The 48,998-nt window shown below is 71.5% G+C and carries 48 protein-coding genes and 1 tRNA gene; 28 read left to right on the plus strand and 21 right to left on the minus strand.

Annotated elements, in window-relative coordinates; genetic code table 11:
• The 7 genes from ACE3Q3_RS03850 to ACE3Q3_RS03880 all read left to right on the plus strand — a co-directional run.
• A partial coding sequence (locus tag ACE3Q3_RS03850; protein ID WP_374442059.1) for an ATP-binding protein occupies positions 1-227 on the plus strand: 227 nt, incomplete at its 5' end.
• A 157-nt stretch (positions 228-384) separates the two neighbouring features.
• Positions 385-1,482, plus strand: a complete 1,098-nt coding sequence (locus ACE3Q3_RS03855; RefSeq protein WP_374442062.1) for a TauD/TfdA family dioxygenase — start codon at positions 385-387, stop codon at positions 1,480-1,482.
• A gap of 83 nt (positions 1,483-1,565) precedes the next feature.
• Positions 1,566-3,122, plus strand: coding sequence for an ABC transporter substrate-binding protein (locus ACE3Q3_RS03860; protein ID WP_374442065.1), 1,557 nt, complete (start codon positions 1,566-1,568; stop codon positions 3,120-3,122).
• A gap of 66 nt (positions 3,123-3,188) precedes the next feature.
• On the plus strand, positions 3,189-4,130 hold the full coding sequence (locus tag ACE3Q3_RS03865; protein ID WP_374442068.1) for an ABC transporter permease: 942 nt from the start codon (positions 3,189-3,191) through the stop codon (positions 4,128-4,130).
• On the plus strand, positions 4,127-4,999 hold the full coding sequence (locus ACE3Q3_RS03870) for an ABC transporter permease (RefSeq protein ID WP_374442071.1): 873 nt from the start codon (positions 4,127-4,129) through the stop codon (positions 4,997-4,999). The genes ACE3Q3_RS03865 and ACE3Q3_RS03870 overlap by 4 nt, the downstream gene beginning before the upstream one ends.
• On the plus strand, positions 4,992-6,005 hold the full coding sequence (locus tag ACE3Q3_RS03875) for an ABC transporter ATP-binding protein (protein ID WP_374442074.1): 1,014 nt from the start codon (positions 4,992-4,994) through the stop codon (positions 6,003-6,005). Before ACE3Q3_RS03870 ends, ACE3Q3_RS03875 begins: the two co-directional genes overlap by 8 nt.
• On the plus strand, positions 6,002-6,979 hold the full coding sequence (locus ACE3Q3_RS03880; protein ID WP_374442076.1) for an ABC transporter ATP-binding protein: 978 nt from the start codon (positions 6,002-6,004) through the stop codon (positions 6,977-6,979). The genes ACE3Q3_RS03875 and ACE3Q3_RS03880 overlap by 4 nt, the downstream gene beginning before the upstream one ends.
• A gap of 73 nt (positions 6,980-7,052) precedes the next feature.
• Here the strand turns inward: ACE3Q3_RS03880 and folD are convergent, their stop codons facing one another.
• From folD to ACE3Q3_RS03895, 3 genes are read right to left on the minus strand one after another with little or no spacing between them, the layout of a single operon-like run.
• The gene (gene folD / locus ACE3Q3_RS03885) at positions 7,053-7,940 is read right to left on the minus strand and encodes a bifunctional methylenetetrahydrofolate dehydrogenase/methenyltetrahydrofolate cyclohydrolase FolD (RefSeq protein ID WP_374442079.1); all 888 of its coding nucleotides are present in this window, start codon (positions 7,938-7,940) and stop codon (positions 7,053-7,055) included.
• Positions 7,933-8,268: a DUF167 family protein gene (locus ACE3Q3_RS03890; protein ID WP_374442213.1), complete on the minus strand. Its 336-nt coding sequence runs from the start codon at positions 8,266-8,268 to the stop codon at positions 7,933-7,935. Before ACE3Q3_RS03890 ends, folD begins: the two co-directional genes overlap by 8 nt.
• Positions 8,255-8,536, minus strand: a complete 282-nt coding sequence (locus ACE3Q3_RS03895; protein ID WP_374442082.1) for a YggT family protein — start codon at positions 8,534-8,536, stop codon at positions 8,255-8,257. The genes ACE3Q3_RS03890 and ACE3Q3_RS03895 overlap by 14 nt, the downstream gene beginning before the upstream one ends.
• A gap of 178 nt (positions 8,537-8,714) precedes the next feature.
• On the opposite strand from ACE3Q3_RS03895, the gene ACE3Q3_RS03900 reads away from it, so the two are divergent.
• Positions 8,715-8,790, plus strand: a tRNA-Ala gene (locus tag ACE3Q3_RS03900).
• Positions 8,791-8,880: 90 nt separating this feature from the next.
• Here the strand turns inward: ACE3Q3_RS03900 and ACE3Q3_RS03905 are convergent.
• Positions 8,881-9,363 (minus strand): GcrA family cell cycle regulator, encoded by a 483-nt coding sequence (locus ACE3Q3_RS03905; RefSeq protein ID WP_374442085.1) that lies wholly within the window; start codon positions 9,361-9,363, stop codon positions 8,881-8,883.
• 198 nt (positions 9,364-9,561) lie between these two features.
• On the opposite strand from ACE3Q3_RS03905, the gene ACE3Q3_RS03910 reads away from it, so the two are divergent.
• Entirely contained in the window at positions 9,562-10,746 is a 1,185-nt protein-coding gene (locus ACE3Q3_RS03910) for an aminotransferase class V-fold PLP-dependent enzyme (RefSeq protein ID WP_374442088.1), read from the plus strand.
• 25 nt (positions 10,747-10,771) lie between these two features.
• On the opposite strand, the gene ACE3Q3_RS03915 is transcribed toward ACE3Q3_RS03910, so the two are convergent.
• Positions 10,772-11,488 carry a YcbK family protein gene (locus tag ACE3Q3_RS03915; protein ID WP_374442091.1) on the minus strand — a complete coding sequence of 239 codons (717 nt, stop codon included), beginning with the start codon at positions 11,486-11,488 and terminating at the stop codon, positions 10,772-10,774.
• 326 nt (positions 11,489-11,814) lie between these two features.
• Between ACE3Q3_RS03915 and ACE3Q3_RS03920 the strand changes: the two genes are divergently transcribed.
• A complete protein-coding gene (locus ACE3Q3_RS03920) occupies positions 11,815-12,840 on the plus strand; it encodes a L,D-transpeptidase family protein (RefSeq protein WP_374442094.1) in 1,026 nt (341 codons plus the stop codon).
• Positions 12,841-12,885: 45 nt separating this feature from the next.
• Here ACE3Q3_RS03920 and ACE3Q3_RS03925 read toward each other — a convergent pair whose 3' ends face one another.
• Both ACE3Q3_RS03925 and ACE3Q3_RS03930 read right to left on the minus strand, forming a co-directional pair.
• The gene (locus tag ACE3Q3_RS03925) at positions 12,886-13,191 is read right to left on the minus strand and encodes an alanine-zipper protein (RefSeq protein ID WP_374442097.1); all 306 of its coding nucleotides are present in this window, start codon (positions 13,189-13,191) and stop codon (positions 12,886-12,888) included.
• 174 nt (positions 13,192-13,365) lie between these two features.
• On the minus strand, positions 13,366-14,928 hold the full coding sequence (locus tag ACE3Q3_RS03930; RefSeq protein WP_374442099.1) for a helicase HerA-like domain-containing protein: 1,563 nt from the start codon (positions 14,926-14,928) through the stop codon (positions 13,366-13,368).
• A 119-nt stretch (positions 14,929-15,047) separates the two neighbouring features.
• Between ACE3Q3_RS03930 and ACE3Q3_RS03935 the strand changes: the two genes are divergently transcribed.
• Positions 15,048-15,602, plus strand: coding sequence for an invasion associated locus B family protein (locus tag ACE3Q3_RS03935; RefSeq protein WP_374442102.1), 555 nt, complete (start codon positions 15,048-15,050; stop codon positions 15,600-15,602).
• A gap of 19 nt (positions 15,603-15,621) precedes the next feature.
• Here ACE3Q3_RS03935 and ACE3Q3_RS03940 read toward each other — a convergent pair whose 3' ends face one another.
• Entirely contained in the window at positions 15,622-16,440 is an 819-nt protein-coding gene (locus ACE3Q3_RS03940) for an enoyl-CoA hydratase (RefSeq protein ID WP_374442105.1), read from the minus strand.
• 77 nt (positions 16,441-16,517) lie between these two features.
• Between ACE3Q3_RS03940 and ACE3Q3_RS03945 the strand changes: the two genes are divergently transcribed.
• Complete coding sequence (locus ACE3Q3_RS03945) at positions 16,518-17,504, plus strand: quinone oxidoreductase (RefSeq protein ID WP_374442108.1); 987 nt, start codon at positions 16,518-16,520, stop codon at positions 17,502-17,504.
• A gap of 32 nt (positions 17,505-17,536) precedes the next feature.
• Here ACE3Q3_RS03945 and ACE3Q3_RS03950 read toward each other — a convergent pair whose 3' ends face one another.
• From ACE3Q3_RS03950 to ACE3Q3_RS03960, 3 genes are all read right to left on the minus strand, one after another.
• On the minus strand, positions 17,537-18,727 hold the full coding sequence (locus ACE3Q3_RS03950) for a CaiB/BaiF CoA transferase family protein (RefSeq protein WP_374442110.1): 1,191 nt from the start codon (positions 18,725-18,727) through the stop codon (positions 17,537-17,539).
• Positions 18,728-18,800: 73 nt separating this feature from the next.
• Entirely contained in the window at positions 18,801-20,528 is a 1,728-nt protein-coding gene (locus ACE3Q3_RS03955) for an ABC transporter permease (protein ID WP_374442113.1), read from the minus strand.
• Between the two features lie 57 nt (positions 20,529-20,585).
• On the minus strand, positions 20,586-21,617 hold the full coding sequence (locus ACE3Q3_RS03960) for an ABC transporter substrate-binding protein (RefSeq protein WP_374442116.1): 1,032 nt from the start codon (positions 21,615-21,617) through the stop codon (positions 20,586-20,588).
• A gap of 240 nt (positions 21,618-21,857) precedes the next feature.
• On the opposite strand from ACE3Q3_RS03960, the gene rpsU reads away from it, so the two are divergent.
• Positions 21,858-22,061: a 30S ribosomal protein S21 gene (gene rpsU / locus ACE3Q3_RS03965; protein ID WP_374442119.1), complete on the plus strand. Its 204-nt coding sequence runs from the start codon at positions 21,858-21,860 to the stop codon at positions 22,059-22,061.
• 102 nt (positions 22,062-22,163) lie between these two features.
• Here rpsU and greA read toward each other — a convergent pair whose 3' ends face one another.
• The 4 genes from greA to ACE3Q3_RS03985 form a co-directional block, all read right to left on the minus strand.
• Positions 22,164-22,637, minus strand: a complete 474-nt coding sequence (gene greA, locus ACE3Q3_RS03970) for a transcription elongation factor GreA (RefSeq protein WP_374442122.1) — start codon at positions 22,635-22,637, stop codon at positions 22,164-22,166.
• Between the two features lie 114 nt (positions 22,638-22,751).
• The gene (gene carB, locus ACE3Q3_RS03975; RefSeq protein ID WP_374442125.1) at positions 22,752-26,006 is read right to left on the minus strand and encodes a carbamoyl-phosphate synthase large subunit; all 3,255 of its coding nucleotides are present in this window, start codon (positions 26,004-26,006) and stop codon (positions 22,752-22,754) included.
• Between the two features lie 6 nt (positions 26,007-26,012).
• Entirely contained in the window at positions 26,013-27,191 is a 1,179-nt protein-coding gene (gene carA, locus ACE3Q3_RS03980; RefSeq protein WP_374442128.1) for a glutamine-hydrolyzing carbamoyl-phosphate synthase small subunit, read from the minus strand.
• A gap of 220 nt (positions 27,192-27,411) precedes the next feature.
• Positions 27,412-28,761, minus strand: coding sequence for an aspartate aminotransferase family protein (locus tag ACE3Q3_RS03985; RefSeq protein WP_374442131.1), 1,350 nt, complete (start codon positions 28,759-28,761; stop codon positions 27,412-27,414).
• Positions 28,762-28,914: 153 nt separating this feature from the next.
• Between ACE3Q3_RS03985 and ACE3Q3_RS03990 the strand changes: the two genes are divergently transcribed.
• Both ACE3Q3_RS03990 and ACE3Q3_RS03995 read left to right on the plus strand, forming a co-directional pair.
• Positions 28,915-30,054 carry a C45 family autoproteolytic acyltransferase/hydolase gene (locus ACE3Q3_RS03990; RefSeq protein WP_374442134.1) on the plus strand — a complete coding sequence of 380 codons (1,140 nt, stop codon included), beginning with the start codon at positions 28,915-28,917 and terminating at the stop codon, positions 30,052-30,054.
• Complete coding sequence (locus ACE3Q3_RS03995; RefSeq protein ID WP_374442137.1) at positions 30,051-31,466, plus strand: amidase; 1,416 nt, start codon at positions 30,051-30,053, stop codon at positions 31,464-31,466. The genes ACE3Q3_RS03990 and ACE3Q3_RS03995 overlap by 4 nt, the downstream gene beginning before the upstream one ends.
• On the opposite strand, the gene ACE3Q3_RS04000 is transcribed toward ACE3Q3_RS03995, so the two are convergent.
• Positions 31,417-32,424: a GntR family transcriptional regulator gene (locus ACE3Q3_RS04000; RefSeq protein WP_374442141.1), complete on the minus strand. Its 1,008-nt coding sequence runs from the start codon at positions 32,422-32,424 to the stop codon at positions 31,417-31,419. The genes ACE3Q3_RS03995 and ACE3Q3_RS04000 overlap by 50 nt on opposite strands.
• Before the next feature lie 131 nt (positions 32,425-32,555).
• On the opposite strand from ACE3Q3_RS04000, the gene ACE3Q3_RS04005 reads away from it, so the two are divergent.
• Positions 32,556-34,112 carry an ABC transporter substrate-binding protein gene (locus tag ACE3Q3_RS04005; protein ID WP_374442144.1) on the plus strand — a complete coding sequence of 519 codons (1,557 nt, stop codon included), beginning with the start codon at positions 32,556-32,558 and terminating at the stop codon, positions 34,110-34,112.
• 37 nt (positions 34,113-34,149) lie between these two features.
• Positions 34,150-34,995, plus strand: coding sequence for an alpha/beta hydrolase (locus ACE3Q3_RS04010; protein ID WP_374442215.1), 846 nt, complete (start codon positions 34,150-34,152; stop codon positions 34,993-34,995).
• Positions 34,996-35,051: 56 nt separating this feature from the next.
• Here ACE3Q3_RS04010 and ACE3Q3_RS04015 read toward each other — a convergent pair whose 3' ends face one another.
• Positions 35,052-35,363: a hypothetical protein gene (locus ACE3Q3_RS04015; RefSeq protein ID WP_374442146.1), complete on the minus strand. Its 312-nt coding sequence runs from the start codon at positions 35,361-35,363 to the stop codon at positions 35,052-35,054.
• A gap of 247 nt (positions 35,364-35,610) precedes the next feature.
• Here ACE3Q3_RS04015 and ACE3Q3_RS04020 point away from each other — a divergent pair, with 247 nt between their 5' ends.
• Positions 35,611-35,892, plus strand: a complete 282-nt coding sequence (locus tag ACE3Q3_RS04020; protein ID WP_374442149.1) for a UxaA family hydrolase — start codon at positions 35,611-35,613, stop codon at positions 35,890-35,892.
• Between the two features lie 2 nt (positions 35,893-35,894).
• The gene (locus ACE3Q3_RS04025) at positions 35,895-37,064 is read left to right on the plus strand and encodes a UxaA family hydrolase (protein WP_374442152.1); all 1,170 of its coding nucleotides are present in this window, start codon (positions 35,895-35,897) and stop codon (positions 37,062-37,064) included.
• A 40-nt stretch (positions 37,065-37,104) separates the two neighbouring features.
• Here the strand turns inward: ACE3Q3_RS04025 and ACE3Q3_RS04030 are convergent, their stop codons facing one another.
• Positions 37,105-38,427: a tetratricopeptide repeat protein gene (locus ACE3Q3_RS04030; RefSeq protein WP_374442155.1), complete on the minus strand. Its 1,323-nt coding sequence runs from the start codon at positions 38,425-38,427 to the stop codon at positions 37,105-37,107.
• A gap of 190 nt (positions 38,428-38,617) precedes the next feature.
• Here ACE3Q3_RS04030 and mscL point away from each other — a divergent pair, with 190 nt between their 5' ends.
• A complete protein-coding gene (gene mscL / locus ACE3Q3_RS04035; protein WP_374442158.1) occupies positions 38,618-39,028 on the plus strand; it encodes a large conductance mechanosensitive channel protein MscL in 411 nt (136 codons plus the stop codon).
• A gap of 22 nt (positions 39,029-39,050) precedes the next feature.
• On the opposite strand, the gene ACE3Q3_RS04040 is transcribed toward mscL, so the two are convergent.
• Positions 39,051-40,259, minus strand: coding sequence for a CaiB/BaiF CoA transferase family protein (locus ACE3Q3_RS04040; protein WP_374442160.1), 1,209 nt, complete (start codon positions 40,257-40,259; stop codon positions 39,051-39,053).
• A gap of 135 nt (positions 40,260-40,394) precedes the next feature.
• Here ACE3Q3_RS04040 and ACE3Q3_RS04045 point away from each other — a divergent pair, with 135 nt between their 5' ends.
• From ACE3Q3_RS04045 to ACE3Q3_RS04075, 7 genes are all read left to right on the plus strand, one after another.
• Positions 40,395-41,393 (plus strand): lipid A biosynthesis lauroyl acyltransferase, encoded by a 999-nt coding sequence (locus tag ACE3Q3_RS04045; RefSeq protein WP_374442163.1) that lies wholly within the window; start codon positions 40,395-40,397, stop codon positions 41,391-41,393.
• A gap of 93 nt (positions 41,394-41,486) precedes the next feature.
• Positions 41,487-41,771, plus strand: coding sequence for an acyl carrier protein (locus ACE3Q3_RS04050; RefSeq protein ID WP_374442165.1), 285 nt, complete (start codon positions 41,487-41,489; stop codon positions 41,769-41,771).
• Positions 41,772-41,811: 40 nt separating this feature from the next.
• Entirely contained in the window at positions 41,812-42,285 is a 474-nt protein-coding gene (locus ACE3Q3_RS04055) for a 3-hydroxyacyl-ACP dehydratase FabZ family protein (protein ID WP_374442168.1), read from the plus strand.
• Positions 42,282-43,466 (plus strand): beta-ketoacyl-ACP synthase, encoded by a 1,185-nt coding sequence (locus ACE3Q3_RS04060; RefSeq protein ID WP_374442171.1) that lies wholly within the window; start codon positions 42,282-42,284, stop codon positions 43,464-43,466. Before ACE3Q3_RS04055 ends, ACE3Q3_RS04060 begins: the two co-directional genes overlap by 4 nt.
• Positions 43,463-44,707, plus strand: a complete 1,245-nt coding sequence (locus ACE3Q3_RS04065) for a beta-ketoacyl synthase N-terminal-like domain-containing protein (RefSeq protein WP_374442174.1) — start codon at positions 43,463-43,465, stop codon at positions 44,705-44,707. Before ACE3Q3_RS04060 ends, ACE3Q3_RS04065 begins: the two co-directional genes overlap by 4 nt.
• On the plus strand, positions 44,704-45,420 hold the full coding sequence (locus tag ACE3Q3_RS04070) for an SDR family oxidoreductase (RefSeq protein ID WP_374442177.1): 717 nt from the start codon (positions 44,704-44,706) through the stop codon (positions 45,418-45,420). The genes ACE3Q3_RS04065 and ACE3Q3_RS04070 overlap by 4 nt, the downstream gene beginning before the upstream one ends.
• 7 nt (positions 45,421-45,427) lie before the next feature.
• Positions 45,428-46,462 (plus strand): zinc-binding dehydrogenase, encoded by a 1,035-nt coding sequence (locus ACE3Q3_RS04075; RefSeq protein ID WP_374442180.1) that lies wholly within the window; start codon positions 45,428-45,430, stop codon positions 46,460-46,462.
• 31 nt (positions 46,463-46,493) lie between these two features.
• On the opposite strand, the gene ACE3Q3_RS04080 is transcribed toward ACE3Q3_RS04075, so the two are convergent.
• On the minus strand, positions 46,494-46,712 hold the full coding sequence (locus ACE3Q3_RS04080) for a hypothetical protein (RefSeq protein ID WP_374442183.1): 219 nt from the start codon (positions 46,710-46,712) through the stop codon (positions 46,494-46,496).
• Positions 46,713-46,816: 104 nt separating this feature from the next.
• Between ACE3Q3_RS04080 and ACE3Q3_RS04085 the strand changes: the two genes are divergently transcribed.
• Positions 46,817-47,908, plus strand: a complete 1,092-nt coding sequence (locus ACE3Q3_RS04085; RefSeq protein ID WP_374442186.1) for a hypothetical protein — start codon at positions 46,817-46,819, stop codon at positions 47,906-47,908.
• An 18-nt stretch (positions 47,909-47,926) separates the two neighbouring features.
• On the opposite strand, the gene ACE3Q3_RS04090 is transcribed toward ACE3Q3_RS04085, so the two are convergent.
• Positions 47,927-48,730, minus strand: a complete 804-nt coding sequence (locus ACE3Q3_RS04090; RefSeq protein ID WP_374442189.1) for a 3-hydroxybutyrate dehydrogenase — start codon at positions 48,728-48,730, stop codon at positions 47,927-47,929.
• Between the last annotated feature and the right edge of the window lie 268 nt (positions 48,731-48,998).

Consider the following 48,998-nt stretch of genomic DNA (forward strand, 5'->3'; position numbering starts at 1 on the left):
ACGGCCGGCTGCGCCTCACCATCGCCGACGACGGTCCCGGCCTCGCCGAGGCCGACATGGCGCGCGCACTCCAGCCCGGGACGCGGCTCGATGCCGGCATCGCCGGCGACGGCTTCGGCCTCGCGATCGCGACCGATCTGGCCGGGCTCTATGGCGGACGGCTCGATCTCGGCCGGGCGGCGCTGGGCGGGCTCGCGGCGCGGCTCGACCTGCCGGCGGCGCCTTGACCTTCGGGAGGACTGCAAGCGCTTTCACTTGATTGACAGATTTTAGGCAAGCTGCCACGTTCGTCTCCCGAGCGTCCGATCAATCCGCCGCGCGCTCCGGCGAACGGCAGACCGCCCCGCCTGCGCCGCCAGCCACCGGAGCGGGGAGTCCCGACCCATGACCTTCGAGCCGAAGCCGATCGCATCCCGAGCCTCGTGGAAGGGCTCGACCCTCGACTGGCGGGCCGATTCGCTGCACGTCTTCCAGCCGGCCGAGATCGAGGAGATCGACGCCGCCCTCCGGCATCTGAAGGGCCTGGGCGACCTCGATTTCCCCGAGATCACGCCCGCGACCTTCCCGCTGCCGAACGTCGGCGCCTATTTCGTGCGCCTGCGCGACGAACTGCGGTTCGGTCGCGGCTTCGTGCTGCTGCGCGGACTGCCGCGCGAGCGCTACTCGGCCGACGACATGGCGCGCATCTATTACGGCTTCGGCGTCCATCTCGGAGCGCCGGGGCCGCAGAGCTGGCAGGGCGAACTGCTCGGCAACGTCATCGACGTCAGCGACGTCGAGGCCGACCCCCGCGGCTACCACAAGGGCGGCCGGCAGAATTTCCACACCGATTCCTCCGACATCGTCGCGCTGCTCTGCCTGCGCGCCGCGAAATCGGGCGGCAAGAGCCGGATCGCGAGCTCGGTCGGCATCCACGACGCCATCTGCGAGCGCCGACCCGACATCGCCCGGCGGCTCTACGAGGGCTACCGGTATCGCCGGATGGAACTCGATGCCAAGTTCGGCGAGGGCGTCGTCGTCAGCGAGAAGCCGGTGCCGATCTACGTCGTCCGCGACGGCGAACTCTCGTCCTACTACATGCTGAACTACGCCAAGATGGCGGCGCAGCACGGCCTCTCGACCCTGTCGGACTTCGATCTCGAGGCGCTGGAGGAGATCCAGCGCCTGGCGAACTCGGAGGAGTTCTACCTCGACATGAGCATCGGGGAGGGCGACATCCAGTTCCTCAACAACCGGATCATGCTGCACAGCCGCACCGACTACGAGGACTGGCCGGAAGTGGCGCGGCGCCGGCACATGCTGCGCCTGTGGCTGCAGATGCCGACCTGGCCGGCGATGCCGGCGGAGCAGGTGCTGCACACGGCCGGCGACCGGCTGTTGTGGCGGCGCCAGCGGCGGCCGCGCATGGAATTCCCCACCGCCTATCTCGAAGACATGGCACAATACCTGCGGGAGGGGCGGAAACTGGTGGCCGCCGCCTGAGCGGGCGGCAGCCGGAGGCGTCGGCGCGCTCTGGCGCCTCGCCTCCGACGGATCGAGTGCGAAGAACAGGGAGAAGAACAGCAATGACGCATATCGGATCCGCCGCGCGCGCGGCGGTGGTGGGCTTGGCATTGGCGGCGGGCGCTGCCGCGCCGGCCGCGGCCGAGCAGGTGCTGAACGCGGCAATGGGAGCGGCCGACCTCGGCTCGCTCGACCCGCACCGCACGGCATCGACCCAGGACAAGGCGATCATCGGCTGGATGTTCAACGGCCTCGTCCGCTTCAAGCCGGGCAGCCTCAACCCGGCCGACATCGAGCCGGACATCGCCGAGCGCTGGGAAAGCTCGGCCGACAAGAAGACCTGGAAGTTCTTCCTGCGCAAGGGCGTGAAGTTCCACGGCAACTACGGCGAACTGACCGCCGAGGACGTGGTCTTCTCGATCCAGCGCGCCGCCAACCCGAAGACCTCGGCCTTCTCGTCCGACTTCCGGGCGATCGAGACCGTGACCGCTCTCGACCCCTACACCGTCGAGGTGAAGTTCAAGGAGAACGTGCCGAGCCCGCTCGGCATCTTCACCAACTTCCAGGGCGGCAACATCGTCAGCAAGAAGGCGGTCGAGGCGCTGGGCGACGAGTTCCGCTCCAAGGCCGTCGGCACCGGGCCGTTCGCCTATTCCGACTACCAGCGCAACCAGGCGGTGACGCTGGTCGGCCACAAGGACTATTTCCGCGGCAAGCCGAAGCTCGACAAGGTCGTCTATCGCTACATCCCGTCGGATGCCAGCCGCGACCTCGCCTACACCAACGGCGAGGTCGACCTGATCTACGGCCGCGCCGACCAGCGCTGGGTCGAGCGCATGAAGGGCCAGCCGAAGACGGTGCTGCAGATCTTCGGGCCGGGCGAGCTCGGCCACCTGCACCTCAACATGACCAAGAAGCCGCTCGACGACCTCCGCGTCCGCCAGGCGATCGCGCACGCCGTCGACCGTGACCAGCTCGTCAAGTTTCGCGGCGCCAGCGTCTTCCGCGCCGCCGTGTCCGTCGTGCCCGAAGGCTACCTCGGCACCGACGAGAAGGCGCCCTTGCTGAAGCACGACCTCGCCAAGGCCAAGGCGCTGCTCGCCGAGGCCGGCTACAAGGACGGGGTCACCATCAAGGCGATCCAGACCTCGCAGCCCAGCATGCTGACGCTGATGGAGGTCGTGCAGGCGCAGCTCAAGCGGGCCGGCATCAACCTCGTCTTCGAGGTCGTCGACCATCCGACCTTCCACGCCCAGATCCGCAAGGACCTGAGCGACCTCGTCTACTACTCCTCGGCGCGCTTCCCGGTCGCCGACCAGCACCTGACGCAGTATTTCCACTCGCGCAGCATCGTCGGCACGGCGACGGCCGTGACCAACTTCTCGCACTGCAACGTCGCCGACGCCGAGATCGACGGCGCCCGCGTCGAGACCGACCCGGCCAAGCAGCTCGAGCTGTGGAAGGTGGCGCAGCGCAAGGTGATCGACGCGGTCTGCGGCGTGCCGCTGGTCGCGAACACCCAGGTCTGGGCCCACCGGGACAATTTCGACCTCGGCTACGAGCTCAAGGGCTCGCTCAGCCTCGGGCCGATGCTGACCGAGAAGTCGGGCTTCAAGTGACGGCCGAGCAGTGACCGCGGGGTCGGACGTCGTCGGCCGGCGGCACCGGGCGACCGGCAGGACTTCATGATCGGGTTCATCCTGAAGCGCCTGCTGGTCGCGCTGCCGACCCTCATCGCCGTGCTCACCATCGTCTTTCTCTTCGTCCGGGTCGCCCCTGGCGACCCGGCGATGGTGATCCTCGGCGACAGCGCCTCCCAGGAGGCGCTCGAGGCGCTGCGCCAGCAGCTCGGCCTCGACAAGCCGCTGTTCCAGCAATATCTCGACTTCATGCTGATGGTCCTCTCGGGCGACCTCGGCAAGTCGATGCTGTCGGGCCGGCCGATCCTCGAGGAGGTCGCCGACGTCCTGCCCTACACGATCGAGCTGACGGTGGCGTCGCTGGTGATCGGCGTCGTCTTCGGCGTGCCGCTCGGCATCGTCTCGGCCCGCCGCCGCAACGGCTGGGCCGACTATGCCGCGCGCATGATCTCGCTGGTCGGCCTCAGCTTCCCCGCCTTCGTCTCGGCGGTGCTGCTGCTGCTGGTCTTCGCGATCCAGCTCCGCTGGTTCCCGGTCATCAGTTCGGCGGCGATGGCCGATCCGGCCGAGCGGCTGCGCAGCCTGGCGCTGCCGGCCTTCAACCTCGGCCTCATCATGCTGGCCTACATCACCCGGGTCACCCGCTCCAGCATGCTGGGGGTGCTGTCGGAGGACTATATCCGCACCGCCCGCGCCAAGGGCGTGCCGGGCCGGATGGTCGTCTGGCGCCACGCGCTCCGCAACGCCCTCATCCCCGTCGTCACCGTGGTCGGCCTCTATCTCGGGGTGCTGATCGGCAACTCGGTGCTGTCGGAGATCGTCTTCAACCGCCCGGGCCTGGGCAAGCTCATCGTCGGCGCGCTCAACCAGCGCGACTACACGATGCTGCAGGGACTGATGGTCATCTATGCCTTCATCATCGTGCTCTGCAACCTGCTGACGGACATGACCTACGGGTTCATCGATCCGCGGGTGAAGCGCCAGTGACGGCGGTCCACGCGACGTCGCGGCCGCCCGGCGCATTCGCCATGTTCTGGTCGCGGGCGCGGCGCAACAAGGCGACCGCGATCGGCGCCAGCCTCGTCCTGGTGATGGTGGCGAGCGCCATCCTCGCGCCCTGGATCGCCCCGCACGATCCGCTCGAGCAGGATATCATCGCGCGCCTGGAGCCGCCGTCGGAGACCTACTGGCTCGGCACCGACCCCTACGGCCGCGACATCCTCTCGCGCATCCTGTGGGGCGGGCGGGTCTCGCTCTTCGTCTCGACCTCGGCGGTGCTGATCGCGATGGTCGTCGGCAGCGCCATCGGCATCGTCTCGGGCTATGTCGGCGGCCGCTTCGACCGGGTGGTGATGGCGGGAATGGACGTGCTCCTTTCCTTCCCCAGCCTCATCATGGGGCTGCTGGTCGTCGCCATGCTGGGTCCCAGCGTCGTCAACCTGATCCTGGCGATCGGGCTGACCGCCGTCGCCCCCTTCGCCCGCATCGCCCGCGCCCCCACCCTCGTCATCAAGGAGCGCGAGTTCGTCGAGGCCGGCCGCGCCATGGGCTTCTCGCACGGGCGCATCATGGGCATCCACATCCTGCCCAACGTCGCCTCCGAGGTCCTGGTCATGGGCTCGCTGTGGCTGGCGACGGCGATCCGCACCGAGGCCTCGCTCAGCTTCATCGGCCTCGGCGTCCGTCCGCCGACCCCGACCTGGGGCAGCATGATCCGCGAGGGCTTCGAGAACATCCTGGACGCGCCCTGGCTCTCGGTCTTCCCGTCGATCGCCATCCTCATCGTCATGCTCGGCCTCAACCTGCTCGGCGACGGGCTGCGCGACGCGACCGATCCGAGGCTGCGCCATGAGTGAGGCGGCGGGCACGGCCGGCGCCCCGGTGCTCCGGGTCGAGGGCCTGACGACCGAGTTCCGCATCCGCGGCGAGTGGCATGCCGCGGTCCAGGGCGTCTCCTTCGACCTCGCCCGCGGCGAGACGCTGGCGATCGTCGGCGAATCCGGCTGCGGCAAGAGCATCACCGCACTCTCGGTGATGGGTCTCGTGCCGCCCGGCGCCGGACGGATCGCCGCCGGCCGCATCCTGCTCGAGGGCCGCGACCTCGTGCCGCTCTCCGAGCCGGAGATGGAGAAGGTGCGCGGCAACCGGGTGTCGATGATCTTCCAGGAGCCGATGACCTCGCTCAACCCGGTGCTGCCGGTGGGCTTCCAGGTCGCGGAGAGCCTGCACTACCACCGCAATCTCGGCCGGGCGGAGGCGCGGCGGACGGCGCTCGCCCTCTTCGATCAGGTGAAGATCCCGTCGGCCGCCCGCCGCTTCGACGATTTCCCGCACCAGTTCTCGGGCGGGATGCGCCAGCGCGTGATGATCGCCATGGCGCTCGCCTGCAACCCGGCGGTGCTGCTCGCCGACGAGCCGACGACGGCGCTCGACGTCACCATCCAGGCGCAGGTGCTGGCGCTCCTGGCCGAGGTCCGCGAGGCCTACGGCATGGCGATGGTGTTCATCACCCACAATCTCGGCGTCGTCGCCTCGATCGCCGACCGGGTGATGGTGATGTATGCGGGCCAAGTGGTCGAGACCGCACCCATCGACGCCGTCTTCGCCCGTCCGACGCATCCCTACACCGAGGCGCTGCTGAGCTCGATCCCGCGCGTCGACCGCGACACGGCCGAACTGCAGGCGATCGGCGGCCAGGTGCCGCCGATCACCGGCATGCCGCCGGGCTGCCGCTTCGCCGACCGCTGCCGCCATGTCGAGGCGCGCTGCCGCGTCGCGGTACCGCCCCTGACCCGGCTGCCCGACGAGCCGGCGCACCAGGTGCGCTGCTGGGTCCGCGGCGGCACCGAGGTGGTGCAATGACCGCCCCCCTGCTCGAGGTCGCCGACCTCCGCAAGACCTTCACGGTGCGCCGCGGCTTCCCGCGCACCGAGACGGTGCACGTCAAGGCGCTGGCCGGCATCAGCTTCCGCATCGCCGAGGGCGAGGCGTTCGGGCTGGTCGGCGAATCCGGCTGCGGCAAGTCGACGGCGGGCCGGGCGCTGCTGCGCCTGATCGAGCCGGACGGCGGCGCCGTGCTCTATCGCGGCGAGGACTTCCTCACGACCTCCGGCGGCCGCCTGCGTCAGCTCCGCCAGAAGCTGCAGATCGTCTTCCAGGACCCGTTCGCCTCGCTCAATCCGCGCCGCACGGTCGGGCAGACCCTGGCCGAGCCGATGCAGGTCCACCGCCTCGGCACCCGCGACCAGATCACCGCCCGCACTGCCGCGGTGCTGGAGGAAGTCGGGCTGCCGCGCGACGCGCTGGAGAAGTATCCGCACGAATTCTCGGGCGGGCAGCGCCAGCGCATCGGCATCGCCCGCGCGCTGGTGCTGGAGCCGGAACTCATCGTCGCCGACGAGCCGGTCTCGGCGCTCGACGTCTCGATCCAGGCCCAGATCCTGCTGCTGCTCGACGGGCTGAAGGCGCGGCGCGGCCTCAGCTTCCTCTTCATCTCGCACGACCTCGGCGTCGTCCGGCACTTCTGCAAGCGCGTCGCGGTCATGTATCTCGGCCGGATCGTCGAGGACGGGCCGACCGACCAGATCTTCGACCAGCCGCTGCACCCCTACACCAAGGCGCTGCGCGACGCCTCGCCGGTGCCGGACCCGCGTGCGAAGGTGACCATGGCGCGGCTCGAGGGCGAGGTCGCCTCGGCGATCAACCCGCCGTCGGGCTGCCATTTCCATCCGCGCTGCCCGCACGCCATGGACCGCTGCCGCGTCGAGTATCCGGCGCTGAAGCCGGTCGCCCCGGGCCGCCAGGTCGCCTGCCACCTCCACGACCAGGCGGGATGACGCCCGGTCTCCTGGCCCGGGACCGATCGCTGCCCGGGCGGGAACGGTGCCCTCGGCCGATGCGCAGGCGCTCCTACGCCTCCGCCTCGCCCCAGCCGCGGCGGCGGGCGGCGGCGAGCAGCGTGTTGCGCAGCAGGCAGGCGATCGTCATCGGGCCGACGCCGCCGGGAACCGGGGTGATCGCGCCCGCGACCGCCGCGGCTTCGGCGTAGGCGACGTCGCCGACGAGGCGCGAGCGGCCGTCGGCGCCGGCGACCCGATTGATGCCGACGTCGATGACCGTGGCGCCCGGCCGGATCCAGTCGCCGCGGACCATCTCCGGACGGCCCACGGCGGCGATCAGGATGTCGGCGCGGCGGCAGAGTGCGGGCAGGTCGCGGCTGCGCGAGTGCGCCACCGTCACCGTGCAGTCGGCACCGAGGAGGAGGGCCGCCATCGGCTTGCCGACGATCTGCGAGCGGCCGAGGACGACGGCCTCGGCGCCGGCCAGGCGCTCCCGCGCCCCGCGCAGCAGCAGCATGCAGCCCTGCGGCGTGCAGGGGACGAGGCCGCCGCCGTCGCCCCACAGCCGGCCGGCATTGACCGGATGGAAGCCGTCGACATCCTTGGCGGGATCGATCGCCGCCGTCACCGCCGCGGCGGAAATCCCGGCCGGCAGCGGCAGCTGCACCAGGATGCCGTCGACCGCCGGGTCGGCGTTGAGCGCGGCGACCAGCGCCAGCACCTCGGCCTCGCTCGCGGTCGCCGGCAGGCGGTGCTCGAAGGACGCCATTCCGGCGGCGCGGGTGGCGATCCCCTTGTTGCGGACATAGACTTGGCTCGCCGGGTCTTCGCCGACGAGGACGACGGCGAGCCCGGGGGCCGTGCCGTGGCGGGCGGAAAGGCGGGCGACCGCCGCCGCGATGCGCGCGCGGAGGTCGTCCGCCGCCGCCTTGCCGTCGATTCGACTTGCCTCAGCCATCCCTGGCCATCGCCTCCCTGATCCGGGCGGCCAGCAATTGGGCCTCGCCCGCGATGTGCAGCACCTTGCGCCGCGCCGCCTGACCCTGGACGACGGCGATCGACGATTTCGGCAGCCGCCAGCGCTTCGCCAGCAGGGCGGCCAGCGCGGCGTTGGCGCGCCCGTCCTCCGGCGCGGCCGTCACCTGGACCCGCAGCACGGCCTCCCCGGCCTCGTCGAGCGCCACCCCGAGGACCCGGTCGGAGGACGCCCGCGGGGTCAGTCGCACCGCGATCCGGACGCCGTCGCGGACCGGATGCAGCGGCGAGGGCGGGTCAGCGGGGGAAATACTCGATCACCAGGTCGCGCAGGAAGAAGAGCAGCAGGATCAGCACGATCGGGGAGAGGTCGAGCCCGCCCATCGCCGGCAGCACGCGCCGGATCGGCGCCAGCACCGGCTCGGTCAGCCGGTACAGGATCTCGGCGATCGAGGCGACGACGCGGTTGTAGGTGTTGACCACCTTGAACGCGATGAGCCAGCTCATGACGGCCGAGGCGATCAGGACCCAGATATAGAGGCCGATCACGGTCGTAATCAGGGTGAGGAGGGCGTTCATCGGCGGCGGTCGGCTTCCGGAAGGGCTGCCGGACACTAGCCAACGGCCGGCCGGGCGGCAAGCCGCCGTCGCGCCCGGGCATCGGCAGATTCCCCGCGGGTTCGCCTTGACTTCCCGGGCGGTGATTCCCATTATCCGCGCCGCTCCGGACGCCAGCGGCGATCCGGCCGGCGAATGTGGGGCGGTAGCTCAGCTGGGAGAGCGTCGCGTTCGCAATGCGAAGGTCGGGAGTTCGATCCTCCTCCGCTCCACCATTCCCCCAGGCAGAAACGACGACGGCGCGGGACATGTCCCGCGCCGTGTTTCGTCGTGCCGGGTCTTGTCGCGCCGGTCTTGCCGCCGGCTCAGGCCGCGGCGTCGTCGGTCTTGCGGTAGGCGACCTGGCAATGCGCCTGGCAGTAGGGCCGCCCCGGTGCGGCCGCAGCGCCGCAGAAGTGGAAGCCGGGCTCGTTGGGGTGGCCGATCGGCCAATGGCAGTGCCGGTCGCTCAGCGTCAGGGCCGAACTGTAGTCGATGGGGCCGGCCCGGAAGTTTCTGGGCGGCGGCGGGGCCGGGGCCTTGGCCACCACCGGCGGCGGGGCGGCGCGCGCCACTTCGACGGGCTGGACGCGGATCGCGGCCGGCCGCACGGCAGGGCGGGTGCGCTGGCGGCGCTCTCCCATCTGGCGCTGGATCGGCGAAGGGCGGCTCGGCAGATGCAGCCGGTGGGCCTTGCCGATCACCGCGTTGCGGGTGATCCCGCCCAGGCGCTCGGCGATCTGGCTGGCTGAAAACCCTTCGGACCAGAGCCGCTTCAGCTCGGCGATGCGCTCGTCGGTCCAATCCATGGATTCCCCCACATTTGGTGGGCCACGACGTGCGGCCCGGCACATCTTGATCGGAAGCCGGCACCCCGTCAAACGATTAGTGGCTCGCGTCGGCCGACCCACAAGATCGGGTGCAGCCTGGCGCCCGCGTCCGCGATCGATGCGGTTCCAGCAAGCGGCCAAACCGTGGCAAAGTGATGGCAGCCAAGGGGAAAAGCCATGTCTGCCAATGCGATCGCCCATGACATTGAATTGCCGGCCGAACTGCGCGAAGGGGCGGCGATCCGCGACGCCTTCTGGCTCGACCCGGACATCGCCTATCTCAATCACGGATCCTATGGCGCGGTTCCGCGCGTGGTCAGCGAGGCCGCCGAGGCGTGGCGCCGGCGCATGGAACGGCAGCCGGTGCTCTTCTTCCAGGAGACCCTGACGCCGGCGCTGCGCCGGGCGGCCGGCATCGTCGCGCCGTTCCTGGGCGTGGCCGCCGACGACACGGTGTTCGTCGAGAACGCGACCAGCGGCGCCAACGCCGTGCTGCGGTCGCTGCGGCTGGGGCCGGGCGACACCATCGTCGGCACCGACCACGGCTATGGCGCCGTCCGCAACACCGCCCGCCATGTCGCATCGGTGACCGGGGCGGCGCTGGTGGAGGCGAAGCTGCCGTTTCCCGGAACCACGCCGGGGGCCGTCGTCGACGCGCTGGCGGAGGCGATCGACGCGCGGACGCGGCTGGTGGTCGTCGACCACATCACCTCGCCGACCGCGCTGGTGCTGCCGGTGGCGGAGATCGCGCGGCTCTGCCGGCGGCGTGGCGTTCCCCTCCTGGTCGACGGCGCGCACGCGCCGGGCATGCTCGATCTCGACATCGCGGCGATCGGGGCCGACTGGTATGTCGGCAACCCGCACAAGTGGCTGTTCGCCGCCCGCGGCTGCGCCGTCCTCTGGGCGGCCCCCGACGCCCGCGGCGACCTCCACCCGCCGGTCGTGTCGCACGGCTATGGCGGCGGCTTCCTGGCCGAGTTCGACTGGACCGGGACCCGCGACTTCTCGCCCTACCTCGCGATCGATGCCGCGCTCGCCTTCTACCGCTCGCTCGGGCCGGCACGGCTGCGCGCGCGGAACGTCGCGCTGGCGGCGGAAGGGGCGGCGACGGTGGCGGCGGCCTGGGGTACGGAGGTGCTGACGCCGCCGGCGATGGCGGGATCGATGGCGCTGGTCGCGCTGCCGTTCGCGGTCGAACCGACGCGGGAGGCGGCGCGCGCGATGCGGACGCGGATCTGGCACGAGCACAGGGTCGAGGTGCCGGTGATGGCCTTCGGCGGCCGCTGCCACGTCCGCGTCTCGGCCCAGATCTACAACGAGCCGGCGGATTACCGCCGGCTCGCCGAAATCTTCGCCCGGTGATCGCCCCGGCCTCGGGGCGTCGTCGCTACCAGTAGCGGACGGGGCCGGTGTCGATGTGCAGGAAGTTGCCGCTGCCGTAGGTGCCGACCCCGCCGCGCCGCATCGCCTTGGCCATGCGGCTCAGCTGCGACACGCGGTAGCCGGGCACGCGGATGTCCACCGCCTTGCCGACCATGTGGTAGCTGTGCTCGGCGACGCCGTAGCCCGCCTCGCGCAGCATCTCGTTGGTGCTGGGCGAACGGTAGCCGGAGACGATCTCGAGCGGCTTGTTCTGGCCGATCCGCATCTGGATCGCGTGCAGGAGTTCGATCAGCTTCGGGTCGATCTTGTGCACCTGGTTGGCGCGATGGTCGCGCATCATCCGGGTGATCGAGCGCATCGTCTCCGGCACGTACCTGCCGTCCTGCCAGAACGGGCCACGGACGCGCTCGCCGGTATGGACGTTGTAGAGGTTGAGGAGCCGGGCACCCCGCCCGATCCGCGGCGCCCGCGTCGCGACCTGGGTCACCTCCGGCTTGCGGCCGGGAAGCTGGCCGCTCGGGTTCGGCTTCTGTCCCGGCAACTGCCAGTCGCCGTCGTCGGCGCCGAACCCGGCGAGGCCCTCGGGCTTGCGGAGCGGCAGCGAGACCGCCCAGGCGCCCGGGACCAGGGCAGTGACTGCGGCGAGCGCGGCGAAGGCGCCGAGAACTCCGCGACGGCCGACGGAAGACCCGTCCTGCTCGACCTCGGTACGGTCGTCCATGTCCCCCTCGATCCCCAATACCCACGACCCCAAATCTTGTCGATGTCGCACCGGCCGATCCCCACCGGCTGGCCGCTCGAAGGCGGCCAATTGGCGCCACATCCCGCTCCGTTCACGAAGCTTCATCGAATGTGAACCAGCGGAAAATCCAAAACAACAGCAAAATCACGGACTTGCTGTTGTAAATCGATCTGCAACACTGTGGCTTTGTTGCATCGCGGGAGAACGGATCGCGATTCGCCGGGCCGAGGGGGGAACGGAATCGGCCGACGACTCGCCTATATATCTCGCTTGACCTGATGCGGAGCCGACCCGAGTTGTCCGACATGACCGAAGCCCCGTCGTCCCGCCGCGCCGTGCTGGCCGGCTTGGCTGCCACCGCGGCCGGCGCCCTCCTGCCGTGGCCGGCGGCGGCGCAGACGCCGCCCCGGCCGCGCGCTCCGGCGATGACCCCGATTCGCAACGATGTCGTCGGCGAACTGCTCGTCTATTCGGCGCGCTACGAGGACACGCTGATGGACATCGCCCGCACCTACAATCTCGGCTACGCCGAGCTGGTCGCGGCCAATCCCGGCGTCGACCCGTGGCTGCCGGGTCTCGGCGCCCGCATCCTGCTGCCGACCGCCCATGTCCTGCCGGATGCGCCGCGCCAGGGCATCGTCGTCAACCTGTCGGACCAGCGCATCTACTGGTTCCCCGGCAACGGCCAGCCGGTGCGGACCTTCGCCATCGGCATCGGCCAGGAGGGGCTGGGCACGCCGACCGGCAGCACGACGGTGGTGCGCAAGAAGGAGAACCCGACCTGGACCCCGACGCCCGAGAAGCGGCGGGAGGATCCGACGCTGCCGGCGGTGGTGCCGGCGGGGCCGGACAATCCGATGGGGGCCTTCGCGATGTATCTCGGGTGGCCGCTCTACGCCATCCACGGCACCAACGAGCCGGATGCGATCGGCCGCCGGGTGACGCGCGGCTGCATCCGGCTCTATCCCGAGGGCATCGAGCAGCTCTACCGGCTGGTGCCGATCGGGACCCGGGTCACCGTGGTCGACCAGGAGGCGAAGATGGGCTGGATCGGCGACGATCTCTTCGTCGACCTGCATCCCTCGCGCCGGGACGTCGACCTGCTGGAGGAAGAGGGAAAGTTCGATCCGAAGCCCATTCCGGGCCTGCGCGACCGGGTGGCGAAGTTCGCCGGCCCCGCGGTCGGGCGGATCGACTGGGCGACGCTGGAGGCGGCGGAGAGCCGCCGCGACGGCGTGCCGGTCCGGATCACTCGCTCGATCGGTGCCGCGTCGTCGGACGGGCCGACGGCCGGGCAGCCGATCGAGCGCGTGTCGCGCTCGTCGCTCTGAGGCGGAACCGCGGGGGTCCCGCGGTCCCGCCTCGACGATCGAACCCTACTTGCGCATCCCGCGGCGGAAGGCGCGGTCGAACTTCTCGTTGGCGGCGCGGGCATCGGCCTGCGCGGCCTGCGCGGCCTGCAGCGCCTGCTGCGAGGTCGCCTGGGCCTGACGGGCCGCGGCCAGCGCCTGGGCCGAGTTGTCGGACGCCTTGCGCGCCTCGACGAGGGCCGCTTCCGAGTTGCTGGCCGTCTTCTGCAGCAGCGCCTTGTCGTCGGAACCCATGCTCTCGCAGGCGCCGAGCAGGACGACGGGCGCCAGCACGACGGCGAGCTTGCCGAGACGGCGGAAATTGGTGGACATCGCAGAACTCCTTGGAACGATCGATCACGACGAGATCCGGCCGGGGCAGGACCGGTCGCTCGTCCGGGGCGGAACTTAGCGAATGGCTCGAAGGGTCACCAGATTCCCCACGGAGTGGTGTCGAATGCGCCGCACCTGTGGCGGTTGCGTCACGGAATGGCCCCCGCGGGGCCCTCAGCGGCGCAGAATCGAGCCCAGAATGCCCCGCACGATCTGCCGCCCGAGGGTGCTGCCGACGCTGCGGGCGACGCTTTTCATGAAGGCCTCCTCCGGCGACTCGCGGGTCCGCGGCACCGAACCCCCGGCCGGCCGGCGGCCGGAGGTGGGGCGGCCGGGGCCCGTCTGGCTGGGCGCCGGGCGCCCGTAGGGACCCGACGGCGGCGCCGGCTCGCTCCACGGGCCGCGGCCGCCGCGGGCGGGCGGCTGGGTCGGCGCGGTCGGTGGCTCCGTTGCGTCGGCGGCATGGCGATGGCTCAGGCGCTCGAACGCCGAGACGCGGTCGACGGTGACGTCGTAGCGGGTGCCGATCGGGCTCGCCGCCAGGATCGCCGCGCGCTCGGCATCGCTGATCGGCCCGAGGCGCGAGTCGGGTGGCCGGATCAGCGCCCGCTCGACGATTCCCGGCCGCCCCTTCTCGTCGAGCAGCGAGACCAGCGCCTCGCCGACCCCGAGTTCGGTGATGGCGGCGGCGGTATCGATGCGCGGATTGGGGCGGAAGGTCTCGGCCGCGGCGCGCACCGCCCGCTGGTCGCGCGGGCTGAAGGCGCGGAGCGCGTGCTGCACCCGGTTGCCGAGCTGCGCCAGCACCCGCTCCGGGATGTCGAGCGGGTTCTGGGTCACGAAATAGACGCCGACGCCCTTGGAGCGGATCAGGCGCACGACCTGCTCGACCTTGTCCACGAGCGCGTCCGGCGCGTCGTCGAAGAGGAGGTGGGCCTCGTCGAAGAAGAAGACGAGCCGCGGCTTCTCGGGGTCGCCGACCTCGGGCAGCGCCTCGAAGAGCTCGGACAGGAGCCACAGCAGGAACGTGCCGTAGAGCTTCGGCTGCTGCATCAGGCGGTCGGCAGCGAGGATGCTGACGATGCCCGCCCCGGCGGCGTCGACCTGCAGCAGGTCGGCGATGTCGAGCATCGGCTCGCCGAAGAAGCGTTCCGCCCCTTGCGTCTCCAGCGCCAGCAGGGCGCGTTGGATGGCGCCGACCGAGGCCGAGGAGACGCTGCCGTAGCGCAGGGTCAGCGCCCGGGCGTTCTCGGCGACGAAGACCAGCATCGCCCGGAGGTCCTTGAGGTCGAGCAGCAGCAGTCCCTCGTCGTCGGCGAGCTTGAAGGCGAGGTTGAGGACGCCGGTCTGGATTTCGTTGAGGCCCATGAGCCGGGCCAGGAGCAGGGGCCCGAGGTCGGAGATGGTGGCGCGGACGGGGTGGCCCTGGCTGCCGTCGAGGTCCCAGAAGACGACGGGAAAGCCGCGCCGCTCGAGCCGGATGCCGAGCTGGGCGGCGCGCTCGTCGAGCTTGGGCTTCGGCTCCCCCGGCCGGGCGATGCCGGCGAGATCGCCCTTCACGTCGGCCATGAAGACCGGGACGCCGATCCGCGAGAAGCCCTCGGCCAGCACCTGCAGGGTCACCGTCTTGCCGGTCCCGGTGGCGCCGGCGATGAGGCCGTGGCGGTTCGCCAGCCGCGGCAGCAGCCGCAGTTCGACCGTTCCCTTGCCGACGAAGATGCCGCCGTCCGCCGCCATGGTGCCCGTCCTCTCGCTGCGCCCCCAGGACCACCAGCTAAGGGGGTGGCCCGGGCTGCGGTCAAGCGGCGCAGGCGCCGGGCTTGCGCGCGCGGCGGGACGGGTCCAACTAGCGGCCCATGACCCGTCCCGGCCGTATCCTCCCCGCTGCCCTGTCCGCCGCCCTGATTGCCCTGCTGGTGGCGGCCGCCCCCGCCATCGCCCAGCAGAAGGGCCGCGGCAAGGCGGCCCAGCCGGAGAGCGGCGAGCGGTTCGACGACTGGCGGCTCGGCTGCGAGCGCCGGCCGGGAGCCAGCCGGGACACCTGCTTCGTGGAACAGCGCCTCAGCCACAAGGACGATCCCGAGCGGCTGGCGCTGGCGGTCGCCATCGGCTACTTCGCGCCCGACGGCAAGCCGGCGATGATCGTGAAGCTGCCGCCGGCCGCCATCCAGGAGGCCGGAATCATCATCCGGGTCGACGACCGCCCGGTGCGCGAGGTCGGCATCCGCAACTGCGGTCCCGACAGTTGCGCGGTGCTGGCGCTGCTCGACGACGACATGCTGGCCGAGCTGCGGGCCGGCCAGAAGGCGGTGGTCGCCTATTCGCGCAAGGACAGCGAGGAGGTCGCGCGGGTGCCGGTGTCGCTGCGCGGCCTGACCCGGGGCCTGGCCGCGCTGCGCAAGCGGGGCTAGGCCCCCGCCGGGTGCCGGGTCAGGCGCCCTTGAAGACGGGCTTGCGCTTCTCCATGAAGGCGGTCCGGCCTTCCTTGTAGTCGGCGCTGTTGAAGCACGCCTTCACCAGCGTGTCGCAGAACTCGACATCGACATGGCCCGGCATCTTGCCGGCGATCTCCTCGACCTCGCGCTTGACGGCGAGGATGGTGAGCGGCGCATTGGCGGCGATCGTCGCGCAATAGTCGCGGACATAGGCCTCGAGCTCGGCCGCCGGCACGACGCGGTTCACCAGCCCCATCTTCTCGGCTTCGGCGGCGGAGAAGGCCCGCGCGGTGAAGAAGATCTCCTTGGCGAAGGCCGGGCCGACGATCGAGACCAGCTTGTTGATGCCGGTGGCGCGATAGCCGAGACCGAGCTTGGCCGCCGGGATGGCGAAGCGGCTGTCGTCGGAGCAGATGCGGATGTCGGTGTTCAGCGTGATGGCGACGCCGCCGCCGACGCACCAGCCGCGGATCATCGAGATCGTCGGCTTGCCGACATGGCGCAGCCGGTCGCTGCAGTTCTCGACGAAGCGCTCGTAGGCCGCGACCTGCTCGGGCGTGTTGCGCGCCTGCTCGAACTGCGAGATGTCGGCGCCGGAGACGAAGGCCTGGTCGCCCGCACCCTTCAGCACGATGACCCGGACCTGCGGATTGGCCTCGAACTCGTCGAGGATCTTGGGCAGCGCCTCCCACATGTCGGTCGAGACGGCGTTGCGCCGTTCCGGCTTGTTGAAGGTGATCCAGCCGATCGCGCCGTCGATCTCCGCGATCATGTGCTTGGTCAGCTCGGGCAGGCGCTGGACGTCGTCGGGCATGGGAACCTCTCGCGGGCGGTCCGTCTGGAAGGGTTGCGGATGCCCGTATAGCATGCCGCGCCGGGAGGGCCATCCAGATGACGCGCGTCGTCCGCATCCACCGCCACGGCGGTCCGGAGGAACTGAAGCTCGAGGAGGAGGAGGTCGGCGCCCCCGGCCCCGGACAGGCGCGCATCCGCCACACCGCCATCGGCCTCAACTTCGTCGACATCTATCACCGGATCGGCCAGTTCGGCGCCGACCCGATGCCCTTCGTGCTCGGGGTCCAGGGGGTCGGTGTCGTCGATGCCCTGGGCCAGGGGGCGGGCGAGGGGGCGGCCGGGCTCGCGGTCGGCGACCGGGTCGCCTATGCGGGCGCCATGGGCGCCTATCGCGAGGTCCGCCTGATGCCGGCCGACCGGCTGATCCGCCTGCCGGCGGACGTCGAGGACGGCGTCGCCGCGGCCGGCCTGCTGCGTGGCCTGACCGCCCAGTACCTCGTGCGCCGGCTCTACCGCGTCCAGCCCGGCGACACGGTGTTGGTCCATGCCGCCGCCGGCGGGGTCGGCCTCGTCCTCTGCCAGTGGGCGAAGCATCTGGGGGCCACCGTCATCGGCACCGTCTCCTCGCCGGCCAAGGCGGCGATCGCCGCGGCCCATGGCTGCGACCATCCGGTGCTCTATGGCGAGGGGCGCGACTGGGTCGCCGAGGTCCAGCGCCTGACCGGCGGGCGGGGCGTGCCCGTCGTCTACGACAGCGTCGGCCGCGACACCTTCATGGGCTCGCTCGACTGCCTCCGGCCGATGGGCATGGCGATCAACTACGGCACCGCGTCGGGCCAGGTCGAGCCCTTCCCGCTGCAGCGCCTGCACCGGAAGTCGCTGATCGTCACCCGGCCGACGCTCGGCACCTGGATCGCCGACCGCGGCGACCTCGAGCGCGCGGCCGACGAGTTCCTCAACCTCGTGCGCGGCGGCGTCGTCCGCGTCGAGGTCGCGCGCCGCTGGCCGCTGGCCGAGGTCGCCGACGCCCATCGCGAGCTGGAAGGGCGGCGGACGACGGGGGCGACGATCCTGGTGCCGTAGGGGGCGGCGACGCCGGCCGCCCCGCCGGCCCGTCAGATCGCGTTCTTCGCCCGCAGGGCGGCGATCTCGGCCTCGCCGTAGCCGAGGCCCCGGAGGATGGCGTCGGTGTCGGCGCCCTGCTCGGGCGAGCCGGAGCGCATGACCGAGGGCGTGCGCGAGAGCTCGACCGCCTGGCCGACCACCTTCTGCGGTCCCAGCACCGGATGGTCGACCGGCTGGGCCATCTTCAGGTGCTCGACCTGCGGATCGGCGAAGACCTCGTCGATCGAATAGATCGGGCCGGTCGGCACGCCCGCCTGGTTGAGCAGGTCGATCCAGTGCCGGCTCGGCTGCGTGCGGGTGATGGCGGCGATCGCGGCGTTCAGCGCCTTGCGGTTCTTCGAGCGCTCGGCGCTGGTGGCGTAGTCGGGATGGGTCGCGAGTTCGGGCGCGCCGATCGCCTCGCAGAAGCGCTTGTAGATGCCGCCGCCGGTGGCGGCGATGTTGATGTGGCCGTCGGCCGTCTCGAAGACGCCCGTGGGGATCGAGGTCGGGTGGTCGTTGCCGGCCTGCTTCGGCACCTCGCCCGCCATCAGCCAGCGCGCCGCCTGGAAGTCGAGCATGGCGATCTGGGCCTGGAGCAGGGACGACTTCACCCACTGGCCTTGGCCCGAGACCTCGCGCTCCAGCAGTGCGACCAGGATGCCCATGGCGCAGAAGATGCCGGCGGTCAGGTCGGCGACCGGGATGCCGACGCGCACCGGTCCCTGGCCGGGCAGGCCGGTGATCGACATCAGGCCGCCCATGCCCTGGGCGATCTGGTCGAAGCCTGGCCGGTCGCGGTAGGGGCCGTCCTGGCCGAAGCCCGAGATCGAGCCGAGGATGATCCGCGGGTTGATCGCGCGCAGCGTCTCGTAGTCGACGCCGAGCCGGAACTTCACGTCCGGGCGGTAGTTCTCGACCACCACGTCGGCGGTCTCGACCAGCTTCCGGAAGATCGCCAGGCCCTCGGGCGCCTTCAGGTTCAGCGTCATCGAGCGCTTGTTGCGGTGCAGGTTCTGGAAGTCGAAGCCGTGCCGCGGCCCGCCCAGACCCTCGCCCTGCTCGATCGCCGGCGGCGATTCGATCTTGATGACGTCGGCGCCCCAGTCGGCGAGCTGGCGGACGGCGGTCGGGCCGGCGCGGACGCGGGTCAGGTCGAGAACCTTGAAGCGGGCGAGCGGCAGGGCGGCGGGATCGGTCATTCGGCCTCTCGGGGGGGCGGGAGTGGGGGTCACGAAGCGGAAAGCTTAGCCGAGCCTCCGGCGGGCGGAAGCCCTAATCGCTGGCGCCGCGGCGCAGCATGAAGTCCCGGCCGACGATGCGGTAGCCGACCGCGACGATGACGATGGTGGCGCCGAGCAGCAGCCAGCCGAGGGCGGCCAGCCGCTCGAAATTGCCCTCCTCGGAGAGGTCGAACAGCATCACCGCCATGGTCCGCGTGTCGGGCCCGTAGAGGAAGATGGCGGCCGACAGCTCGCGCGTCGCCGGGATGAAGACGAGCAGCCAGGCGCCGATCAGCCCGCTCTTCAGCAAGGGCGTCACCACCCGGCGGACGGCGGTCAGCCGGCTGCCGCCGAGGATGCGGACGGCGTCCTCCATCTCGGGGTTGATGGCGCGGATGGCGGCCGACGCGTTGGCGAAGGCGATCGGCAGGAAGCGGGTGGTGAAGGCGAGGATCAGGATCCAGGCGGTGCCGTAGAGGGAGAGCGGCGGCGGCGCGTAGGCGGCATAGAAGCCGATCGCCAGCACGATGCCGGGGATGACGAAGGGCGCCATGCAGAGGAACGAGAGGACGCCGCCGAAGGGGATGAGCCGGCGCTGCACGATATAGGCGATGGCGAGCGCCAGCCCGATCGCGATGCAGGCGGTGGCGGCGGCGTAGAGGAAGCTGTTGACGACGGACTGGCGCGCGGTCGCGTGCTCGAAGAGCAGGAAGTGGAAGTTGGCGAGCGTTAGGTTGTCGAAGCCGAAGCCGCGCCCCCAGGCCTTGGCGAAGGCCGCCTGGCCGAGGATGAGGTAGGGCAGCAGCACCGCCAGCGTCAGCACCAGGAGCGCGTAGCCGAAGAGGAGCCAGCGCCACGGCCCGAGCGCCAGCGGCCGGCGCTCGCCGCCCTTGCCGGTCAGGGCGACGAAGCCGCGGCGCCGGATGATGCGCTGCTGCACCCCGAAGAGCGCAATGGTGACGAGGAGGAGCGGCATCGCGAAGGCGGCCGCCACCTCGACGCGGGCGGGATGGGAGAAGAACTGCCAGAGCTGGGTCGTGACGACGTTGAAGCGGGCCGGCAGCGCGATCAGGGCCGGCGAGCCGAAGAGCGCGATCGCCTCGAGGAAGGTGATGATGACCCCGCCCAGGATCGCCGGCAGCACCAGGGGCAGGGTGATGCGGAAGGTCGTCCGCCACTTGCCGGCGCCGAGGATGGCGGCGGCGTCCTCCATCTCCGAGGAGACGAGGTCGAGGGCGGCGCTGACGAAGATGAAGAGGTAGGGGAAGGAATAGAGGGCGATGATGAGGGTGAGGCCGGGGAAGCTGTAGATGTCGAAGAGCGGCTCCTCCGCCCCGGTCAGGCCACGCCAGATGCGGTTGATCCAGCCGGCGTTCGGCCCGGCCAGCAGGATCCAGCCAATGGCGCCGAGATAGGGCGGGGTGATGAAGGTGCCGAGCACCAGCAGCCGCACCAGCCCCTTGCCCGGCATGTCGGTGCGCGACACGCCCCAGGCGAGCGGCACCGCGAGGACGAGGCAGAGCGCCGACACCGCGGCGCCGAGGACCAGCGAGTTCCACAGCGCCTCGACGAAGCGGACCCGGCCATAGGCCGCGGCATAGTTCGCCAGCGTGAAGGCGCCGGTGTCCTTCTCGGCGAAGCTGGTGAGGACGAGCCGGAAGAGCGGGTTGACGACGAGGAAGACGAGGACGAGCGCCAGCGCCAGCCACACCAGGAGGGTGGGGTCGAACTGGCGCAGCCGCACGGCCCAGCCGGCGCGGCCTGCGCCAGGCCCGGTCACCGTTCCGTCGACCATCGCCGGCCGGTCCGCCCGCCGGGCGCTGCCGTCAGCCCGGCATCAGCCCCCGAACAGGTCGCGCCACTTCTCGATCGCCTTGGGAATGCCGGCGGACACCTCGGCGTCGCTCGGCCGGATCACCTTGAACTCGGTGAAGGGCTTGGCGCCCGGCAGCGGCTTGACCTCGGGCCGCAGGCTCTCCTGCCGGTTCTTCACCGCGACCTCGGCATGCTCGACGTCGAGCAGGAACTCCATGAAGAGCTTGGCCGCGTTCGGCTTGGTCGTGTTCTTCATGATGGCCGAGGGCGAGATCATCAGCAGCGAGCCGTCGGTCGGGTAGATGACGCCGACGGGGTTGCCGCGGTCGGCGCTCTCCAGCGTCGTCGCGGTCGGCCCGAAGGCGACGAGCCGCTCGCCGGCGTTGAGCATGGTGACGGTGTCGTTGATCGACCGTCCGATCTGCGGCCGGTTCTTCTCCAGCTTCTCGAAGAAGGACCAGCCGTAGAGCTTCTCCATCGTCACCACCCAGGTGCCGACATAGCCCGAGAAGCCGGGATGGCCGGTGGCGACCTTGTTGCGCCACTTGGGATCGAGGAGGTCCGTCCAGTTCTTCGGCAGTTCCTCGGGCTTCAGCTTGTCGGTGCGGTAGCCGATGACGATGAGGCCGGCCGCGGTCGGATAGTAGAGGCCGTCCGGATCGAAGTTCTGGAACGGCTCCGCCACCTTGGCGGCGTTCTCCGGCTTGTGGGCCATCAGCAGGCCCTTCTTCTTCAGTTCGACATAGTGGCCGATATCGGTCGAACTGAAGACGTCGCACTTGGCGACGCCGGCGGCGATGTCCTGGTTGAGGCGCTGGTAGGCGACCTGCGCCGTCGTCCGCACGACGTTGGCCTTGATTCCGGGGTACTTCTTCTCGAAGGCGCGGCCGGTCTCCTCGGCCTGCTGGGTGGTGTAGTGGGCGACGTACCACGTCACCTCGCCGTCCTTCTTGGCGGCCTCGTAGAGCTTGGCCAGATCGGCCGCGGCCGGCCCGGCCGCGACGCCGACCATCGCCGCCACGGCGAGGCCGAGAAGGCTCCTGCGCTCGATCATGGTCGCTCCTCCCCCGGGGGCATGGCATCCGAGTATCCGGTGCCTTCCTCTCCCAATTCGATTGCCCCAAGTCTAGGGCGCGCGCGCCCGCCTTGCCAATAGCGCGGCGCCGGCGGCTCGCCGGCGGTCCCGACAAGCCGATTTACGCTGCCCCGGCGCTTGTGATATCGAGCCGAGTCGGAGCGGGAATACTTCCTGCCGAACCGGTTTGCTCGTCCAGCGAAAGGAGAGCCGACAGCCGTGCAAGTCCTCGTCCGCGACAACAACGTCGACCAAGCCCTGCGCGCCCTCAAGAAGAAGATGCAGCGCGAAGGCGTCTTCCGGGAAATGAAGATGCGCCGAACCTTCGAGAAGCCCTCGGAGCGGCGGGCGCGGGAGCAGGCCGAGGCGGTGCGGCGCTATCGCAAGCTGCTGCGCAAGCGGATGGAGCGCGAGGGCTATTGAGCCTCGCCTGGACAAGGCTCCGAACGAGGCAAGGCCCCGAACGAGGAAGGGCGCCGACCTGGCCGGGTCGGCGCCCTTCGCATGTTTGGGGCCCCCGATCGCCTATTTGAAGGCGACCTTGATGATCTCGTAGGACTTGGCGCCGCGCGGGGTCGTCACCTCGACCGATTCCCCCTTGCGCTTGCCGATCAGCGCGCGGGCGAGCGGGGCGGTGATCGAAAGGCGCTGCGCCTTGATGTCGGCCTCGTCCTCGCCGACGATCTGATAGGTCGTCGTCTCGTCCGTGTCCTCGTCGGCCAGGGTCACGGTGGCGCCGAACTTGACGACGTCGCCGGACAGCTTGGAGACGTCGATCACCTCGGCCCGGGCGATCTTGTCCTCGAGTTCCGCCAGCCGTCCCTCGATGAAGCTCTGGCGTTCGCGGGCGGCGTGATACTCGGCGTTCTCGGAGAGATCGCCGTGTTCGCGCGCCTCGGCGATGGCGCGGATCACCTCCGGCCGGTCCACCGTCTTCAGACGCTTCATCTCTTCGACCAGGCTGTCATAGCCGCTGGCCGTCATCGGGACTTTGCTCATGCGTTCCGTTCCGTAGGAAATTTCACGGACATGGACAGCGTTCTCCCGGGGGAACCCGGCCCGGGAGGACACAAAAGAAACAAGGCCGCCCGGCCGTTGCCGACCGGGCGTCCCTCAGAAAGAACCTTGAAGGTATGCCTGGAGCGGAGCGACTTCAAGGGCGCCCGCTTCCAGCGCCGTGATCGCCTCGACCGCGGCCCGGGCACCCGCCATGGTGGTGTAGTACGGCACGCCCGTCGTCACCGCCGTGCGCCGCAGGCTGAAGCTGTCGGCGATCGCCTGGGCGCCCTCGGTCGTGTTGAAGACGAGCTGGACCTCGCCCGACAGCATGGCGTCGACGATGTGCGGCCGGCCCTCCAGCACCTTGTTGACGCGATCGACCGCGATCCCCTGCTCGCGCAGCCATTCGGCGGTGCCGCTGGTGGCGATGATGCGGAACCCGAGGGCGGCCAGCCGCCGCACCGGCTCCACCACCTGCGGCTTGTCGCGGTCGCGCACCGAGACGAAGACGGTGCCCGAGAGCGGCAGGTTGGTGCCGCTGCCGAGCTGCGACTTGGCGAAGGCCCGGCCGAAATCGAGGTCGAGGCCCATCACCTCGCCGGTCGACTTCATCTCCGGGCCGAGCAGCGTGTCGACGCCGGGGAAGCGGGCGAACGGGAAGACCGCCTCCTTGACCGCGACATGGGCGTGCCGGGTCGCCTTGGTCGGGAAGGACGCGAGCGCCTCGCCCGCCATGACCCGGGCGGCGATCTTGGCGATCGGCACCCCGGTCGCCTTGGCGACGAAGGGCACGGTGCGGCTCGCCCGCGGATTGACCTCCAGCACGTAGACGTCGCGGCCCTGGACCGCGAACTGGACGTTCATCAGCCCGACCACGCCGAGCGCCCGGGCGAGCGCCTCGGTCTGGCGGCCGATGTCGGCGATGACGTCGGCCGGCAGCGAGTAGGGCGGCAGCGAGCAGGCGGAGTCGCCCGAATGGATGCCGGCCTCCTCGATATGCTCCATGATGCCGGCGACGACCACGGTCCGGCGGTCGGCGACGGCGTCGACATCGACCTCGATCGCATCGTTGAGATAGGAGTCGATCAGCACCGGGCTGGTGCCCGAGACGCGCACCGCGGTCGTCATGTAGCGCTGGAGCTGGGTGACGTCGTGGACGATCTCCATCGCCCGGCCGCCCAGCACGTAGGACGGGCGGATGACGACCGGGTAGCCGATGCGCTCGGCGACGGCGATCGCCTCGTCCTCGGAGGTGGCGGTGCCGTTCTCCGGCTGGCGCAGGCCGAGCTGCTGCAGCAGTACCTGGAACCGCTTGCGGTCCTCGGCCAAGTCGATGGCGTCGGGCGAGGTGCCGAGGATCGGGATGCGGGCACGCTCGAGCGCGGCGGCCAGCTTCAGCGGCGTCTGGCCGCCGAACTGGACGATGACGCCCAGCACCTCGCCCTTCGACTGCTCGACGCGCACCAGTTCGGTCACGTCCTCGGCCGTCAGCGGCTCGAAATAGAGCCGGTCGGAGGTGTCGTAGTCCGTCGACACCGTCTCCGGGTTGCAGTTGACCATGATGGTCTCGATGCCGGCCTCGCGCAGCGCATAGGCGGCATGGACGCAGCAATAGTCGAACTCGATGCCCTGGCCGATGCGGTTGGGGCCGCCGCCGAGGATGACGACCTTGCGCCGGCCGGTCGGGTCGGACTCGCACTCGGCCGGGGCGAAGCCGTCGGACTCGTAGGTCGAGTACATGTAGGGGGTGCTCGACGGGAACTCCGCCGCGCAGGTGTCGATGCGCTTGTAGACCGGCTTGACGCCGGCGGCGCGGCGGGCGTCGGACACCGCCGCCTCGTCGCTGCCGGCGAGCGCGGCGAGGCGCGCGTCCGAGAAGCCGAGGCGCTTCAGGCGGGCGATGCCGGGCGCGTCGGCCGGCAGGCCCGCCGCCTGGACCTGCTGCTCGGCCTCGACGATCGCCTGGATGCGGGCGATGAACCAGGGATCGATGCGGCAGGCGGCGTGGATGTCGGCGATCGACATGCCGCGGCGCAGGGCCTCGGCGACGATGAGGATGCGGTCGGGCACCGGGCGGGCGAGCGCGGCGCGCAGCACGTCGCGGTCGCCGGCGCCGCCGGTCAGGCCGGGGATCACCACCGGGTCGAAGCCCGTGAGGCCGGTCTCCATCGAGCGGAGCGCCTTCTGCACCGATTCCTCGAACGACCGGCCGATCGCCATCGCCTCGCCGACCGACTTCATCGAGGTGGTGAGCAGCGGCTCGGTGCCCGGAAACTTCTCGAAGGTGAAGCGCGGGATCTTGGTGACGACATAGTCGATGGTCGGCTCGAAGGAGGCCGGCGTCACCTTGGTGATGTCGTTCTGCAGTTCGTCCAGCGTGTAGCCGACGGCGAGCTTGGCCGCGACCTTGGCGATCGGGAAGCCGGTCGCCTTCGAGGCCAGGGCCGAGGAGCGCGAGACGCGCGGGTTCATCTCGATGATGACGAGGCGCCCGTCCGCCGGGTTGACCGCGAACTGGACGTTGGACCCGCCGGTGTCGACCCCGATCTCGCGCAGCACCGCGATCGAGGCGTCGCGCATCCGCTGGTATTCCTTGTCGGTCAGCGTCAGCGCGGGTGCGACCGTGATGCTGTCGCCCGTATGGATGCCCATCGGGTCGACGTTCTCGATCGAGCAGATGATGATGCAGTTGTCGGCGCGGTCGCGCACGACCTCCATCTCGAACTCCTTCCAGCCGAGGACGGATTCCTCGATCAGGAGTTCGCCGACGGGGGACGCGCGCAGGCCGCCGCGGACGATCTCGGCGAACTCCTCGCGGTTGTAGGCGATGCCGCCGCCGGTGCCGCCGAGCGTGAAGGAGGGACGGATGATCGCCGGCAGCCCGACGGCTTCCAGCGCCGCCATCGCCTCGTCCATCGAGCGCGCGAGCTGGCTCTTGGGCGATTCCAGGCCGATCTTGTCCATCGCGCTGCGGAAGAGCAGCCGGTCTTCGGCCTTGGCGATCGCCTCGCGGCGGGCGCCGATCAGTTCGACGCCGAACTTCTCCAGCGTGCCGTCGTCGGCCAGCGCCAGCGCCGTGTTCAGCGCCGTCTGGCCGCCCATCGTCGGCAGCAGCGCGTCCGGGCGCTCCTTCTCGATGATCTTGGCGACGATCGCGGGCGTGATCGGCTCGATGTAGGTCGCGTCCGCCAGGCCCGGATCGGTCATGATCGTGGCCGGGTTGGAGTTGACCAGGATGATGCGGTAGCCCTCCTCGCGCAGGGCCTTGCAGGCCTGGGCGCCGGAATAGTCGAACTCGCACGCCTGGCCGATGACGATCGGGCCGGCGCCGATGATGAGGATGGACCGGAGGTCGGTGCGCTTCGGCATCTGGGATTACCCGCGCTTCTCGTCCATGAGGCGGACGAACCGCTGGAAGAGGTAGTGGCTGTCCTGGGGCCCGGGCGAGGCCTCGGGATGGTACTGGACCGAGAAGATCGGCTTGTCCCTGACCCGGATGCCCTCGTTCGAGCCGTCGAAGAGCGAGACGTGGCTGACCTCGACGCCCTCGGGCAGGGTCTCGGGCACGACGCAGAAGCCGTGGTTCTGGCTGGTGATCTCGACCCGCCCGGTCGCGAGGTCCTTGACCGGGTGGTTGGCGCCGCGATGGCCGGCCGGCATCTTCTTCGTCTCGGCGCCGAGCGCCAGCGCCAGGAGCTGGTGGCCGAGGCAGATGCCGAAGATCGGCAGGCCGGTCGCGACCAGCGTCCTCAGCGTCGGCACGGCGTAGGTGCCGGTCGCCGCCGGGTCGCCGGGGCCGTTGGAGAGGAAGATGCCGTCCGGCTGATGGCGCAGGATGTCCTCGGCGGTCGCCGTCGCCGGCACCACCGTCACTGCGCAGCCCTCGGACGCCAGCGAGCGCAGGATGTTGCGCTTGGCGCCGTAGTCGATGGCGACGACGTGGTGGCGCGGGTGCTCCTGCCGGCCGTAGCCCTTGCCGAAGACGTAGCGGGTCTCGTCCCACTTGTAGGTCTGGCGGCAGGTGACGTCGATCGCGAGGTCCATGCCCTCGAGGCCGGGCCAGGCGCGCGCCTCCTCCAGCAGGGCCGGGACGTCGAACCGGCCCGACGGATCGTGCGCCAGCACGCCCGTCGGCGGGCCCTGGTCGCGGACGTGGCGGGTGACGCGGCGGGTGTCGACGCCGCTGATGCCGGGCAGGTCGTGCTGCTTCAGCCAGGCGTCGAGGTGCCGGGTCGAGCGCCAGTTCGAGGGCTCGGTGATGTCGGCGCGCAGGACGAGGCCGCGGGCGGCCGGCACCACCGTCTCGATGTCCTCGGGGTTGGTCCCGACATTGCCGATGTGCGGGAAGGTGAAGTTGATGATCTGCCCGGCATAGGACGGGTCGGTCAGGATCTCCTGGTATCCCGTCAGCGCGGTGTTGAAGCAGACCTCGCCCACCGTACGTCGCTCCGCCCCCAGCCCTCGTCCCCAGAACAGGTTCCCGTCGGCAAGGACCAGGACGGCGGTGGCGCCGGGCGGGGGCCTCGTGTCGGGCAGGGGGGCCGTCGACGGCATCGGGGGCTCCTTCGGATGGACGGGCACGCGCCGTTGCGGGCGCGCGAAGACGGCCCCTCGGGCGTGGGTCCGTGGGGCCGGGCTGGTCTGGTTCCGCCGGTCAGGCGCAGGCTCGGGCGATGGCGTGGGAACCGGGCGGTACTTAGAGAATGGTCCCGGCGACGTCAAGGCGGGGCCGTCGCGCCGCGACGGCCCCGCCTCCGGATGCGGCGGTCTTCCGTCAGTCGACCTTCTTCACGGCCTGGCGGATGGTGTCGAAGATGCGGTCGATCTCGGCGTCCTCGATGATGAGGGGCGGGGAGAGGACGAGCGTGTCGAGGGCGTTGCGGATCAGCACGCCCGCCTCGAAGCAGGCTTCGTTGACGGCGAGGCCGCGGGCGCCGGGCTCGCCCGGGCGCGGCTCGAGGTCGATGGCGCCGAGGAGGCCGATGTTGCGGATGTCGGTGACGAGGCGCTCGCCCTTGAGCGCGTGGGCGGCGTCCTCCCAGCGCTGCGCCGCGCGGCGGGTGCGGGCGTAGAGGTCGAGGTCGCGATGCACCTCCAGCGTCGCCAGGCCGGCGGCGCAGGCGAGCGGGTGGCCGGAATAGGTGTAGCCGTGGAAGAGCTCGATCGTCGCCTCCGGCCCGGCGGTGAAGGCGTCCCAGACCTTCTGGTTGACGATGACGCCACCCATCGGCACGGCGGCGTTGGTCATGCCCTTGGCGCAGGTCATCATGTCGGGCAGCACCCCCAGCATCTCCGAGCCGAAGGCGGTGCCGAGGCGGCCGAAGCCGGTGATGACCTCGTCGAAGATGAGCAGGATGCCGTGCTTGTCGCAGATCTCGCGCAGGCGCTCGAGATAGCCGACCGGCGGCGGCATGACGCCGCCCGAGCCGATCACCGGCTCGACGATGACGGCGGCGATGGTCGACGGATCGTGGACCGCCGTCATCCGCTCGAGCTCGTCGGCCAAGTGCGCGCCCCAGGCCGGCCGGCCGCGCGAGAAGGCGTTCTTCTCCGGGAAGTGATGGTGGCCGAGATGGCTGACCTCGGGCAGCAGCGGCCCGAAATCCTTCTTGTGCCGGGCCATGCCGGCGACCGAGAGGCCGCCCCAGCCCATGCCGTGATAGCCCTTGGCGCGGCCGACGAGGCGGGTGCGGCCGGCCTCGCCGCGGGCGCGGTGATAGGCGCGCGCCATCTTGAGCGCGGTATCCACCGCCTCCGAACCCGAGTTGGCGAAGAAGACGTGGTTGAGGTCGCCCGGCGTCACCTGGGCGATGGCGTGCGCGAACTCGAACGCCAGCGGATGGCTCATCGAGAAGGACGAGACATAGTCCATCTGCTCGGCCTGGGCCTTGATCGCCTCGACGATCTTGCGCTGGCCGTGGCCGGCATTGACGCACCACAGGCCCGCCATGCCGTCGAGGATCCGGCGGCCGTCGGTCGTCGTGTAGTACATGCCCTCGGCGGCGGCGAAGAGGCGCGGGTCGCGCTTGAACTTGCGGTTCGCCGTGAACGGCAGCCAGTAGGGCTCCATCACCTCCGGCGTCAGCGAGTTGGAGAGCGCGGCGGCTGCGGGCACGTCGTTCATCGCGGAACCTCGTCGGCGTTGGAAACCGGGAGCATGATGCACTTCATGGGCATGAAACGCAAATCGCCGGTTCCATGCTTTGCTGTTTCGTGTAGATACGAAGAACACTAGTCTTTTCCGATCTCCACGTCTTCGCCCGGAGGAACCGGCGCCATGGTGCAACCCGTCCCCCTCATCGAGCTTTCCGGCGGCCCGCGCGAGCGCGGCCGGCAATATGGTCGCCAGGCGGCCGCCCGGGTCCATCTCGGCATCCAGCACTATCGCGACCAGCTCGCGCGCACCGACTTCACCTGGCCCGAGATCCAGAAGCTCGTCCGCGACTATCTCCCGGTGATGGAGGGCTACGCCGCCAACCAGGTCGAGGAGATGCGCGGCATCGCCGAGGGGGCCGAGGTCGAGTTCGAGCAGATCGCCTTCCTCAACGCCCGCACCGAGGTGCTGAAGCTGAGCACGCGCCCCGACCTGCGCGCCAAGCTCGCCCGCACCGAGGAGCCGGACGGCTGCACCGGCGTCATCGTCCTGCCGGAGGCGACCCGGGACGGCCGCCTGATCCACGCCCAGAACTGGGACTGGAAGGCCGAATGCGCCGAGACCGCCGTCGTCCTGCACATCCGTCAGGACGACGGGCCGACCATGCTGGCCTTCGCCGAGGCCGGCCAGATGGCGCGCTGCGGCATGAACGCCGCCGGCATCGTCATCACCGCGAACTACCTCGAATCCGACCGCGACTACACCCGCCTCGGGGTGCCGCTGCCGCTGATCCGCCGCAAGGTGCTGGAGCAGCAGCAGCTCGCGCTCGCCTTCCACACCGTCTACACGACGCCCAAGTCCGGCTCGAACAACATGATGGTGAGCCAGGCCGAGGGGGTGGCGATCGACTTCGAGTGCGCCCCCGACGAGACCTTCCAGGTCCATGCCCAGGGCGGCCTCATCGTCCATGCCAACCACTGGCAGAGCCCGGTCGCGCTGTCGAAGCTGAAGGACACCGGCGTCGCCGGCACGCCCGACAGCCTGTACCGCGACATGCGGGTGCGCCAGCTCCTCGCCGCCCAGGCCGGCAGCATCACCCGCGACAGCGTCAAGGCCGCGCTCTTCGACGATTTCGGCTATCCGTGGTCGGTCTGCCGCCCGCCGCGCAAGTCGCTGACGCAGAACCTGAGCGCGACCGTGGCGATGATCGTCATGGAGCCGGCCGAGGGCGTCATGGACGTCTGCGTCCTGCCGGCGCTCAACAAGCAGTTCCAGTCCTACCGCGTCGCGATGCAGGGCACCGGGCGGGCCGCGGCGGCATGAGCGGCGCCCCGCTCTGGGCCCGCGACGGGGTCGAGCTCGCCTGGCTCGTCCGCTCGCGCCAGGCGTCGGCGCGCGAGGTCGTCCAGGCCTGCCTCGACCGCATGGCGGCGGTGAACCCGAAGATCAACGCCGTCGTGCTGCCGCTCGCCGACGAGGCGCTGGCGGCGGCCGACGCCGCCGACCGGGCGGTCGCCGCCGGGGAGCCGCTCGGGCCGCTGCACGGCGTGCCGGTGACGACCAAGGTCAACACCGACCAGAAGGGCTGCCCGACCGACAACGGCATCGTCGCCTTCCGGGACCTGATCGCGCCCGAGGACAGCCCGGTCGTCGCCAACCTGCGCCGGGCCGGCGCCATCGTCGTCGGGCGCACCAACACGCCCGGCTTCTCGATGCGCTGGTTCACCGACAACGACCTGCACGGGCTGACGAAGAACCCGTGGCGCGGCGACGTCACGGCCGGCGGGTCGAGCGGCGGGGCGGGGGCGGCGCTCGCCGCCGGCATCGGCCCGATCTCCCAGGGCAACGACATCGCCGGCTCGATCCGCTACCCGGCCTACTGCAACGGCGTCGTCGGCATCCGCCCGACCTTCGGCCGCGTCCCGTCCTTCAACTGGACGTCGAAGGGCACGCGGCCGATCTCCTCGCAGCTGATGGCGGTGAACGGACCGCTGGCGCGCCGCATCCGCGACCTCCGCGTCGCGTTCCGGGCGCTCTCGGCCGGCAGCCCGCTCGATCCGCGCTGGGTCGACGTGCCGTTCGAGGGACCGCCCGTGGCGCGCCCGATCCGGGTGGCGATGGTGGTCGACCCGGCCGGTCGCGGCGGCGTCGATCCGGCGGTGGCGGACGGCATCCGCGCCGCCGGCCGGGCGCTGGCCGACGCCGGCTATGCGGTCGAGGAGGTGGAGCCGCCGCGCTTCGGCGAGGCGGCCGATCTGTGGACGGCGATCGGCAACGACGATGTCATGGCCCAGCTCGCGGCTCCGGTCGAGCAGTATGGCGACCAGGGCATCCGCACCGCCTCCAGCCTGTGGATGGCGCAGGGGTCGAGCGGCAGCTTCGAGGCCTTCCGCCAGGCGCTGGCGACGCGCGAGAAGATCCTGACCGAGTGGCAGCTCTTCCTCGAGGAACGGCCGCTCGTCCTCTGCCCGGTCTCGACCGTGCCGCCCTATCCGCACGATCGCGATCTCGTCGACGTCGCGACGACGACGGCGATGTTCGACCAGCAGCGCGGCATGCTGGCGGTGTCGGTCCTCGGGCTGCCCGGCGTCTCGGTGCCGGTCGGCCTCGCCGACGGGCTGCCGATCGGGGTGCAGGTGGTCGCCGGCCGCTACCGCGAGGACCTGTGCCTCGACGCGGCCGAGATCATCGAGGCTCGACTCGCGCCGGCGACGCCGATCGACCCGCGCGACTGACGGGCTGACCCGCCGCCGCCTCGGCGGCGGCGGCGTCGCGCGCCTGCCGGTCGGTGTAGGAACGGGCGGCGAGCGCCAGATGGCGCTCCAGCAGCGAGGCGGCCCAGGTGCGGTCGTCCTTCTCGATCGCCTCCAGGATCGCCAGGTGCTCGCGCGAGGACTGGACGAAGCGGGCCGGCGACAGGCGCTGGAAGGCCGACCGCTCGACGAACCGGCGGAGCGCGTTCTGGCGCCGGACCGCCTCGAGCAGGAAGCGGTTGTGCGACCACACGGCGACAGCCTCGTGAAAGGCGTCGTTGGTGGCGAGCCAGACCGCCGGGTCGAGCTTCTCGACATTCTCCAGGATCGCCAGGTGCTGGTCGCGCAGGCGGACGAGCGTGGCGGGGTCCGGCCGGAAGGTCGGCTCGGAGAGGGCGGCGCACTCGACGACGATGCGGAAGCGGTAGCTCTCGACCACCGCGTCGGGCGTGTCGAGCGCCTCGGCGAAGCGCCAGCCGTGGCCGCGCTGGCGGCGGGCGAGCCCGTCGTCGGCGAGCCGCATCAGCGCCCGCCGCACGGTGCCGCGCGAGGCGCCGTAGCGCGGCATCAGCGAGGCCTCGGAGACCTCGATCGGCAGCAGGCCGCGGGCGCGGTCGTCGAGGATGGCGCGGTGCAGGTCGTCGACGGCCGAGCCGGAGACGGCGGCGTGCAGCGCCTCCGCCGGAACCGCCCGCACCAGGGAGAAGCCGCGGCCGGGATCGAAGGCGAGCCAGCCCTGCTCCTGCAGCAGCCGGAGGGCGGCGCGGACCGGCGTGCGCGAGACGCCGAAGCGGTGCGCCAGCGGCAGTTCGCGGATGGCGCCGCCGACCGCGACCCCGTCCTCGACGATGGCGCCGAGGATCTGCCGCACCAGTTCCGTCTGCAGGGCGCTCTTGCCCGTGGGACGGCGAATGCGCTTCGCCCGTTCGCTGGTCGTCATCCCGGTGCTGCCTCCCGGCCGTGCGTGCGATCGCGGCCACTGCTTTTCAGATTGATAAAACGCATGGATCGACGAAGATAGCGCAAACCGCTCGCAGCTCCCGCGGGCGGAGGGACAGGGGAAACGGAGACATGAGGAAGAATCTCCTTCTGGCGACGACGGCGCTGGCGCTGCTGGCGGCGCCGGCCGCGGCCCAGGATGCGCCGCGGCGCGGCGGTACGCTGACGATCGCCATCAATGCCGACATCCGCAGCCTCGAGCCCGGCATCAATCGCGACGGCAACACGGATTCGGTCGCCCACATGATCTATGAGGGCCTCGTCGGCTACCGGACCGACCTCAGCGTCGGGCCGCAGCTCGCGAAGGGCTGGGCCGTCGCGGACGAGGGCCGCACCTACCGCTTCACCCTGCGGGACGGCGCGAAGTTCCACAACGGCCAGCCGGTGACGGCGGCCGACGTGAAGTCGAGCTGGGAGCGCCAGATCGGCAACAAGGCCTGGGCCTGCGCGCGCTTCTTCAACGGCAGCAGCGGCGTCAAGGTCGAGGCGGTCGAGGCGCCCGATGCCCGGACCGTGGTCTACCGGCTGGACAAGCCGAGCGCGCTCTTCCTGAAGCAGCTCGCCAACTTCCAGTGCGCGGTGGTGGCGATCCATCCCGCTGCCTTCGACGCCGAGGGCAAGTGGAAGGAGGCGATCGGCACGGGCCCATTCAAGCTCAAGGAATGGAAGCGCGGCGAGTATGTGGCGATGGAGCGGGTGGCGGACTACGTCCCCAATCCCGAACCGGCGAGCGGCTATGCCGGGGCCCGCATCGCCCATGTCGACCACCTGATGGTGCGGGTCATCCCCGATGCGAGCGCGGCCGAGGCGGCGCTGGTCAGCGGCGCCGTCGACGTCCTGCCCGACGTCGACGCGCACCGCATCGACGGGCTGAAGCAGAAGGGGATGGCGGTCCAGACGACGCCCGGCCTCGGCTGGTCGTCGCTGCTGATCCAGACCCGCGACCCGCTGCTGTCGGACGCGCGGATGCGCCGCGCGATCGCGCACGCGCTCAATCTCCAGGACATCGCCGACGCCCGCACGCTCGGCCTGTCGAAGGCCAACCCCTCGGCCGTCGCCGACCCGACGCCCTATTTCGACCGGAGCTTCGCCCAGTGGCCGGCCCACGACCCGGCCAAGGCCCAGGCGCTGCTCAAGGAGGCGGGCTACAAGGGCGAGACGATCCGGATCCAGACCAACAAGCGCTACACCGGGATGTACGACAATGCCGTCGTCGCCCAGGCGATGCTCCAGGCGGCCGGCATCAAGGCGGAGCTCGAGGTGCTGGAATGGGCGACCCAGCTCGACAACTACCTCAAGGGCGCCTTCCAGGTTCAGTCGTTCAGCTACTCCGCGCGCTTCGACCCGGGGCTGATGTACTCCGCCCTCATCGGCGACAAGGACAAGCTGAAGTGGGCGCAGTGGGAAGATCCCAAGGCGATCGCCCTGCTGGCGGAGGCGAACGGTTCCCTCGACGAGGCGCGGCGCAAGGCGATCTTCGTCGAACTGCACCGCATGGCGGCCGAGCAGGTGCCGGTGATCGGGCTCTATTTCAGCACCGAGATCGAGGCGACGGGGCCGAAGGTCCGCGGCTACACGCCCTGGCCGGCGGGCAAGCCGCTGCCGTGGGGCGTGTGGAAGGCGGGCTGAGCCTCCGGGGATCGGCGAAGGGGAGCGGGTGACGGGCATGGTGGACAAGCACAAGGAGCAGGCCTTCTACGCGCGCGGGCGGACGACGATCTATGCCTGCCAGTTCGACCCGCGGTTCAGCTACTGCTGCTATGTCCCGAAGGCGGTCGAGGAAGCGCCGGACCGGCGCTTCCCCCTCTTCGTCGCCGTCCACGGCACCGGCCGGCTGATGACCGCCTACCGCGACCTCTTCGCCGACTTCGCGGAGCGCGCGGGCGTCGTCGTGCTGGCGCCGCTCTTCCCGGCCGGCATCACCGGGCCGGACGATCTCGGCAGCTACAAGTTCATGCGCGCGGGCGACCTGCACTATGACGCGGTGATGCTGGCGATGGTCGAGGAGGCGGCGCGGCGCTGGCCGGTCGACCCCAGCCGGTTCTCGATGTTCGGCTTCTCGGGCGGCGGGCACTTCGCCCATCGCTTCTTCTATCTCCATCCCGAGCGGCTGTCCGCGGTCTCGATCGGCGCCCCCGGCGTCGTCACCCTGCTCGACTTCGACCACGACTTCTGGGTCGGCGTGCGTGATTTCGAACGGGTCTTCGGCAAGCCGATCGAACTCGACGCCATGCGCCGGGTCGCCGTCCAGATGGTGATCGGCGGCGACGACACCGAAACCTGGGAGATCACGATCACGCCGGACAGCCCGCGCTGGATGCCCGGTGCCGACCTCGCCGGCCCCGACCGCCTCGCCCGGATGCGGTCGCTGAAGGCGAGCTTCGAGCGCCACGGCATTTCGGTGCGTCACGACGTCCTGCCGGGCGTCGCCCACAACGGCCTTGCCATGGTTCCCCTCGTCGAGCGCTTCCTCGCGGACGCGCTGGCCCAACCCATGAAGAAGGCGGGGTGAGCCGGACGCGCCCGGACGATGGTTCCGGGGCGCCCGAACTCGCCGTTGCCGCCGCGTCAGACGATGCGCAGCACCTGCCAGCGCGCCGAGCCCGAGACGACGTGCGGCTCGAGCGCCTTGCCCCACTCCCGGTGCGCCTCGATGCGGCCGAGGGCCTCCCAGGCGCGTCCGAGCGCCGCCAGGTCCTCGACCAGCCACTCGTGCTCGACGGTCGCCTCGCTCGGGCCGATCGAACCGGAGAGCAGCCGGCCGCGGCCGGCGCCCCAGCCGATCTGGGGCGCGATGTCGCGCTCCCAGGTCTTCAGCAATTCGATGACGGCCTGCTTCTGGCCGAAGCGCGCTTCGATCTGCCAGCGTGCGAGCAACATGGCGTGCTCCTCCTTCACTTCTCGGGCTCGGGGCCTCGAGGATGACGCGGAAGGGTAGCGGCCGCCGGCCAGAACAGCGCCTGCTCTCGCCGGACGGTTGACATGCGCAGGATAGCACAACCGATGCGTCCGCGGGACCGCCGCCGCGCCCCGTCCCGGCCGGGGTCCCGCTCGGATTGACCATGGGGGCCGGTGGGCGTAGCAATCCCGGCCGACAGAAACAGGGTCCCGGGAGGGGAACGCGCCGATGATTCATTTTCTGGTGCATGACGAGAACGACTCCTGCGGGGTCGTGGTCGTCGAGGGGATCAAGGCCGGGGAGACGCTGACCGGCTGGGTGATGGACCAGGACAAGACGATCCACGTCCGGGTGACGCAGGACATCCCGATCGGCCACAAGCTGGCGACCAAGGCGCTGGCCGAGGGCGACACGGTCATCAAGTACGGCGTCGACATCGGCCGCGTCGTCGCGCCGATCCCGGTCGGCGCGCACCTCCACGTCCACAACGTCAAGACGAAGCGGTGGTAGGGATGGACATCACCAAGGCCACCTTCTCGGGCTATGTCCGCGAGAACGGGCGCGTCGGCGTGCGCAACCACGTCGTCATCCTGCCGGTCGACGACCTGTCGAACGCCGCCAGCGAGGCGGTCGCCAACAACATCAAGGGCGCGCTGGCGATCCCGCACCCCTACGGCCGCCTCCAGTTCGGCGCCGACCTCGACCTCCATTTCCGCACCCTGATCGGCACCGGCTGCAACCCCAACGTCGCCGCCGTCGTCGTCATCGGCATCGAGCCCGGCTGGACGAAGCGCGTCGTCGACGGCATCGCCGAATCGGGCAAGCCGGTCGAGGGCTTCTGGATCGAGGGCAACGGCGACATCCAGACCATCGCCAACGCCAGCCGCGCCGCCTACCGCTTCGTCAAGCACGCCTCGACGCTGCGCCGGAGCGAGCGCCCGATCCAGGACCTCTGGGTCTCGACCAAGTGCGGCGAGTCGGACACCACGTCGGGCTGCGGCTCGAACCCGACCGTCGGCAACGCCTTCGACAAGCTCTACGCGGCCGGCTGCACGCTCGTCTTCGGCGAGACCACCGAACTGACCGGCGGCGAGCATCTGGTGGCGGCGCGTTGCCGCACGCCCGAGGTGCGCGAGCGCTTCCAGTTCATGTTCGACCGCTACCAGGCGATCGTCGACCGGCACAAGACGAGCGACCTCTCCGAGTCGCAGCCGACCAAGGGCAACATCGCCGGCGGCCTGACGACGATCGAGGAGAAGGCGCTCGGCAACATCCAGAAGATCGGCCGGCGCTGCGTCGTCGACGGCGTGCTCGACAAGGCCGAGGTGCCGACCGGGCCCGGCCTCTGGTTCATGGACTCCTCCTCGGCCGCGGCCGAGATGGTGACGCTGTGCGCCGCCTCGGGCTATGCGGTCCACTTCTTCCCGACCGGCCAGGGCAACGTCATCGGCAACCCGATCCTGCCGGTCATCAAGCTCTGCGCCAACCCGAAGACGGTGCGCACCATGCCCGAGCACATCGATCTCGACTGCTCCGGGCTGCTGCGGCGGGAACAGAACCTCGACCAGACCGGCGATGCGCTGCTCGACGTCATGCTGCGCACTGCCAACGGCGAACTGACGGCGGCCGAACTGCTCGGCCATCGCGAGTTCGTGCTGACCCGGCTCTACGAGAGCGCCTGACCCGGGACCGTCCCCCGGGGCGGCGGCGGGGTGCGGCGTCTCAGGCCGCGCCCCGCAGGTCCGCCGCCCGTTCGAGGTAGCGGCGGACCAGCGGGCTCTCGCCGCGCGCCGCCAGGCGCTCGTGGGCGAGGGCGCGCAGCAGCGACGCCTGGCCGTCGCGGCGAGCGGCCTCCAGCAGCGTCAGGTCGACGAGGTCGCGCTGGGCGTGGCTGCCGCCGAAGCGCTGGGCGCGCGAACGCAGCGGCCGCAGCAGCGCGATCGCCGCGCCGAAGTCGCGGCGGCCGAAGTCGGCGAGCGCTCGGGCGAGCGGCAGGCCGACCTCTTCCGTCATCGCGCGATTGCCGCCGGGCCGCCCGAGCCGATGGCGCATCGTCGCGAGCAGCTGCTCGGCCAGTTCCCAGCGCCCGGCGCCGACGAACGCCATCATCGCGTGGACGTCGTTGAAGGCGTACCAGCCGTCGCAGACGAAGGGGGCCCAGAGCTGGGCGAGCAGCTTCCAGCGGTCGCCGCAATCGATCTCGCGCAGGGCGAGCCGCCACAGGAGGGCGGAGGCGTCGACCAGATCGAGGACGCCGGCGCCCGGGGCGACCCGGCGGTCATAGAGCGCCAGCGCCTCGTCGGACCGATCGCCGTCGAGCAGGAACAGCGCCAGATGCCACCAGTTGTGGACGGCGCTGCCGCCGTCGGGCGCCCATTGCGGCTCGCGGTCGCGCATCCATTGGATGCCCTCGCGCCGTCGTCCCTGCATCTCCATGACATGGGCGACGGCGTGGTGCGCCCAGGTGTCGCCCGGCTCGATCGCCAGGGCCTCGCGGCCGAGATCCTCGGCCTGGCCATAGTCCCCGCATTCCTCGAGGCCGAACGCATGCATGGCGAGCACGGAATGGTGGCCCGGCAGCGCCGGTGACCAGGCATGGCGCACCCGCGCCACCCGATCGCGCAGGTTGCGCTGGTCGCCGCGGTAGAAGTCGAGCAGGTGGCCCTGATGCAGTGCCAGGAGGTCGCGCGGGTGCTCCAGCAGGATATCGTCGAGCCGTTCGGCGGCATCGTCGAAATCGCCTGCCGAATAGGCCGCGATGACCTCGACATGCTGGCGCTCGCGGTCGGTGCGGGCGGCCTGCCGCAGTTCGGGGAGCATCGCCGCCGCCCGCGCGGCGCCCGCCGCCGCCGAGCCGCAGAGCTGGACATAGGCGGCGAGCGTGCGCGCCATCGCGAATTCGGGGCAGCGCGCGAGGGCCGCGGCACAGGCCGGCTCCGGGTCGCCGTTGCCGCACAGCAGCCGGGACAGCGCGGTCTCGAACTGCTCCACGGCAGGGCGGTCGGCGCCGCTCACGCACAGGCCGCGATCATCGGTACGCATCATCGGTAGGCCGGTCCCCGGGGCTCGCAACGGTCTTTCCCGTCGGTCGCGGCTCCGGTCGATCCGGTTCGACCCGGTGCACGGAAAACTAGGTCCGACGCGCCGTCATGTCCTAGAAATGGAATCGGGCACCGCCAGCGAAGGGCGTCGACGGCAATCGGGCGGTCGCCCGGATCAGAGGAAGGGGGCGTCCATGTGGGAGGAATTCCGGGCATTCATCGCCCGCGGCAACGTGATCGACCTCGCGGTCGGCATCATCATCGGGGCGGCGTTCACCTCGATCGTCGATTCCCTGGTCAAGGACATCATCATGCCGCCGATCGGCCTCGTGCTCGGCGGCATCGACTTCTCCGACTTCTACATCAACATGAGCGGCAAGGAGTACCCGTCGCTCGCGGCCGCCAAGGAGGCCGGCGCCGCCACCATCAACTACGGCGTCTTCGTCAACGCCTGCATCAAGTTCCTGATCGTCGCCTTCGCCGTCTTCATCCTCGTGAAGCAGGTGAACCGCCTCTACAAGAAGCCGCCACCGCCGCCGCCGACGGTCTCGGCGGAAGCCAAGCTGCTGGAGGAGATCCGCGACCTCTTGAGGACGCGGGCCTGACCCGGCGCGTCGTCGCCGGCCCTCAGGGGCCGGCGACGATGACGCGGCGGCGCTCCAGTTCGTCGATGGCGGCCGGCGCGTAGCCGAGTTCGGCCAGGACCTCGCGCGAATGCTGGCCGAGGGTCGGCGCCTCCAGGCGCAGGCCGAGGTCGTGGTCGCCCATCTCGACCGGCAGCTTCGGCAGCTTCGTCGTCCGGCCGTCCGGCAGCCGCACCGGGATGAGGAACCCGTGGGCGTTGAGCTGCGGGTCGTCGAAGAGGTCCTCGGTCGTCACCACCGGGGCGAAGGGAATCTGCGCCGCCTCCAGCCGCCGTTCCGCCTCGGCCCGGGTGAGCCGGCCGACGACGGTCGCCACCAGCGGCACCAGCCGCGGCCGGGCGGCGACCCGTTCCTCGTTCGACTGCAGCCCCGGCGCGTCGCGCAGCTCGGCGAGTTCCGGCGCCTCGGCCCGGAAATGGTCGCAGAAGCGGTGCCAGTGGTTGTTGGAGGTGATGCCGACGAAGACCTGGTCGCCGTCGCGGGTGCCGAAGGGCTCGTACACGGCCCAGGCGCTCTTGCGCGCCGGCATCGGCGGGATCTTCTCGCCGGTGATGGCGTGGCCGGCCATGTGCGAGCCCATCAGGAAGGCACCGCTCTCGAACAGCGAGCTCTTGACCAGCTGGCCCTCGCCGGTGCGGTCGCGCTCGCGCAGCGCCGCCAGGATGGCGATCGCGCCGTAGGCGCCGCCGAGGATGTCGATGATCGAGGCGCCGGCCCGGAGCGGCCGGCCGGGCGGGCCGGTCATGTAGGCGATGCCCGACATGAACTGGACGATCTCGTCGAGCGCCGGCCGGTTCTCGTAGGGGCCCGAGAGGAAGCCCTTGAGGGCGCAGTAGACGAGGCGCGGGTTGATCCGCTTCGCCTCCTCCCAGCCCATGCCGAGCCGGTCGGCGGTGCCGGGTCCGAAATTCTCCAGCAGCACGTCGGCGGTGCCGAGCAGCCGGTGCAGCACGGCGCGCCCGTCTTCGGTCTTGAGGTCGACGGCGAGGCTGCGCTTGTTGCGGTTGAAGACGGTGAAGAAGCCGGACGCGAAGCCCGGCAGGCGGCGGGTGTGGTCGCCGGCCGGCGCCGGCTCGATCTTGACGACGTCGGCGCCGAGGTCGGCGAGCGCGACGCCGCAGGACGGGCCCATGATCGTGTGGGTCATCTCGACGACGCGGATGCCGTCGAGGGGAAGCGCGGTTCGGGTCATGTCGGGGGCCGGCAATCGGAAGGGGATCGTCGCCGCCACAGTACCAGCACTGCCCCCACGAAGGCGACGCTTGACAGGCGCCGTCCGCTTCGGTGGGTTGGCGCCCCCCGCAATCGTCCGAGCACCCCCGTCCCGATGGCGCTGTCCTGGCGGCTTCGTCTCAAGCTCCTTGCCGGGCGCTGGCTCGCCGCCGCCGGCGGTGCGCTCGTCGCGGCCTTCTTCCTCGCTGCGCGGGCCGTGCCCTATTCGTGGATGGCGGGTGCGGGCGGCTGGATCGCCCGCACGCTGGGCCCGCGCCTGCGCCCGAGCCGGATCGCCCGGGCCAACCTCGCGCTCGCCTTCCCGGAAAAGAGCGCCGCCGAGCGCGAGGCGATCCTCCGCGGCGCCTGGGACAATCTCGGCCGCACGGCGGTCGAGTATCCCTATCTCGGGCGGCTCTGGGACTACGACCCCGGGCAGCCGGCCCGGCCGGGGCGGATCGAGGTGGCCGGGCACGAGCATTTCATGGCGCTGCGCGACGACGGCCGGCCGGGCATCGTCTTCGCCGCCCATCTCGCCAACTGGGAACTCCTGGCGGTGGCGGCGGCGCGGCACGGGCTCGACATCGCGGTGCTCTACCGCGAGCCCAACAACCCGGCGATCGCCCGCATCATCCGCCGCATCCGCGGCCAGACCATGGGCCGCCTGATCCCGACCGACCTGCGCGGCGGCCTGGCGCTGGTCGGCGTGCTCAAGGGCGGCGGCCATGTCGGCATGCTGGTCGACCAGCATTTCAGCCGCGGGCCGCTCGGCACCTTCTTCGGTCATCCGGTCCGCACCGCCCCGGCCGCCGCCAAGTTCGCCCGTGCCTTCGAGTGCCCGCTGCACGGGGCGCGCGTGATGCGCCTGCCGGGCGGACGCTTCCGGGTCGAGGTGACGCCGCCGCTGCCGCTGCCGCCGGCGACCGGGGACGCCGCGGCCGACGAGGCGGTGCTGACCCAGGCGATCACCGACGTCATCGAGGGCTGGGTGCGCGAACGGCCGCAGGACTGGCTGTGGATGCACCGGCGCTGGCGGGCGGAGCGGCCGGCCGCTCCCGCGGGCGTTCCCTCCGCCATTCCCTCCGCCGTTGACAAACCTGGAGCCGGCCGATAGGGCTTCCGAGGACGGCCGAACCGCCGGTCACGCCCAATTCTGCGGCATTTTCGGTCCCGCCGCGCCATTTCAGCCGAGGCTGCACGGAGTCCCATGGCCGAAACCGTCGACGCCATCGCCGAGATCATCGCCGCGACCTGCAACCTGGATCGGGCCTCGATCACCGCGGATTCGCACATCATCGACGATCTCGGCGTCGACAGCCTCGACTTCCTCGACATCGCCTTCGCGATCGACAAGCGCTTCGGCATCAAGATGCCGGTCGAGGCCTGGATGGAGGACGTGAACGCGGGCCGGGCCAGCAGCGACGACTTCTTCATCATGCGCAATCTGGCGGCCCGCATCGACGCCCTGGCCGCCGCCAAGAGCGCGGGCTGAGCGGCTCCCGGCGGCGCGGCCGCTCCCGGCGCCTGCGCCCATGGACTTCGAATCCTTCCGCCTCGTCGACGCGCTCGAGCATCTGAGCCTGGCGCCGGCGCGCATCGCCATGCGCGGGCGCGTGCCGGAGCGGTCGTCGATCCTCGATGCCCATTTTCCCGGTCATCCGATCATGCCGGGCGTGCTGATGGTCGAGGCGATGGCCCAGGCCTCGGGCTATCTGCTGCTGGCGCTCGCCGAAGGGCGGCGCATGCCCTTCCTCGCCGAGGTCCGCGAGGCGAAGCTGCGTGCCTTCGTGCCGCCCGGCGCCGACCTCGCGATCGCCGCCGACCTCGAGCACGAGGGCTCGGGCTATGCCGTGACGCGGGCCGCCATCACCCGCGACGGCCGGCGCGTCGCCGAGGCCGAGCTGCGCTTCCGCACCGTGCCCTTCCCGGCCCCCGAACTGGCCGCGCGCATGCGCGACGCCATGGCGCGCGTCGGCCTCCCGGTTCCGGCGGAGGCCGGCCCGTGACCGCCGCCATGCGCGAGGTGTGGATCACCGGTGCCGGGCTCGTCACGGCGCTGGGCGAGGGCGAGGCGGCCCACCGGGCGGCGTTCGCCGATCCCGCCCGCCGGGAAGCGGGCCGCGACGGCGACCGCTTCGCACCCTTCACGGTCCATCCGATCGGCGCGCTCGATCTCGACCGCTACATGCCGAAGCGGGCCGACCAGCGCACGACGGGGCCGTGGATGCACTACGGCATCCACGCCGCCGGCATGGCCCTGGAGGCGGCGGGAATCCTGGGCGCGCCGGCCCTCCTCGGCCGCACCCACGTCCTCGCCGCGGCCGGCGGCGGCGAGCGCGACACCGCGCTCGACGAGGCGATCCTGGCGGAGACCGCCGACAGCCCCGGTGCCGCAGCCACGACCAACGCGCGTCTGGTCGAGGGGCTGCGGCCGACGGCCTTCCTCGCCCAGCTCTCCAACATGTTCGCCGGCAACCTGTCGATCGTGCTCGGCCCCGCCGGCTCCAGCCGTACCCTGATGGGCGAGGAGGGAGCAGGCGTCGAGGCGGTCCGGATCGCCTGGCGGCGGGCCGCCGCCGGCCAGGGCGACCTCTTCCTCGTCGCCGCCTCCTACAACGCCGCGCGGCCGGACCTGCTGCTGTTGCACGGGCTCGGCGGCCGGCTGCTGCGCGGGCCGTGGTCCGACCTCTGGTCGCGGCCGGCGGCCGGCCTCTGCCTCGGCAGCATGGGGGCGGGGCTGGTCGTCGAGGCGGCCGACCACGCGCGGGCGCGCGGCGCCCGACCGCTCGCGAGACTCTCCCGGGTCGCCCATTCCTGGTCGGACCGCAGCCCCGGCGCCGCCGCGGCGGCGGCCGGTCGCGACTGGGCCGACCTGCCTCGGGACGGCACGACCCTGGTCCTGAGCGGCGCCACCGGCGCCGGACCGGCGACGGCGGAGGAGCGCGGCTTCCTCCTCGGACGCGGCACCGTCCGCGGCACGGCGGCGGCGATCGGCCACGGCGTCGAGGCGGCGTTCCCGGCCAACCTCGTGCTCGCCGCATGGTGTGCCGCGGCCGGCATGGCATTCCCGCCGCTCTCGCCGGACCCGGTCGAGGCATCGGCGGCCGGGCCGGTCGCCCGGGTCGCCGTCACCGCCTGGGGGCCGCGCCGCGGCGAGGGCCTCGCCGTGCTGGAGCCCGTCGCATGAGCATGGCGGTCGCCGTCACCGGCATCGGCATGGTCACCGCGCTCGGGACGGGCGTCGCGGCGAACTGGCCGGCGTTCGTCGCCGGGCGGTCGGGCATCCGCCGCCTCACCCGCTTCCCGACCGACGGTCTGCGCGTCACCTTCGGCGGCGCCGTCGACGAGGACGGCCTCGGCGACCTGCCGGCGAGCCGGCGCAGCCTCGCCATGGGACGGACCGTCGCCGGCGAGGCGCTGGGCCAGGCGGGGCTCGCCGGCCGCGGCTTCGGCGGGCCGCTGGTCCTGGCGCTGCCGCCCGTCGAACTGGAATGGCCGCAGCGCCGGGCGCTCGCCGCCCGTGCCGCCATTCCCACCTATGCCGGGATGCTGGCCGAGGCCGACGGCGGGCCGGACCGCCCCGAGCATGTCGACTTCCTTTTCGGCACGGTCGGCGAGCGGCTGGCGGCCGAACTGGGCGCGGCCGGCCCGCCGGTCACGCTGTCGACCGCCTGCGCCTCGGGCGCGACGGCGATCCAGACCGCCGTCGAGGCGATCCGCCGCGGCGACTGCGACCGGGCGCTGGTCGTCGGCAGCGAGGGCTCGCTGCAGGTCGAGGCGCTGATCCGCTTCGGGCTCCTGCAGGCGCTCTCGACCCGCAACGACGATCCGGCAGGCGCCGCCCGCCCGTTCGCCGAGGATCGCGACGGCTTCGTCATGGCCGAGGGCGCGGCGGCCCTGGTGCTGGAGCGGCCGGCCGCGGCCGCCGCCCGCGGCGCCGCGGCGCTCGCCTATGTCCGTGGCTGCGGCGAGGCGGCCGACACCTTCCACCGCACCCGCAGCAACCCGGACGGCAGCGCCATCCTGCGCGCCATGGCGGACGCGGTGGCGGATGCCGGGCTGGCGCCGGACGGGATCGACCACGTCAACGCCCATGGGACCGGCACGCCCGAGAACGACAAGATGGAGTGCCTGGCCCTGCAACTGCTCTTCGGCGAGCGCGCCGGCCGGGTGCCGGTCACCGCCAACAAGTCGATGATCGGCCACACCTTGAGCGCGGCGGGTGCGATCGAGGCGGTGGCCTCGATCCTGACCCTGCGCCACGGCGTGATTCCGCCGACGATCAACTGCGACCGTCCCGACCCCGCCCTGGCGCTCGATGTCGTCGCCGGCACCGCGCGGGCCTTCGCGGGCCGCACCGTCCTCTCCAACTCCTTCGGCTTCGGCGGCCAGAACGTGGCGCTCGTGCTGGGGCTCGACCCGTCGTGACCGCGCAACCCCGGCGGGTCCTGGTGACGGGGGGCGGCCGCGGCATCGGTGCGGCCGTCGTCGCCCATCTCGATCGCGCCGGCTGGCAGGTCGACTACACCCACCGCAGCGGCCCCGGCGGCGGGCCGGGCCGGGCGATCGCCTGCGACCTCGCCGACCGGGCCGCCGTCGATGCCCTGGCGGCCGAGGCGGCCGACGCCGGCTACCACGCCTTCGTCCACAATGCCGGGGTCGGCTACGACCGGCTGGCGGCGATGGTCGACCAGACCCAGGCCGAAGCCGTCATGCAGGTGAACTTCTGGGCGCTGACGCGGCTCTGCAAGGCACTCGTCCGGCCGATGACGGCGGCGGGCGCCGGCCGCATCGTCGTCGTCGGCTCGGTCGCGGCGCTCGTCGGCGGCCGCGGCAACGCGATCTATGCCGCCTCCAAGGCGGCGGCGCTGGGCTATCTGCGGACGCTGGCGCAGGAGGTCGCGCGCAAGGGCGTGACCGCCAACTACGTCGCCCCCGGCTTCGTCGACACCGCGATGCTGGCCGGCTACGGCGCCCACCGCGAGCGGCTGGAGCAGCAGATCCCGGCCGGCCGCTACGCCCGGCCCGAGGAGGTGGCGGGGGTGATCGCCTTCCTCCTCTCCGACGCCGCCGCCTACGTCACCGGCGCGGTGCTGCCGGTCGACGGCGGGCTCTCGGCGGCGATGGCCGTGCAGCGATAGCCGGAGAATGGCGACGATGCAGGCGCTGCGGCTGCTGGCGGAACGCGAACTGGCCCTGGTCGAGGTGCCGGAGCCGCCGCCGCCCGCGCCGGACGAGGTCCAGGTGCGGGTGCGGGCGATCGCACTCAACCATATCGACCTCTGGGGCTTCCGCGGCATGGCCTTCGCGAAGCGCACCCTGCCGATCACGGTCGGCGTCGAGGCGGTGGGCGAGGTCGTGGCTGCCGGCGACGGCGCCCGGCTCGGGCCCGGTGCCCGCGTCGCCCTCTATGGCGGGCGCACCTGCGGCATCTGCCCGGCCTGCTGCCAGGGACGCGACAACCATTGCGCCGAGGTCGCCGGCATTTCCGGCTTCCATGTCGACGGCTTCGCCCAGGCGCTGGTCAACCTGCCGGCCCGCCTCTGCCTGCCGATCCCGGACGGGCTCGCCTGGACCGACGCCGCCTGCGCGCCGCTGACCTTCGCCACCGTCGAGCACATGCTGTTCGACAATGCCCGCCTGATGGCCGGCGAGTGGGTGCTGGTCCATGCCGCCGGCAGCGGCATCGGCTCGGCCGCGATCCGGCTCGCCAAGGACCAGGGGGCGACGGTGATCGCGACGGCGGGCGACGACGCCAAGCTCGAGAAGGCGCGTGCGATCGGCGCCGACCATGTCGTCAACTACCGCACGCAGCGCTTCGAGAGCGTGGCGCGGCGCCTCACCGGCCGCCGCGGCGTCGACGTCGTCTTCGAGCATGTCGGGCCCGACACCTGGGGCGGCAGCCTGCTGGCGCTGGCGCGCGGCGGCCGGCTCGTCACCTGCGGCTCGACGAGCGGCATCCAGGCGGAGACCAACCTGTTCCTGGTCTTCCAGCAGCAGTTGCGGATCTTCGGCTCGTTCGGGGCGACGCGGCGCAACGTCCGCGACGTGCTGGCGCGCATGGCGTCCGGCCGCGTGGCGGCCGTGATCGACAGCGTCCTGCCGCTCGACCGCTGGTCGGAGGGGCTGGCCCGGCTGGAGGCGCGCCAGGTGTTCGGCAAGATCGTGGTGACGATGCCCTGACGGGCGGCCCGGGCCCTGACGGGCGGCCCGGTCAGCGGCGCGCCATCCGCCGCGTGATCGCCGCGGCCGCCGCAAAGGCCAGCGCCAGCGCCGCCAGGGCGGCGGCGCCGTCGCCGCCGGTCGCCGGCGTGCCCAGCCCGGCGGCACTGCCCGCCACCATCGGATTGGCGAGTGCGCCGGCCGTCAGCGTCGCGCCGATGGCGGCGGCGGCCGCGGCGAGCAGGATCGAGACGAGGCGGGGCAGGGGCATCGGGCATCTCCGTCGGGGGGCTGGCCGCCCTTCCGTCGCGCCGGGGGGCCGGAAGGTTCACCGATCGCTTGCCGCGGTTCCGCCGCAAGTGTAGCCATCGCAGCATGATCCGAGCCCTGATCTGCCTTCTCCTGGCCGCCGTCTGGGCACCGGCGGCCGCCCAGGCACCCCGTCCGGCCGCCGCGTTCCACGAGAACGTGCCGGCCGCCTACCGCATCGAGATCCCGTCGGGATGGCAGGCCCTGCCGAACGACGAGGTCGACTTCGCCATGCGCGACGTCCAGGCCGACCTCACGCTCTATGTCCGCGTGCTGGAGGGTCCCTATGGCGACGATCGCGACGCCTTCCGCACGCTGGCCGACTTCTTCAAGAGCGACCTCGACTACCTCGTGCTGCGCCAGGGGCTGAAGCCGCTGCCGGCGCTGGGGCGCGAGGCCTGGAACTTCGTGATGCGCCGGACGTCCCAGCCGCGGGTCGAGCTGGTGGTGGTGATCCCGCAGACGCCGAACGGCGAAAGCTCGATCTACTACCACCTCCGGCTGGAGGCGCCGGTCCGGCGGCTCGACGCGATCGAGAGCGAGATGGACCGGCTGCTGCAGGGTTTCCGCATCACCGGCGAGCCCGGCGGCCAGCCGGTGCGCCCGCGGGCGGAGGCCGACACCTTCCGCCCGCCGGCCCGGCCGGGCGAGGCGCCGCCGCCGCCGACCGCCGCCGAACCGCTGCCGCAGCGGCTGGAAGCCTGGGAACTGGGCTACGCGCTGCGCTACCCGGCGGGGTGGACGGTGTCGCGCCTCAACGAGTTCACGGTCCGCCTCTCCGCCGGGCGGGACCCGCGCAACCGCGAATCCGCGATCACCATCCAGAACATGGCGAGCACGGTGGCCGGCGGCGCCTACGAGAAGGCGGACGACGTCGCCGGTGCCTTCCGGCGGCAGATCGAGGGGCTGGACCCGAAGGCCGAGTTCCGCAGCCAGCGCCCCTTCCAGTACGCCCGCACCCGCCTCCGGCTGACGGGGACGGAGTTCAGCGCCGCCTATCGCGTCGGCGGCAACGACTGGCGGCAATGGCAGATCGTCGTCCCGCGCCCCGACGGGCGCGCCTTCCACGCCTGGGGCCTGACGGCCCCGGCCGAGCGTTTCGACGAGCATGCCAAGGTCGCCGGCGCCATCCTCGAGAGCTGGGTGATCGCGCCCTGAGCCCCTATCGCCGGGCCGTCACCGCGCGGTCCAGCCATTATCGACGGGCAGCGCCGCCCCGTTGAAGGATTGCCCGGCGGGGCCGCACAGCAGCACCGCGAGCGCCCCCAGTTCCTCCACCGTCGTGAACCGCTTGGCCGCCTGCGGCGCCAGGATGACGTCGCGGATGACCTGCTCGCGGTCGATGCCGTGCGCCTTCGCCTGGTCGCCGATCTGCGTCTCGACCAGCGGCGTCCAGACGTAGCCGGGGCAGATGGCGTTGGCGGTGATGCCGAACTCCGCCACTTCCAGCGCCGTCGACTTGGTGAAGCCCACCACGCCGTGCTTGGCCGCGACATAGGCCGACTTGAAGGGCGAGGCGACGAGGCCGTGGGCGGACGCGATGTTGACGATCCGGCCCCATCGCCGCGCCTTCATGCCGGGCAGCGCGGCGCGGGTCGCGTGGAAGACGGCGGACAGGTTGATGGCGATGATCGCGTCCCACTTCTCGGGCGGGAACGCGTCGATGGCGGCGACGTGCTGGATGCCGGCATTGTTGACCAGGATGTCGACGCCGCGGCCGAACTCGCGCTCGGCGAACGGGATCATGGCGGCGATCTCGGCCGGCTTCGTCATGTCGGCCGGGCAGTGGGCGACGCGGGCCCCGGTCGCACCGGCGATCTCCGTCGCCAGGGCGGCGATCGCGGCCGGGTCGCCGAAGCCGTTGAGCAGGATGTCGGCGCCGGCGTCGGCCAGCGACCGGGCGATGCCGAGGCCGATGCCGCTGGTCGAGCCGGTGACGATGGCGCTGCGGCCGGCCAGCGGCCGGGAGGTGTCGGGCATGGGGACGCTCCTGGGAGGGATGGTGCTATAGATCGCGCGGCGCCGGAGCGGGCGCAAGCCGGGACGGCGGGCGGCTGCCGGTCCGCCGGAGGGGATGGGCGATGCGGAAGGTGATGATCGAGGCGTTCGGCGAGCCCGCGGAGGTGCTGCGCCTCGTCGAGCGACCGGAACCGGTGCCGGGACCGGGCGAGGTGGCGGTGCGGATGCGGCTCCGGCCGATCAATCCGGCCGACCTCCTGACGGTGCGCGGGCTCTACGGCACCCGGCC

The organism is Allostella sp. (assembly GCF_041913585.1).
GTDB lineage: Bacteria > Pseudomonadota > Alphaproteobacteria > ATCC43930 > Allostellaceae > Allostella.

Bases quoted from the DNA above. Each gene is read 5' to 3' on its own strand.
- carA (WP_374442128.1), bottom strand. From the start codon at position 27,191: ATGCCGTCGACGGCCCCCCTGCCCGACACGAGGCCCCCGCCCGGCGCC.
- ACE3Q3_RS03985 (WP_374442131.1), bottom strand. From the start codon at position 28,761: ATGAACGACGTGCCCGCAGCCGCCGCGCTCTCCAACTCGCTGACGCCG.
- ACE3Q3_RS03905 (WP_374442085.1), bottom strand. From the start codon at position 9,363: ATGGATTGGACCGACGAGCGCATCGCCGAGCTGAAGCGGCTCTGGTCC.
- greA (WP_374442122.1), bottom strand. From the start codon at position 22,637: ATGAGCAAAGTCCCGATGACGGCCAGCGGCTATGACAGCCTGGTCGAA.
- ACE3Q3_RS04020 (WP_374442149.1), top strand. From the start codon at position 35,611: ATGATTCATTTTCTGGTGCATGACGAGAACGACTCCTGCGGGGTCGTG.
- ACE3Q3_RS03960 (WP_374442116.1), bottom strand. From the start codon at position 21,617: ATGATCGAGCGCAGGAGCCTTCTCGGCCTCGCCGTGGCGGCGATGGTC.
- ACE3Q3_RS03940 (WP_374442105.1), bottom strand. From the start codon at position 16,440: ATGCCCGACGACGTCCAGCGCCTGCCCGAGCTGACCAAGCACATGATC.
- ACE3Q3_RS04045 (WP_374442163.1), top strand. From the start codon at position 40,395: ATGGCGCTGTCCTGGCGGCTTCGTCTCAAGCTCCTTGCCGGGCGCTGG.
- ACE3Q3_RS03990 (WP_374442134.1), top strand. From the start codon at position 28,915: ATGGTGCAACCCGTCCCCCTCATCGAGCTTTCCGGCGGCCCGCGCGAG.
- ACE3Q3_RS03935 (WP_374442102.1), top strand. From the start codon at position 15,048: ATGACCCGTCCCGGCCGTATCCTCCCCGCTGCCCTGTCCGCCGCCCTG.
- ACE3Q3_RS04000 (WP_374442141.1), bottom strand. From the start codon at position 32,424: ATGACGACCAGCGAACGGGCGAAGCGCATTCGCCGTCCCACGGGCAAG.
- ACE3Q3_RS03930 (WP_374442099.1), bottom strand. From the start codon at position 14,928: ATGGCGGCGGACGGCGGCATCTTCGTCGGCAAGGGAACGGTCGAACTG.
- carB (WP_374442125.1), bottom strand. From the start codon at position 26,006: ATGCCGAAGCGCACCGACCTCCGGTCCATCCTCATCATCGGCGCCGGC.
- ACE3Q3_RS04090 (WP_374442189.1), bottom strand. From the start codon at position 48,730: ATGCCCGACACCTCCCGGCCGCTGGCCGGCCGCAGCGCCATCGTCACC.
- ACE3Q3_RS04010 (WP_374442215.1), top strand. From the start codon at position 34,150: ATGGTGGACAAGCACAAGGAGCAGGCCTTCTACGCGCGCGGGCGGACG.
- ACE3Q3_RS03915 (WP_374442091.1), bottom strand. From the start codon at position 11,488: ATGGACGACCGTACCGAGGTCGAGCAGGACGGGTCTTCCGTCGGCCGT.
- ACE3Q3_RS04005 (WP_374442144.1), top strand. From the start codon at position 32,556: ATGAGGAAGAATCTCCTTCTGGCGACGACGGCGCTGGCGCTGCTGGCG.
- ACE3Q3_RS03920 (WP_374442094.1), top strand. From the start codon at position 11,815: ATGACCGAAGCCCCGTCGTCCCGCCGCGCCGTGCTGGCCGGCTTGGCT.
- ACE3Q3_RS04025 (WP_374442152.1), top strand. From the start codon at position 35,895: ATGGACATCACCAAGGCCACCTTCTCGGGCTATGTCCGCGAGAACGGG.
- ACE3Q3_RS04030 (WP_374442155.1), bottom strand. From the start codon at position 38,427: ATGATGCGTACCGATGATCGCGGCCTGTGCGTGAGCGGCGCCGACCGC.
- folD (WP_374442079.1), bottom strand. From the start codon at position 7,940: ATGGCTGAGGCAAGTCGAATCGACGGCAAGGCGGCGGCGGACGACCTC.
- ACE3Q3_RS04040 (WP_374442160.1), bottom strand. From the start codon at position 40,259: ATGACCCGAACCGCGCTTCCCCTCGACGGCATCCGCGTCGTCGAGATG.
- ACE3Q3_RS03875 (WP_374442074.1), top strand. From the start codon at position 4,992: ATGAGTGAGGCGGCGGGCACGGCCGGCGCCCCGGTGCTCCGGGTCGAG.
- ACE3Q3_RS03995 (WP_374442137.1), top strand. From the start codon at position 30,051: ATGAGCGGCGCCCCGCTCTGGGCCCGCGACGGGGTCGAGCTCGCCTGG.
- ACE3Q3_RS03895 (WP_374442082.1), bottom strand. From the start codon at position 8,536: ATGAACGCCCTCCTCACCCTGATTACGACCGTGATCGGCCTCTATATC.
- ACE3Q3_RS03910 (WP_374442088.1), top strand. From the start codon at position 9,562: ATGTCTGCCAATGCGATCGCCCATGACATTGAATTGCCGGCCGAACTG.
- ACE3Q3_RS03880 (WP_374442076.1), top strand. From the start codon at position 6,002: ATGACCGCCCCCCTGCTCGAGGTCGCCGACCTCCGCAAGACCTTCACG.
- ACE3Q3_RS04085 (WP_374442186.1), top strand. From the start codon at position 46,817: ATGATCCGAGCCCTGATCTGCCTTCTCCTGGCCGCCGTCTGGGCACCG.
- ACE3Q3_RS03855 (WP_374442062.1), top strand. From the start codon at position 385: ATGACCTTCGAGCCGAAGCCGATCGCATCCCGAGCCTCGTGGAAGGGC.
- ACE3Q3_RS04065 (WP_374442174.1), top strand. From the start codon at position 43,463: ATGAGCATGGCGGTCGCCGTCACCGGCATCGGCATGGTCACCGCGCTC.
- ACE3Q3_RS03860 (WP_374442065.1), top strand. From the start codon at position 1,566: ATGACGCATATCGGATCCGCCGCGCGCGCGGCGGTGGTGGGCTTGGCA.
- ACE3Q3_RS04015 (WP_374442146.1), bottom strand. From the start codon at position 35,363: ATGTTGCTCGCACGCTGGCAGATCGAAGCGCGCTTCGGCCAGAAGCAG.
- mscL (WP_374442158.1), top strand. From the start codon at position 38,618: ATGTGGGAGGAATTCCGGGCATTCATCGCCCGCGGCAACGTGATCGAC.
- ACE3Q3_RS04075 (WP_374442180.1), top strand. From the start codon at position 45,428: ATGGCGACGATGCAGGCGCTGCGGCTGCTGGCGGAACGCGAACTGGCC.
- ACE3Q3_RS04050 (WP_374442165.1), top strand. From the start codon at position 41,487: ATGGCCGAAACCGTCGACGCCATCGCCGAGATCATCGCCGCGACCTGC.
- ACE3Q3_RS03945 (WP_374442108.1), top strand. From the start codon at position 16,518: ATGACGCGCGTCGTCCGCATCCACCGCCACGGCGGTCCGGAGGAACTG.
- ACE3Q3_RS04055 (WP_374442168.1), top strand. From the start codon at position 41,812: ATGGACTTCGAATCCTTCCGCCTCGTCGACGCGCTCGAGCATCTGAGC.
- ACE3Q3_RS03925 (WP_374442097.1), bottom strand. From the start codon at position 13,191: ATGTCCACCAATTTCCGCCGTCTCGGCAAGCTCGCCGTCGTGCTGGCG.
- ACE3Q3_RS04080 (WP_374442183.1), bottom strand. From the start codon at position 46,712: ATGCCCCTGCCCCGCCTCGTCTCGATCCTGCTCGCCGCGGCCGCCGCC.
- ACE3Q3_RS03950 (WP_374442110.1), bottom strand. From the start codon at position 18,727: ATGACCGATCCCGCCGCCCTGCCGCTCGCCCGCTTCAAGGTTCTCGAC.
- ACE3Q3_RS03865 (WP_374442068.1), top strand. From the start codon at position 3,189: ATGATCGGGTTCATCCTGAAGCGCCTGCTGGTCGCGCTGCCGACCCTC.